Raw genomic sequence first — 57671 nt, 5'->3', positions numbered from 1 at the left:
CCTTTGAGTATATAGTAGCTTATATTGAGCTGTTTGAGCTTTTCCTCAATTATAGATAGCATAGAGGTAAACTGCGAGAAAAGCAATACTTTATGCCCCGCCTGGACGGATGATTCAAGCAGCTGCAGGCAAAGCTCAAGCTTTGCGCTTTCAGCATGGTAGTCATCATAACACAGAGAGGGGTCACAGCATAGCTGACGGAGCCTTGTCAGCATAGCAAGAATCATGACCTTGCTGCCGGCGTTGAAGTCACCGGATTTTATCTGTGAGGACACTTGGGAGCGTATTTTTGCAAGGTTTGCGATATAAAGGCGTTTCTGCTCACCTTCAAGTCCGGCGTAAAGCACAGTTTCAGTTTTCGGAGGCAATTCCTTCAGGACATTTGATTTAAGGCGCCTCAATATAAACGGCGACAGCATTTTTTTGAGGTTAGCGAGCGCGTTTTGGTCGTCGTTTTTCATAATAGGCGTTTCAAAATCCTGATTGAATTTGCTGTGACTGTGCAGATATCCCGGCATAAGGAAGTCGAATATAGACCAGATTTCAGCAAGGCTGTTTTCAATCGGCGTGCCGGTCAGGGCAAAGCGCTGCCGGCTGTGTATGGATTTCACCGCCTTGGCGTTTTGTGTCGCCGCGTTTTTGATGTATTGCGCCTCGTCTATTATCTGACAGTAAAACTCAATGCCCTCATAAAGCTCGATATCGCGTTTCAGCAGGTCGTAGGAAGTGATGACTGCGTCGTATTCGGGGATATGGGAAATGAGGTCAGCCCGCTGCTGCGCGTCGCCGATAATGGATACTGTTGAAAGCTGCGGTGCAAAGTGCCGTATTTCGTTTTCCCAGTTCAGGACAAGCGACGCAGGACATACAATAAGCGATACCGTATGTTCGGTTTGTTCCTCTTTGACTGACAGCAGGAATGCAATTGTCTGCAGCGTCTTTCCGAGGCCCATATCATCGGCAAGCACGCCGCCGAAGCCGTACCGGCTCATCGTTTTGAGCCACCTGAAACCGGTTTTCTGATAGTTTCTCAAGATATTGCGTAAACTTTCAGGCGGTTCAATCTCGCTGTCACTTATGTCGTTGATGTCCCTGACCATGGATTTAAAGGCGGGGTCGCGTTTGCTTTTGAGCTGAGCGCTGTCTTTGATAATGCCGTCGATATAAAGCGCGCGGTATTTGGCGACTGTAGCGCTGCCTCTTGCCAGGTCTTCATCTTTAAGGCCAAGCCCCTGTGCCAGTTGTGACAGGGCGGACAGTGAGTTGTTTTCAAGCCCAACGAATGTACCGTCCCGCAGCTTGTGATATTTTTTGCGCTGGCGATAGGAATTGAGCAGAGCGGCAAGCTCCTCGGGAGGGAAATCGCCAGTGTCGAAATCGAGATCTATAAGGTTGCTGCGCAGCCGGACGCCAATACTTATCTGCGGTGTCCGCTGCAGATTAATAGTTCTGAATTTTGCGGTTGTGTATATCTCCATCACTTGGGACATCTCGTCGAGTCCCTCGGAAAGCAGTTTAAAAATCCTGTCATCGTCGCGTATAAACAGAAATTTATGTTCAGGGTCATAGCCCTCAAAGAATTTCTTTATGAGCGACTGTGCGATAAGCTCGTTTTTGAGGTCACGCTGGAAATTTGACTTTTCATCGCTCATAAAGTCGATTTCGATATCACCATAGCAGAACTTTAGGTTCCCTGTTATAAAGCCCGGTGAAATAATATCGAGATAGAGCCTGGAGACAAGCGGCTTGGGGAAGAAGCGGCTTAGATTGTTTTCGTCCTCATTAATTTTGATAAACTTTCTTATTTCGGGAACTACGCTTGTGCAAAAGCTGCCCATGTCGCTTTCGGCAATTTTCAGCTCGCCGTCGCCCTTTATCATGGCCTGCAGTATTGGCCCTGTGGCATTAGTACATTCCTTGCTGCACCTGTAAAGGCAATCTCCAGACAGTATATATTGCCTTTCTTGCCCTGAAATAAGCAGTTCAGGCGGTTCCATCTGAATCTTAAAATTGTTTTTGTCCTGTTTGATTGTCAGTTCAAGTTTGGGTTCGCCGTCTTTTAAGAGTATGGTTTCATTCTCGCCAAAGAAATTCACGGTAACCTCTTTGTTCTTGTAAATCTCAAAAAAACGGTCGAAGGCTTCAGGCGACAAGAATAGGCACCGTTTGTCGCTTTTATGCGTATGCTGCAGGCTCGAATAGGCCATTGTTTCGCGGAATTTATCCATAAAAAAGCGCAAAAGCTTCTGTGACTCGGTGTCAAAGGCATTTTCATTGTGTAAAAATTTGAGTTTTACGCCGTATTCGACAACGTTGCCCTGCAGGACATCCTGATAGAATTTTGACAGGTCTTTTATGACATACATGCGGTCATATCCGGCACTCAGTTCAATGGCAAGCCTGCCGAAGCTGTCAAACCGTATTTTTGGAACGAGATGGACTTTTTCGGCGGTTGAATTGGATATTGTCTCCGCGATTATACGATTTGTATAATAATTTATCATTTCACGGGCGGCGCTGTCGGTTTCAGACACGTTTTTTATAGGCACCGGCGCACTCTGTTCTGTCATTTTGATGTAATAGTATTGCACCAGCACCGCAATGGTGTGTTTGCAGCACCCGTCAAAAGAGTAAAAGGCAGGGCAGTCGCAGTAATGGTCAATAAGACTGCCGTCTGCGTCAAGAGTTGCTTCAACGCTGTATTGAAATTTGTCCCCTTTTACCTCAGCATATATTTTTGTAATTCCATTTTTGGGATTGGTTTCGATGTTAAGTTTTGAAACACGGCGTTCGTTGTAGTATTCGATTCCGCGTTCATATGTTTTTTTGTTAGACGCCAAGGAACTAATGCTTTTTAGAGATATCATTCAATCGCACTCCGAGAATCTACATATAATAATAATAAACTTGCCTTTATTTATTAGATTTCAGACAGTAAGCCAATAAAACAAACATTTTGGCATACATTTAATTTTACTCCATTTTGGAAAATCGGGCAAGTATTAAAATTATAATTGATAAAACCTTCAGGGGTTTGCCCAGCCTTTGGCAGAAAATAAAAGCGGGACGCAGAATTCTGCGCCCCGCCGCTAATGTCAAATCTGAATTAAAATTCAGTGGATAACCCTTACGCGGATTACGCCGTTGATAGCTTTGAGTTTTTCTACAGGCTGGTCGACATTCTCGCCGGTTATATCGAGAATTGTGTAAGCATTTTCTTTCTTTGACTTGTTGACCATATTTTCGATATTGATATTTGACTGCGAGAATACGCCGGTTATCTGAGTGACCATGTTCGGGATATTCTTGTGAACAACGGTGATACGGGTATCGCCTGAACGCGGCATATCGACATTCGGGAAGTTGACGGAATTGGTTATAGTACCGTTCTCGAGGAAGTCGATAAGCTCGTTTGCCGCCATATATGCACAGTTGTCCTCCGACTCAGGGGTAGAAGCGCCGAGGTGAGGAATCGGGATAACACCTTTAACACCAAGCAGCTCGTCGCAGGGGAAGTCTACTGTATAAGAAGCGACCTTGCCGGACTCGAGAGCAGCCTTGATATCCTCAGTGACAACGAGTTCACCGCGGGCAAAGTTGAATATGCGGACGCCGTTCTTCATAGCGGCGATTGACTGTGCATTGATAGCGCCTCTTGTCTCATTGTTGAGCGGTACATGGATGGTGATGAAATCGCAGTTTTCATAAATCTCATTTACCGTCGCCGCATGATGGATTGAACGGGAAATGCCCCATGCGGATTTGAGGGAAATATACGGGTCATAGCCGTAGACTTCCATGCCGAGGCTGTGAGCGGCATTGGCAACCATAACGCCGATGGCGCCGAGTCCGATTACGCCGAGCTTCTTGCCTGCAATTTCAGGGCCGACAAACTGTGATTTGCCTTTTTCAACCAGCTTTGCGACCTCATCGCCTCTGCCTTTAAGGCTCTGTACCCAGTTGGAAGCTTCGATGACGTTGCGGGCGGTCAATATAAATGCGCCTATAACAAGCTCCTTAACCGCATTTGCGTTGGCGCCCGGCGTGTTGAAAACGACGATGCCTTTTTCGCTGCACTTGTCTATTGGAATATTGTTAGTGCCGGCGCCGGCCCTGGCAATAGCCTTCAAAGAATCAGGAAATTCGACGTCATGCAGCGAGGCGGAGCGAACAATTATAGCATCCGGCTTTTCAGTTTCATCGGACACCGAATAAACTCCCGGTTTAAACTGAGAAAGACCAGCAGGGGAGATTTTGTTCATTGTTTTAATATTGAACATATGTAGATACCTCCGTTAAAGTAATCTGCAACTAAATTATGCCGCAAATCTTGTAAATATGAGCCGAAGCGGCTGCACACCGCTTCGGCTTAGAAAATTAGGCATTCTTAGCTTCAAAATCCTTCATGAACGCAACGAGGTCCTTAACGCCTTGAATCGGCATGGCGTTATAAATGCTCGCGCGCATACCGCCGACGGTACGGTGACCTTTGAGGTTCACAAAGCCCGCAGCTTCAGCTTCTTTGACAAACTTCTTGTCGAGTTCGTCGTTTCCGGTGACGAAAGGAACGTTCATGAGCGAACGGTACTCTTTCTCGACTGTTCCGTGGAACAACTTAGAAGAGTCGAGGAAATCATAAAGAATCTTTGCTTTTTCGCGGTTGATCTCAGCCATCTTCTCTACACCGCCCATCTCTTCAAGCCATTCGAGAACGAGTTTGCAGATGTAGATTGAATAGCATGGAGGAGTGTTATACATGGAATTGTGGTCGACGTGTGTTTGGTAATTGAACATAGTGGGAGTTATATCACGGGCGTGACCGACGAGGTCCTCACGGATAATAACAACAGTAAGGCCGGCAGGCCCGATGTTCTTCTGAGCGCCCGCAAAAAGGAGACCGAACTTAGAGACATCAAGGGGTTCGGAAAGAATGCAGGAGGAAATATCGGCAACCAGCGGAACGTCGCCTGTTTCGGGCAGTTCAGTCCACTTTGTTCCGTAAATAGTGTTGTTCAGGCATATGTAGAAATAGTCCGCATCCTTGTCAAATGTAGACGGGTCGAGCTTCGGGATATAAGTGAAAGTTTTATCAGCGGATGATGCAACTGCTGTGCATTTTCCATATCTTGAAGCTTCAGCAAAAGCCTTTTTGGCCCACTGGCCAGTAATAACGAAATCAGCGCGTCCGCTGCCGTTCATCAGGTTCAGCGGAATCATGGCGAACTGGCTTGAGGCGCCACCCTGCAGGAATAATACCTTATAGTTTGACGGAATGTGCATTACACGGCGTAATCTTTCTTCACATTCTGTAATGATGCTTTCAAAGATCTTGGATCTGTGGGACATTTCCATTACTGATTGTCCTGAACCCTTGTAATCAAGCATCTCCTCAGCAGCACGTTTAAGGACTGGCTCAGGCAGCATCGACGGGCCGGCAGAAAAGTTGTAAACTCTTTTCACAAAATCTCCTCCAGTGTGTGTCCCGCCTCGGTAAAGCAGGACAGTTTTTGGTATACTACGCTATCACGATGTGCCGCAAAGTATATGCCGGTAATAAAAATGCAAGTTCGACATATAAAAGTTGTATTTTGCGACAAAACTTAATTATATTATAGTACGGCAGAAAGTTTTGTTCAACCGCTAAAAGATAAAAATTTAACAAATTTTCATATAGACAATTCAGCCCTTTTGCAGTAAATTTTTCTTAGAAGAATAAAAACTAATCCACATAATCAGCCCAAGAAGGGTGCCTAAGAGGTTGAGGATAACATCATCAATATCTGCTCCGACACCGGAGGCAAGTCCAAAAGAAGTTTCTGCATATTGTATTGCTTCAATTATGCATGAAAACAAGATAGAAAAAATGGCGGTGAGAGATTTTTTAATGAATTTTTTATTGACGGACGGCAGCAAAAAACCGAGCGGAATAAAAAGAAACAGGTTTGAAGCGATGTTATAGCCGAATATGCTGACTTTATAATAAAATGAGAATTCTTTGGCAAAAAAGACGCTGCAGACCCCAACTATGGTGTGGAACGGGACAAGGTTAAAGTTTTGCGGTGTATACTGCGGCGCGTCGAGGCTTGTATCGTAGGCGACTGGAAAAAAGCTCAGCGAACAGATAACCATTATATAAGCTATAAAGGCGAACTTTATTAATTCAGCTTTAGGCAAGATGCTTATTCCAGACGAGGACTTAATTATCCAAATGGCTAAAAATATACAGATAACCGGCGACAACCCCATAAGAAAGAATAGTTGTGGAGTTACGCTGAACATAAATTCACCGCCTTACCAGTGCCGTTGTATGTAATATTTATTATTATAACATATTTTTGTATGCCGACAGGACGAAATTTTATATTAGCAGTTATGCAATCAAATATTAATGCAATTGAATTAGGCGTTGAGTTATAGTATAATTTGAATAATTAACAAGTTAAAAATTCGATAGTAGATTTTATATAAATAGTGGGGTGTGATTTATGGACAAACTTCTGTCGCTTATTGAGGAGAACGCAAAGCTTTCCGACGAACAACTTGCGGCAATGCTTAACAGGGACGTCGAGGAAGTCCGAAGGCAGATACGGGAGTATGAGAAATCAGGGCTTATCAAGGGTTATAAAGCGCTGATTGACTGGGAGAAAGCAGATAAGGAAACTGTCACGGCGTTCATTGAGGTCAAGGTATCACCGCAGCGCGATTACGGATTCGAGCAGGTTGCCGAGCGCATAATGCAGTTTGAGGAAGTTGAAAGTGTTTATCTGATGTCAGGAGGATTTGACCTTGCTGTCACTGTCCGCGGCAACTCTTTCAAAGAGGTTGCCATGTTCGTTGCGGAAAGGCTATCCCCGCTTGACAATGTGCTGTCGACTGCAACGCATTTCATTCTCCGCAGATACAAGGATAAAGGCGTGGTGTTCGGCTCAGAAAAGCCTGATGAGAGAGGAAGGATCTCACTGTGTTAGATTATCAGTCAATTATATCAAGTACAGTGAGAGACATGAGGCCGTCAGGGATACGCAAATTTTTTGATTTAGTGTCTGAAATGGATGATGTTATCTCACTGGGGGTCGGTGAACCTGACTTTGCCACCCCATGGCATATACGTTCAGCGGGTATTTATTCGCTGGAGAAAGGAAAAACATGGTATACGTCAAACGCCGGCTTGTCTGAGCTCCGCGAGGCCATAAGTGAGTATCTTGACCGGCGCTTTAACATAAGTTACAACGCAAAAAACGAAGTGCTCATTACTGTCGGCGGCAGTGAAGCTATTGATATTTGTATCCGCTCACTTGTAAAACCGGGCGACGAGGTTATAATACCCCAGCCGTGTTTCGTCTGCTATGAACCTCTGGTTACGCTGGCGGGAGGAACTCCTGTTATTATACAGACGAGAGCGGAGGATAAATTCCGCCTAACACCTCAGCAGCTCAAAAGAGCCATTACACCGAGGACAAAACTGCTTATCCTGCCTTTTCCAAACAACCCGACCGGTGCGGTAATGCGCCGCAGCGACTTGGAAGCAATCGCGGAGGTGCTGCGGGGCACCAATATAATGATACTGTCCGATGAAATCTACGCCGAGCTTACATATAACGGAAAGCATGTTTCTATTGCCTCAATAGACGGCATGAAGGAACGCACAATATTAGTCAGCGGATTTTCAAAGGCTTACGCGATGACCGGCTGGAGGCTGGGATATGCCTGTGGCCCGTCGCCAGTGATTGCCGCGATGCATAAGGTTCATCAGTACGCTATTATGTGTGCCCCCACGACCTCGCAGTATGCCGCAATCGAAGCGATGAAAAACGGCGATGAAGACATAGAACGCATGGTTTCTGAATATGATATGCGCAGGCGGCTTCTTGTCAACGGGCTTAATAAAATCGGTCTCGATTGTTTTGAGCCCGAGGGCGCGTTTTATGTTTTCCCGTCGATTAAAAGGTCAGGGCTTTCGTCAGAGCAGTTCTGCGAAAAATTATTGTTTGAAAAGCGCCTTGCCGTAGTGCCGGGCACTGCGTTCGGCGACAGCGGTGAAGGTTTTGTGCGCATTTCGTATTCATATTCGCTCAACCATTTATGTGAAGCTCTCAAACGGCTTGAATGCTTTATGAGTGGACTCAATAAAAATAATTAAGGGGTGGAACATGGATAGGGTCTCTGCAGTTCGCTGCGAAACTTATGATATAGATAAACTTGATAAGATTATTGAAAACCAGTTTCAGGAATTTGAGAAGGAGAAGCCGCTAATCAAGGCAGGGGACAAGGTGGTAATCAAGCCAAACCTTATCATGCGGAGTCGGCCGGAGAATGCGGCTACAACACACCCGGAACTTATTGCGGCTATAATAAGGGCGGTCAAAAGGCGCGGTGGCAATCCGATTATAGCCGAAAGCCCCGGCGGCCCTTATACCAAACAGTATCTTCATTCCATATATAATGGGACGGGGATTGCTGCAGTTGCGGAAAGAGAAGGCGCAGAGCTTAATTTTGACACAGGTTCCGTTGAAGTCCCCACAAACGGCGGGAAAAAGGTTAATACTTTTGAGATAATTAACCCTATTGCAAACGCCGATGTAGTTATCTCTGCGGCAAAGCTCAAAACGCATGCACAGATGACCTATTCGGGAGCGGTAAAAAATCTTTTCGGCTCCATTCCCGGGCTGAAAAAACCGGAATTTCATTATCGGTTTCAAAATGTTCCGGATTTTGCCGCAATGCTGGTTGATTTGTGCGAGACAATAAAGCCCGCCATATCATTTATTGACGGCATTGTCGGCATGGAGGGAAACGGCCCGACAGGAGGCACCCCAAAGAAACTGGGAGTAATATTTGCCGGTACAAATCCGTATGCGGTTGACCTTGTCGCGACTGCTGCCATAGGATTTAAGGCGGGCGATATCCCGGTGCTTGCCGACGCCATCAGCCGTGGGCTTTGCCCGCAGGATATTACAGGGGTTGAATTGTGCGGAGACGGCGCAGACGCATTCGGGAAATTTAAGGTACCTGACAGCGTTTCCCTTGATTTCCTGGCTGGTTTTCCAGAGTTTATAAGAAAACCGCTGAATAAGTTGTGTACGCCTAAGCCGGTTATCGTAAAAAAGAAATGTATTGGCTGCGGAAAATGTGCCGAAAGCTGTCCGCAGCATACGATTGAGATAAAGGACCGCAAGGCAGTAATTGACTATTCGAAATGCATCAAGTGCTTCTGCTGCCATGAGATGTGCCCGAAACAGGCAATTAATATTAAGCGGTTCAGACTGTTCGGCAAGAGAGGGTGATTTGAGATTAATTTTGTCCAGATAAAAGCAAATGCAAAAATAAATCTGACACTTGACATAGTGGGAAGGCGCCCCGACGGCTACCATGAGTTATCTACTATCATGCAATCTGTTGACATTTCTGACACAGTGAGCATCCACCGTGATAGCGTTATATCGGTGGATTGCTCGGACCCGACGCTTTGCGGTAGTGATAACCTGGCTTACCGTGCGGCGGCGCTGTTTTTTGAGGCCGCTGGGATTTCCGAAGGCGCTAAAATAGAGATTCAGAAACAAATTCCGAAGGCAGCCGGACTTGCGGGCGGAAGTGCCGACGCCGCAGCGGTGATTGTAGGGCTTAATGCGCTGTATGAAACAGGTTATGACTTAAAAAAACTATGTGAAATAGGCGTCAAAGCGGGCGCCGACGCGCCGTTCTGCATTGTCGGCGGAACTTTGCTTGCCCGCGGCATAGGTGAAAAACTGTCTGAGGTACCGCCGCTTCCTGATTGCTGCATTGTAGTTGTAAAAAAGGGAGAAAAGGCCTCAACAGGTTCTCTATACGCGCAGTTCGACGAACATGGGGCAAGAAAAAGGCCGGATAATGTTGCTATGCTCAAGGCGCTTGAAGCGAAAGATATCAAAGAAATCGGCCGTTGCCTTTGCAACGTCTTTGAGGAACTTGTTCCAGAAAGCTATACGACAAAACAGCTTATGCTGGAATACGGTGCTGTCGGAAGTGCCCTCAGCGGAAGTGGCCCTTCTGTTTTTGGAATCTTTGAAGATATAGAGAAAGCCAAGAATTGCCATAAAAATTTTGACCAATTTTCAAAAATATGTTCCCCTGCGCGCTCAGGTTGCGATATAATTAAAGTAGTTTAATTGTTAATTATTTGACCATATTTAATAATTTGAATAGCGCATACCATCTAAGGCCGCAAGTAAGACCGTTTTTCAGAAAAAATTTAAATTTATGTATATTACCATAATTTTCCGTCAAAAATCCTTTTGCAGCAAACATAATTGACGGGAGATATGGTCATATGAAATTATTTAAAGTTGAAAAAGCTGTTTTGCTGGGATTAATGATAACGGTCATTGCGGCGTCTCTGTCAAGTTTTTCTGTTTTTGCGAAACAATGCAGCGATATAAGGGGCAAGGTCCTGCGTCTGCATATTATAGCTAATTCCGATAGTAAAGCCGACCAGCAGTTAAAACTCAGTGTACGTGACAGGATTTTACGCGAATCGCAGGAGCTCTTTATTGCTGCCGACAATAAAGAAGAAGCTGAAGAAAACGTCAGAGAGAAACTTCCTGAAATCATAAAAATTGCCCAAGATGAGGTCAAGAGGGAAGGCTTCAATTATAAAGTAAATGCTCAGCTAGTCAACATGTACTTCACAACGAGGAAGTACGATAACATTACACTACCCGCTGGGTATTATGATGCGGTTCGGATAACAATAGGGGAGGCAAAAGGTCATAACTGGTGGTGTGTGCTGTTCCCATCGCTCTGCATACCGGCGTCATCCGAAGAGCAGAAACAGGAAATCAGTGATGTGCTGTCTCCGGACGAGGAAAATATAGTTGAAAACTCGGACAAGCCAGATATCAAAATAAAATTTAAAGTTGTTGAACTTTTCGAGCAGTGCGATGATTTTCTAAAAACATTTCGGGATAATGTTTTCTCGCAGTAATTCTTTGCTAACTAAAGTTTATTTATAAAATGACAGAGTACCTCCTTTGAAGAAGCGGTGTATGAGACAATTTGTCGCATTTTGAATAAAATGTATTAACCGCAGTAAAAGGAGGTACTATTTTATGTGTTGTTGCTTGTGGCCAATTGTGCTGCTGGGCTGCTGCTGTTGCAACAGACGCCGGCGGTTCAGATTGCCCAATTACGGCAGAGACCGTGTATTCAGTGTAACAGGCAGCTATTTCCCGCCGATGAATATTCATCACGGCGATGATCGATGTGCTTCCAGATGTAACTGTCATCATTGCGATTGACAAACTATACCGGCTGCAATTTATTTGCTGCCGGTGAACATAGAATAACGCCGTATATTTTACGGCGTTATACATAATGACTCCGATATCCGCGTAACTATACATATTATTATTTACATTAATATGCTTCTAATCATTTTAAATAAAACTCATAATTAAACATGCCAAATTGACACATTATATAATTGCAAAATTCTTTAACAGGAGTTCGCTATGCAATACCTTAAAGAAAGTGTTAGAAACAATATAATCAATTCGGCAATTGAAGAATTCAGAAAAAATGGTTATAAAGGCGCTTCAATGAGAAAAATAGCGTCAAAAGCGGATATAGTCAGCGGAAATATATATCGATATTTTAAGAACAAAGAAGATCTTTTTGACAGTACAATTGGTTACATTTATGGCGAAGTCAGCCAGGTGATGAAAAGTATTAAAAAAGAAATATCAGACTTTAATTTAACTTCAACTGAACTTAACAGTATTGATGTGCTGAAAAAAATCTGTGAAGGAGTCGCCCGGATATCGTCCAAACACCCATTGGAGCTTTATATTCTTCTTGATAAAAGTGAAGGCACAAAATATGCCGAATGTAAGTCTGAAGTTATTTATATGGTATTTGAAACGCTGCAAAAGGTTTACCTTGTTGAAAGAAGGAAAAAGGGCTTAGAGCTAAAAGACAATTTTATGTTTCAAGTTCTTTCGTCAGCTTTTGTGGATGGCATGTGTCTAATACTTAAGTCAGGAAAAAACGCAGAGGAAATGGAAAGACTGATTTATAAATGGATGATGCTGATGTTCCTCGATATTGACAAAAGACTGCAATAGATAATTTTTAGGGTAAGTCCGGCGATGTCGGGCTTTTTTTATTACAGCCAGAAGCCTTAACGGCTGCTGCAATATATAACAGTTAAAAACGGTTCACAAATTTATTTGTGAGCCGTTTTTTATTTCATTTTGTCCGGTTATTGCTTAATTTTAACCTTTTTTCACTTAAAGCATATGAATAATAAAGAATAATTTGAGTGGGGGAGATATATTGGATTCGTTGGTATTCGAATATAATTTCTGGCTGCAGATTTTAGGCGACCATGCGAGATTTATTTATTTTTCTCTGGCACCCAGCGAGACCGAGCGCATAAATAAAGCGAAACAGTTCATACATACCTTTGACCAGTTGCTGGATGAGTCAAAGGCGGCTGCGCCGACGGATGAATTCAAACAAAAGGTCATCTCGGCGGTACAAGAGCTCCGCGAGTTTAAACTGAGCCTGCTGACATTGACGTTGAAGTCAAGAGTAGTGATACACCTGTCCTCGACCTTCTTTAATCATATGCTCAATGAGCTCGAAGAATTTTTATTGACCCTTTCAAATTTGCAGAACGGTCAGCCCCCGGTATTTCATCCATTGCATTATAATGTTTTGTGGCTTTCCGACGGCATGGGCCACGCGGCGGCGGTTTCGGCCAGCCTTGACGAGATTGAAAATAATAAGATAGAAGAAAGCAAGGCTTATGAAAAGACATTTACAAATCTGTATTTAAAATCAATCGAAATGAGCGGCTTTACACGGACAAAACTTATGAATTTCCCGTCGTTGCAGATGCTGAACCGTCAGGCTTACTTTGAAATGATCGGGTTTAAGGATTTTCTGATTGAAATAAGAAACGCCAGAACGAACGCAACGCTTCTCGGAACGTTAATGCCACTTATGGCAGACCATATGGCGAGGGAAGAGTGTTACTACCTCACAAAACTTGCTTTGTCCGACGGCAGCTTAGAGATGCCGGACTGCAACCCAGCGCGGGCGCGGGTTGATGTGTAATAATCTCAAACAAATGCCTTCCTTTCCGCTTCATAATAAGTTTTTATGCAACATTATACAGGCGCAAAAAGCACAGCATAAATGAAAAAGCTGCGGGGAATCCCCGCAGCTTTTATTAAATTTATGATTCGGGTTTCTGCTCAAAGGTTGCACACAATGTTTCATGTTTAGAAGAAGCGTGCATAGGGCCGACTTTTATTTTTTCAGCATAGCAGTTGCGTTTTTCATCGTTGTAGACACAGTTTGTGACATCACATTCAATGCCAGGTATATATTCAATTTTCTTTGTTTTTTTATCTGAATATTCTGTGCTCATCTTTTTATCATCTCCTTCAATATTATTATTGCCGCTTAAAAATCAATAATAATGACGAAGGAGACATAAAAATCAACCACAAAAGTAAATGTAATTAAGACTACAACATAATGCATATTATTGACGTAATCATATCTGTCACTCCGATTTCTGTTTTTTTATTGATATCACAAGTTAAATCGGAGCTGCAAATAAAAAAGAACAAAAATTTACAAAAATTTTAATAATATAATGACGTGCTGTAGTAATCGCCTGTCTGTGGGTCTTTGCGGACACTTGCTTTGTTTTTAGCGAGTACGTTTACTATGTCATACACGTCTATCCAAATCTGGTTTACGCCTTCCTTCTGCGATTCGTCAAAAATTATCTGCATGCCGAAATGAAGATGCGGCCTTGACATATTGTTTACATTTTCCTTGTTGCTGTAGCCTGTAGCGCCGAGATAGCCGATGACTTCACCCGCTTTTACGAGCATGCCCTGTTTTAGATTTTGGACATAAGGCTTGTCTTTCCGCAAATGGGCGTAATAGTAATACCGCTTGCGGTCAAAGCTTCTGATACCTATTCGCCAGCCGCCGAAGCTGTCCCACCCTATGCATTCGACATAACCGCTTTCAACCGCGATAATCGGGGTCCCAACACTTCCTAAAAGGTCGTTGCCCATGTGTTTGCGCTTATATCCATAGGTTCGTGAATTGCCGAAATCATCATAATGTGAGTAGTAATACCCCTTTGCAATCGGGGAAAAGACCAACATGCCGTATTTTTCTACAAGGTTGTCGCTGCCTACTGGGGACACTGTTTTATACTCCCCGAGAAAACCGCTGAGCACTGCGCTATAGGCCTCGTGATAGAAATTATAGTATTTGTTGTTGTGTGTTATTTCCTCGGCGCTTTCACCGCGCTGGAGTTTTTCGACGACAGTGTCCATATCCTTAGGTTTATATCTTTCCCACCTGCCGTAATAATTAGCAGCGAGGATTGAAAGCACCTCAATCCAATCAACTTCTTTATCTGTTCCGTGGTATTTTATATCTATATTCATTGCTTTAAGCATTGCTTTATCAGGTACGTCAAATGTCATCCATTTTATATAATCCTTTTTCGCGTCACTTTTATTTTCGATATCGGCTCCGACAGCGGAATAAGAAAATAAAATAGACGCGCATAAAGTAAATATTATGAATATCTTAAATTTGGGTTTGATTTTCATTAAAACACGTCTCCTTTTCAGGTATTGTGTCTCATCAATTATTTTCCTAAGAAATTAATCTTTAATTCGAGGTAATATAATAGCGCAATGCCAAAAAAATAAAAAAGGCGGTTCATAATTGAACCGCCTTGAGGGGTATATTGCCGCAGAAGATTTACTGATTTTCAGTTTTTTCTTTATATAACTGATATGCCTTTTCAATATCGATCAGGCCCAATTTGTACGCTTCTTCAAGCGTATAGACGCTTTCGTCACTGATGATATAAAGCCCTGTATTTTCCGGCCTGAAGCGATAAGGGCTTTCGAAGGTGAATCCTCCAATGACCTCACTCTGGCTGATATTGTCGTACGACACAAGAGTTGGCTGGAGCCTGTAAAACCTGTAGCCGTTTACGTTTCCATAGTATTGATATATGTTGTTGTCTATTCCGATAGGTAAATCTTCTCCGTAGAAATTCTTGCAGTACCTAATAAATGTATTTTTGTCGTCGTCTAAAAAGTTGATTTTGCTCGGCAGGTCGGTTACATCTGTTTTGCTAGTAGAAATAGTAAGCGCGTCACAGTCGAGTGCATTAAAGATTGTTTCAAAGTTAATCATAATCACTGTCATAACAGCCAAAGCGAAGATAATCTTTAAAAGTTTGAAACCGTACCTTTTTATTCTCATAATACACCTGCTTTTAAATAATATTAAAAGCACAATATTAGAAGTCTTATTTATGATTCCACTAACCGTTTAGTTTAACTTAAAATGTTTAAAATTTCAACCACTAAGTTATGGATAGATTGGTTATGTTAACATGCGCCTTCTAAAGAGTTTGAATATTATCACAGCGAAGGAAACAACGAATATTATAATCAATGCAGCATAGAACCCGATTGAGTCAAGAAGCACGTCGGTGACAGCGGCTGTGCGTTCTGACACCAGAAACTGCTGGATTACCATTTCGTCAATAGCCGCTGTCGAAACGCCAAGCGCAGCCGGCACAAAACGCAAAAATTTCTTTTGTGCCAATGGATTATGCTTGCGGTACAAATGATTCCAAATATAAAGTATTCAGTGAAATGTGCAAGTTTCCGTATAAAAATCTCGCTTGTAACTTTTTCCTTGCAGAAAGGCGCAAAGATGTCAAAAATGGCTTGATTGAACTTAATCCCGAATTTATTAAGAATACGTTCGACAATCTCCAATACCTTATGTGACTGAGCATATGACTGTGCACCGGACTGCAAGGAAAACCAGAAAATCAAGACCATCCAGCATAACATGAGCAGCGTTAGCGCTATGCCTAAAGTATCACGTTTTTTCTTAATAGCAAATCCTCCTGTTGTGGCGCGGCAGCGCGCGTTTTATGAGTTTTCTTCCAATAGCTTTATAAATGCAGTTTTAAATTTTTGATTATCGCTCTGCGTTCTCCGAGGAGGATTAGCTGTCCTGCCGCCGCTGCGGCGTATTTTTTGAGATATATGCCGCTGTTCAAGCAGGATACCGATGTTGTCGGACGTAAAAATAAGCCCGTTCTGGTTAATGGCTGCTGCGCCTACTGCCAGCGCCATTGCTGCGACTCCGAAATCCTGAGTTACGACGATATCGCCTGCCTTAGCCCTTGCGATAAGCGCAAAATCAGCAGAATCCCGGGCCTTGTCCACTACATATACAGAGGAATAGCCGTCGTTTATTTCATGGCTGGTATCTGTGAACATCAAAACGGGCAGGTTCCGCGCTTTTGCCTCGTGGATGATTATATCTTTGACGGGGCAGGCGTCGGCGTCTACTAAAATTTTCAAATATATCCTCCATCAGATTATATTATATTCAAATCGAAAAAATGCGGGGATTTTGTAACTAATCGTATAAATATCAATAGGCAACTTGCAATTCTGACTGCACCTTTCTGCCCGCATTTTGCAAGCAGCAGGCTGTTTTAAGACCTGCTCGTAAAGGAGCCAGCCTGCCTGAAATAATTTACTTTTCAATATATAACTTGACCAATGTGTCGAGAGTAACCTCATCGTTTGGAGCGGGGCACTCGACATTGTCGATAAGCGTCCATTCTTCACTATGGAAGGCTGTTCCTCCCGGTGTGATATCGACTAATTCGCCCAGTGTCTCCATCTCAAGTATCTGGTTGTTGGTAAAGGTTTCAAAAGACACGCCGTTGTCGGGATAATTACCACTTTGATTGTGGTTATAGCGCTTTAAGAACATACCGTTGTTGACAAAATAGGCCGCCCATCCGCGGTTGTTGTTAATGCCGAACTTAAAGGCGCTGGAGACAGAGGTATCCTGCCGCATTGTGATATACTTCTTGCCCCAGTATATGCGATCGTCCGACATATCACTGTAGGGCCACAGGGACAGCACGCGGTTTGCCAGAAGCCCTGTGTTGTTGATAGGTTCCGGGATAACCTCCATGCCGCCGCGGCGCATAACGGTGATAGCCCAGGGCGCTCTTTTGATGGTGCTGCCGCCAACGTTTGTAATAAAGTGGTTTACCGTTGCCTGCGGTTTATCTTCCGACATTATGAACTGGATGCGGTACTGTACGTCGTTGACGCGCTGCGCCGGCGGAATCAGCTCGACGCCGCCGTCAATAATATTGTAATTTACAGGCTCATTGTCAGGATAATAGGTCATGGGCATATCCTCCGGACTGAGCCATAAGCGGTGACCGCCGTAGATGAACCATTTTGAGCCCTTTCCGAAAACAGCTTCAAGCGGTTCGCCGCAGGTGCAGCTTTCCCTGTCTATATCTTCATGGAAGAAGTTTTCTCCTCCGACAAAAGCAAATTTCAGTATGCGCGGTCCAACGTCAAGAGTGACAACGGCTTCGATTTTGCCGTTTGTTATTCTCAAGCATTTTCCGAAATTCTTATATTCAATCTGTTCAGCCTTTATTTTTGACATCTTATCACTCCTGATATTAATGGGTTTTGGAACATATTATTTCTCTCGGAAATCTCAAACTTAAAATATTGTACTCGTTTTAGCTGAACAATTCAACTGCTTAGATTGATGGCCGTAAATTTTTGCTCAAAACCGCAGGGCTGTATTTTGGGAACGCAGAGCATATAAAGGTCGGTTGCTTTGCACTCAAGGTCGTAAAAGCGGCGGGCTTCTGGCGACAGCTTAGCCGCGTCAGCGAAACGGCTGATTATCGGCAGAGCAGCGGACTTTTTCGCCGCTTTGAGCAGTTCCCGCCCCCTGCTGTTAAAGCCGAGTACGCGGATATAAGGCGGGCCGGAGCGGGTATAGGACGAATCGATGTCGAGAAAGGCGCGCAATACTATGCGCCGTATCCGGGCGAGGGTATAGCGCTTTGACTTGATTGCGAAATAGAGTTCATTGAGCGAGCAAGCCATCCGCGACGCTTTATAAATACGGTTTTCGAGCCCCTCGGAAACGTCCGTAATGCGTATAAAATCGTCTGCGCTCATAGTCCTGAGCTTGGCGAGTATGAGCGGTTCGGCCAAAGGCACCTGAAACGGCGCCCGCAAATTTGCTATTTCCTCGGCAAGCACCATAAAGGCGCGGGACGGCATATATTTTTTAGCACGCCAAACATTGCCCGCAGTGATGATTGAGCGAAGCGCAGACGCCGACGATATCGGGGTGTCGCCGTACAGCGACGGCGCGCCGTCGTGACGGGCTCCCATGCGTTTTACTGCAAACGGGGTAATGGAAGAATCAAGGTTTTTGAGCGCTTTTATATATTCGACTGCCAGCGTATCGTTGGGATTGTCAAGGACTGCGGCGATGTCGTTTCTTGGGACATTAGCCCGGGCGAGGACATTGGCCCTTGCCTTCGGATATGATACGCCGCGCTTGAGCTCGTCGGAGAGTTCCCCAGCGGTGTCTGCTTCATTGAGCTTTTCGGCGCAATGCTTGAGAAGCTCGATATCCCCGCACTCGCTGCCGAAACAAAGGCTGTCGACGCAGCCGAGCGCATTGAGTATCCCTGCCGCGCCATAAGCGAATTTTTCCGCGCTGGAAACAGCGAACGGCGTCGGAAGCTCCAGCACGAGGTCGGCGCCGCAGAGAAGAGCCGCCCGGGCCCTCGCCGATTTGAGCATTAAGGCTGGTTCCCCTCGCTGGGTAAAGTTTCCGCTCATCACCACAGCTATATGTGAAAACCCTGCCTCGCGCACCTTTTTTATAAGCAGTTCATGCCCGTTGTGAAACGGATTGAACTCAGCTATAATGCCTGCTGTTTTTATACCGTTCATATTAAGCTCCTGAAATTTTATTAATCTGCAAATGGTATATCTTCAAAAACCTAAGCATATAAATCTTTTTTATTGAAAAATACTGTTCTTGAATATATAATAATACATGGCATCTTAAAAAATCAATTTATCAAGGCGTGTTTGAAAAATGCGTGCGTCAACGCACGTTCAAGAGGATAAGTTCCTCGAAGAAAAATTACAGGTTTAATTTAATGCCCAATATGCACATATCGGCATTTTTATTTTCAGACTGCGCCAAATTCAAGGAGGAAACTTAATGAACATTCTGGTTATTAACGCTGGCAGTTCATCACTTAAATATCAGCTCATTGATATTGATAACAAAAATGTGCTGGCAAAGGGAAACTGCGAGCGCATAGGCATTGACGGCAAATTTAAGCACAAGACTTTCGATGGAAGAAAAATTGAAAAAGAAATGACGCTCAACGACCATAAAACTGCGTTCCAGACAGTTATATCGGCGATTACCGAGGGCGATGCCGCAGTTATAGGAAGCGTAAAGGAAATTGACGCTGTCGGACACCGTATAGTCAACGGCGGCGACCGTTTTTCAAAATCTGTTCTTGTCACAGATCAGGTATTAAAAGACTTTGAAGAAGTTATAAATTTTGCTCCGCTTCACAATCCTCCCACAATGACTGGCATTAAGGCCTGCCTTGAGATACTCGGCAAGGATGTTCCAAATGTTCTTGTATTTGATACTGCTTTCCATCAGACAATGCCGCCGAAGGCATATATTTTCGGCGTACCTTATGAGTATTATGAGAAATATAAGCTCCGCCGCTACGGTGCCCACGGTACATCACACCGTTATGTCAGCCTCCGCGTTGCTGAATTAATGGGCAAAAAGCCAGAAGAGCTTAAAGTTGTAACCTGCCACCTCGGCAACGGCTCATCCATTTCCGCTGTTGACGGCGGCAAATGCATTGATACAAGCATGGGCTTTACACCGCTCGGCGGTATTATAATGGGTACACGCAGCGGTGACCTTGACCCGTCCGTTGTAACATTTATTATGGAAAAAGAAGGCCTTTCGCCGAGAGAGATGGAGCGAATCCTCAACAAGGAATCCGGCTTTATCGGTATCTCAGGAATATCCAGTGACGACCGCGACCTTGAAGAGGCAACCGCAAAGGGCATTGAGAGATCAATAATTGCCCAGGATGCCCAGCGCTATCAGATTAAAAAGTATATCGGCGCTTATTCCGCGGCAATGGGCGGTATTGACGCTCTTGTATTTACCGGCGGTATCGGTGAAAACTCCTGCCTGCTGAGAGAAGCCGTATGCTCCAATATGGAATACCTCGGCATAAAGATAGACAAAGACCTCAACAACAGCACTATACGCGGCAAAGAGGGCGACATTTCGACTCCTGACGCAAAGGTAAGAACATATGTAATTCCGACAAACGAGGAATACATGATTGCTCTCGACACCAAGAATATTGTTGAATCACTCAAAAAATAAAATAGCGAAAATCAAGAACTGTATTCAAAGCCAGCCGACGAAGAAAGGGAGGAATAATCACTCCTTCCGGATGATTTCATAAAACAAGGGGCTGTACCTGACGCCGATAATTCAGCGTTTCGGTACAGCCCCTTATTTTTGCATGTGCCGATGTCATTATCAGTGAATTTCGTTTTTTGATTCGACGACTTCTCGGTCACGGAATAGAAGGGATATGCACCAAAGACCGGCGATGGCAACAAGCGTATAGACTATTCGGGAAACAGCACTGTATTGTCCGCCGAAGGCCCACGCGACGAAGTCAAATTTAAAAATACCGATGGAGCCCCAGTCCAATGCACCAATAATGACAAGTATAAGTGCTATGCGGTCTAGCATAGAATCAACTCCTAACAATATAATGCTGAAGGCAGTCTGCGTGTGTGTCAAGGTTTCAGAGCGTTGTGTCCACGGATTAGCTTTATCGAGCGTGGACAACTGCTCAAAATAAAGTATTCCGCGATACGCTGATATTATTTGCAGAAATGAAATTTTTATGCGAATTTATAAAGCATAATATCATTATGCTTTTTCAAATATCACTGCATATTCTTAATTCAATAAAAAGAAATAGTTTTAGATATCGCATTAAATAATCATTATTTTTTATATTCTATTAAGACAATAAAAAATATATATTTTATCGACTGCAAACTATAATTTGTATATTTAAACCATTTAGCCGGTTTTGCCCTGGTTTTGTGGGCAAAAATGGGGCTTTACAAGGTATTTCCGAAAATATAATTTGCCCAACCTAATGACCGTTTATACATAAAAACAGCGCAAAATGAAGGAAAGTTAGCTGATGTGAGCTGGGGTTTGCGGTATAAATATTAGCATGTTTATTGACTGTATTCGACAAATATGCTATAAATGTATAAAGTGCGTTGCTATCAATAAAACTCTAAATTTCGTCAGCATTACAATGGAGGCTGTTTATGAATCCAGTTTATGCGCTCCAAAAGATCAATACATGGTGGAAAACAGGAGAAGTTGACGCAACACTTTTACACAAACGCATAAGAAGCGAATTTATGGATGTGCTTAAAAGCATCGGTGACAAACGGATTACCAATATTGTCGGCCCATACGGAGTCGGCAAAACGTCACTACTATATTGCACAATAAATCATCTTTTAAAGTCGAATATACCGCCGGAGCGCATTGTTTATTTCAGCGGTGACGAGATGATTCTTTTTGGGGAACATCGTTCAATCGGCAGCCTACTCGAGATATATGCGACCGAAATACTTCACGAGAATCTATTCGCATTTCGTGAGCCTGTTTATATCTTTATTGACGACATAGAATTTATTGAAGATTGGCAGATTTACCTTTTAAACTACCTTGACAAAACAGTAAATATAAAATTTTTTATTGCGCAGACGCATACGCCGTTTAGTGAGCTTGACGAGAAGAATGAATATAAGATTATAGTCATGCCGCTTAACCTGCCGCAGTATTCGGAGTTTTATTTTGCATATAAGCTTCACGACCTCGACCTTGTCAGATATAAGAGTCTGATGCCGGAACCTTCGGTCTTTGCTGACCCGGTGGCATTTTTTGAGGAGCTTTATGCTAATATTTATGCACTAAGGGATTTCAAGCCATATAAGTCCCAGATTGTAAGTGATTATCTGCTGAGCGGCGGCTATCCCGCATATTTTTCTTCGAATGATATAACGCGCTGGCAGGCGCAACTGCTGAACATAACGGACTGCTCGCTGTATCGCGACATTGGAGCTTTCAATAATATTAAGTCCCCGCAGAAGCTGAAAAAACTGTTATACATTATTGCCGAGCAGGGGAGAACAGAGCAATCATTCGGGAAAATTGGACGTTCCCTCTATGTTGATACTTCAACCATAATAGGGTATATTTCAAACCTTTCCGAAGGCGGTTTTGCGGGAGTTCAGGACAACTTCTCGCCGGAATCCGGCGTTGAAGGGCGCATTGTCCGCAAAAATAAGCGGTTTTATATCTACGACACAGGCATTGCGAATGCAATCAGGTGCAACACGTCAATTGCCGAAAACTTTAATGACCATGTTACAAACGCATTTCTTTATATGGCAAAAAGATATGCTATGGGTGTTGACGGGAATGTGTATTTTTGGAAAAATGGAATCCGCGAGGTTGACATAGTTTTGTATGAAAAAGGCAAAATCCTGCCGGTTTCAGTCTGCTGCCAGAAAGAAAACCTTGAACGAACGATAAAGAGTACAAGGGCTTTCATGCGCAACTATGGGGTTAAAACTGCTATAATCATTACAAGGGATTTGATTAAGAGCGATAGGGGGATAATCTTTCTTCCATACTGGATGTTTTGATTATTCGGTTTAAAACAACTTAAATTTAATATATAATAGTACATATAACATTATTAACTGCGGAAGGAAGTTTTATGGAGAATATTTTAACTTACTTAAAAAAACCTATCGTGAAAAGGCTGTTTATCCTCGCACTTATCGGGTTTGCACTTTACTTAATGCGCGGTATGATTACATTATTTTTGCTTACATTTATCTTTATTTATCTTACCAATGCCGCACAGAAATTTATTTACATCCGCGTTCACAGGTTTATCCCCATAAAACGTTCGTATATTATCGCGTTTATATATCTTTTAGTTGCCGCTCTTCTGGTTCTGATAGCCTGTATCTATATTCCGCAGATAATTTCACAGATGGTTGAGCTAACAAAGATTATTTCAAATTCGGTAACGAAGATGATGAATGAAAAAACGACCGGCAATGACATGTTGGACAACGCCCTTGCCCTGGTTAAAAATATTGACCTGCAGAAATATGTTGAAAAGGGCGGCAATGCCCTGGTGGCATTTATAGGCAATGTTGGTTCCCTCGGTTTTGATATTTTTATGGCGTTGATTCTAAGCCTGTTTTTCATGCTTCAAAAAAGCCGCGTTTATTCATTCATAGTCAAGTTTAAGAATAGCAAGATATCATGGCTTTATGAAGAATTAAAATATTTCGGCCTTAAGTTTACCAATACTTTCGGCAAAGTGCTTCAAACCCAGATATTGATTTCATTTATAAACAGCATACTTTCTATTATTTTGCTTTCATTTTTCCACTTCCCGAGCATTCTGGGCCTCGGAGTAATGATATTCATCCTTGGTATCATACCTGTTGCGGGAGTGTTTATATCACTTGTTCCTCTCTCAATTATTGCTTATTCAATCGGCGGCTGGAAACTGATAATTTATGTTTTAGTCATGATTGCGATTCTGCACGCAATTGAAGCCTATATCTTAAATCCGAAGCTCATGTCAGAGAAAGTCAATCTGCCGATATTCTTCACATTCCTAATCATTACGATTTCAGGGCATTTCTTTGGCGCTTGGGGCATGCTTGTGGGAATTCCGGTATTTATGTTTATTCTTGATATCCTTGGTGTTGATGTTAATGAAGTCAAAAAGTCGTTCCGAGACAAGATAAAACCGGCAAAAGAGCTGAATGAAAAGCAGTCTTAGGGTTCATTTAGGATTACAAAAGCCTGTATCTGAAATTACAGATACAGGCTTTTTTGTGCGCCGTTATCGATAGAGTACAATAAAGTTCGCAATTTCGAGAAGGTATAGAAAAGCCATTGGGACTCCTTTAAAATGAATGGTGTCAAGACATTCAAAAAGGAGTTGGTCCCAATGACTCAAGGAAAGAATAACACAGATCTTACGGAATTGCTACTGAAATGTATGGCGGAGCCCGACCCGATGCTCAGTATGCTGGAATGGCTCTGCGCTCAACTGATGGAGGCGGAGGTTTCCGGCCTTGTGGGGGCGGAAAAGAATGCGCACAATCCGTCTCGAAGTGACTACCGCTGCGGATATCGTCCCCGGAGGCTGGATACTCGCGTAGGGACGATGTATCTCATGGTGCCAAAGCTGCACAGCCATGGATATATCCCGTTCTTTGTCACTGAACGCAAACGCAGCGAGGCGGCGCTGGTACAGGTTATTCAGGAGGCATTCGTGCAGGGCGTGTCCACACGGAAGATGGAAAAGTTGGCTCACAGTCTGGGGATAGAGAACCTCTCCCGCAGTCAGGTCAGTGAGATGACAAAAGGGCTCAATGAACAGGTACAGGAATTTCGCAACCGTTCTCTGACGGATACTCGTTATCCTGTCATTTGGACGGATGCCCTGTACGAAAAAGTCCGTATGGATGGCCGTGTCGTCAGCATGGCGGTGATGGTTGTCTGCGGCGTCAACGAGCAAGGGCACAGGGACATTCTCGCCGTGGAGCCGATGCTGGACGAATCCAAAGAGAGCTATTCCCAGTTGTTTCAAAGTCTTTTGGATCGCGGCTTGAAAACACCGCTGCTGGTGGTTTCCGGTGCGAACAAAGGGCTGATTGCCGCCATCCGAGAAAGTTTTCCCGGCGCATCCTGGCAACGCTGCAAAGTGCATTTCATGCGAAATATTCTGGCCCATATACCGCAGAAAGAAAAAGAATCCTTTGCGGTCCAACTGAAAGAAATCTGGCTGGCGCCTTCCGTCCAATTAGCGCGACAGCGCGCAAAACAGTTGTCGGAGCAATATGGGAAGCGGTTTCCCAAAGCAATCGAGCTTCTGGAAGACGGGCTGGAGGACTCACTGGCTTTCTATGCATTCCCCGAGCTTGATGCCCGTAAAATCTCATCGACCAATATGCTGGAACGGCTGAACAAGGAAATCCGGCGCAGAACTAACGTCGTCGGGATATTCCCAAACAAAGATTCCTATCTGCGGTTGGTTACAACATATCTCATGGAATACGCTGAAGACTGGTCCGTTTCCAGAGCATATTTGAATCCCAAATCGATTCAGACACTTCTGCTAAGCGCAGCTTAATTCATTTCGTGGAGTCCCCAAATTGCGAACTTCTCTTGACATAGCCCCGTTATCACAAATCAATGGTGAAAAGAAATATATTTTGGCTTTGCGGGAAAATAATAATGGGGAAAAGTAATCGTTAGGAGGAAAAGATATGTTTAAACATGAAAAGCAGCTATTAAAAGACGTCAGAGTAGACGGCCCGAATCCGAATTATGCTAATATGCTGCAGGAGCAGATTGGCGGTCCCCAGGGCGAACTTAAAGCCGCACTTCAGTATTTGTCACAGAGTTTTCGTATAAAAGATCCGGCAATAAAGGATATGTTTCTTGATATAGCCGCCGAGGAATTAGGCCATTTCGAGATAGTCTGCACACTTGTAAACATTCTCAACGGACACTATCCCGATGCCCAGCACACAAATGCTGGCTCGGTTGAGGCTTCAGTCCTGTCAGGGCTGACCCCTATGCTTGCGAACGCCTCGGGGTATAATTTTACGAGTTCGTATATCAATGAAACCGGCGACCTTGCCGCAGATATCTTGTCAGATATTGCTGCAGAACAGAGGGCTAAGGTTGTCTATGAATACCTTTACCGCCAGATTCCAGACACCGGCGTGAGGGAAGCGATTGACTTTTTGCTCAACAGGGAAGAAGCACACAATACGCTTTTTCGACAGGCATTTAACACGCTTGAAGAAACTGGCTCCCTTGCGGACTGGGGCAAAACCTTTAACTCAAAGGAATATCTCGATTTGTCGACTCCAGGAAGGTTCTATGACGCCAAAAATCTTCAAAATCCGAAGCCGCCGAAGTTCAACATTCCTAACCGGCCGCAGCAAGGTCAGGGTGTGCTTCATTGATTAAGGATCAAAAAGTTGCTCATATGAGAAGTTTCGCACGCCGACCCCTATAAAATAAATGTTTCGCAGCCCAGATTATTTTGCTACAAATGGCAGTTTAACTCATAAGGCTTTATGGGAAAATAATAAAGAAGCTGTTTACTCCACAGTAAACAGCTTCTTTGCCACATAATCGAGGATAAAAGTGGAAATTATATTGTTAAAATAGATCGGGAGGTGATTTAATGGATAAGGGACTTGTTCCGGATAAAATAATGCAGATTCATGAAATGCTAAACGAAAAAACCATTGCTATGACGGCCTCAAAACAGATGGAAAGCGCCATACTCGGGCGTGAGTATCTTTCCGGGAAAGGTACAGCGGGTATTCAAAGTTTTCTGAACGACGTGCCAATTCTGGGCTGTGAGGCAAACGGTAGCGACTAAGTTTACTGGGCTCCACAACGCCTTAGGCAGACAAACAGAGCTGTTTGTTGTATAATATGGTGAGTAAATTACAAGACGAAAGAAGAATGTTCAATGCTCACCGTCAATGCCTGCAATTTGTGCCCGAGGCTCTGTGGTGTTGACAGGGCTGTAAAGCTTGGCTATTGCGGATGTTCAGATAAAGTTAAAGTGGCGCGGGCGGCACTGCACTTTTGGGAAGAGCCATGTATCAGCGGCACAAACGGCAGTGGCACCGTTTTTTTCAGCGGCTGCACACTGCGGTGCTGTTATTGCCAGAACTATGAAATCAGCAGCAAATGTTTTGGAAAGGAGATATCAGTCTTAAGGCTTGCCGAAATATTTTTGGAACTTCAGGCAAAGGGTGCCCACAACATCAACCTTGTAACTGGGACCCAGTACATTCCTCAAATCCTCTTAGCCCTTGACAAGGTCCGCAGCTCACTTAAAATTCCGGTCGTTTATAACTGCGGCGGATATGAGAGAATCGAAACCGTCAAAGCGCTGAAAGGCTATGTAGACATTTTCCTGCCGGATTTGAAATACTTCAGCAGCGAGCTGTCAAGGAAATATTCAGGGGTGGCAGATTATTTTGAGGTAGCGTCAAAGGCTGTAGCGCAGATGATTGAGCAAACCGGCGGACTGGAATTTGACCGGCAGGGGATCATGCAAAAGGGCGTTATTATACGTCATCTTGTGATACCCGGAGCGCGAAAAGACTCTATAAAGATTTTAAATTGGATAAACGACAATCTGCCTAAGGGAAAGTTCCTGCTCAGCCTCATGAGCCAGTATACCCCGATAAAGCCAGCCTCGAAGTATAGGGAGCTTGGGCGCAGGATCACGTCCCTTGAATATAATTCGGTAGTTGATGAGGCAATAAGACTCGGCCTTACGGACGGATTTATGCAGGAGAAAAGCAGCGCTAAGGAAGAATATACTCCGCCGTTTGACCTCGAGGGCGTCTAACTTAATTCTTGCTTTATACAAAATATAACGTAGGGGCGGGATGTATAATAATGTAATTTTATATATAAAGGTTGACATAATGTCTGTTTTGTCATATACTTAAAATAGTACCCTTAAAACAGTGAACCGTGAGGACGTATTTTGATTCTGACACCGTCAGGTATGCCTGTTGACTTATTTACCCCCAAGATATCCCCTGCCGCAGAAAACTTATCTGCGGCAGGGGATATTTTTTTGCCATTTGCAGTTAACGGTTTGTTGTGTGAAACCAAAAGAAAAACGGCAGGCTCAAAACTTTGAACCGGCCGTTTGTTTATTTTATTTGCTACACTTTTGATTTTGATTCTATATCGGTGATGCTTATATTCCTCATGTGAATAATAGGCTTCCATTCGACCTTCTTCTTGAAAAGGCACATGACATAGATTGCTACCCAAAGTATATTGAAAATCGGGTATGCCAGCACTGAAGTTATCATATCTTTTGTCAGTTTGTTCTCTGTAATGAGTGTCAGCAGGCCAATTAACCAGAAACCGATGAATGTGCCGACTCCCAAAAAGAAGAAGTTTATAAGATTGCCCATCGGGTCGAAGATTCTGAAGAACACAAAGAAAAAGCTCATAACTGCAGAAAGCATACCGAAGATCATTGCTGGGAAGGACATGAGATACATAAATAAATCTATTGACACCCAGTCGGGACGGTCAATAACCTTTTTTGAAAGGGGACCGATATACCGCCAAAAGCACTGGATAAGTCCGTTTGTCCAACGCAGACGCTGTCTCATGGACTGGCTGAGTACAACCGGCTGTTCGTCATAAACCTTTGCATCCGGCACCCATCCGACACATCTGCCGGAGAGAACACTTTGAATAGTAAATTCTATATCTTCGGTGCATGTAACGGTATTGTACCCGATTTCTTTGATAAGGTCCGAAGTAACCATAAACCCTGTGCCGTTTATGGTTGCCGAAAGGCCTAAAAGGCTGCGTGCAGAGTTGAAGAACCTGTTTTCCATCCAGTAGAAAAGCGAATGGCCGCCTGCAACCCATGAATCGTATGGATTTTTCATATCGCGATAGCCTTGAGCAACTTCATACCCTGCGTCTATCGCTTTGTTCATTTCGTTAAAGAAATTTCTATCAACAACATTGTCGGCGTCAAAGATACAGAACGCATCATAAATATCGCGTTCTTCAAAAATCTTTTTAAAAGCAAATTGCAGGACAAATCCCTTGCCGACTTTTGCTTTATTAAATCTCTCATAAACGATGGCGCCGGCTTTTTCTGCGATTTTGGCTGTATTGTCTGTGCAGTTGTCGGCCACCACTATGATATCAAACAAATCGCGGGGATAATTCTGTCTTTTTAAGCTTTCAATCAAATTTTCAATGACAGCTTCCTCGTTTCTTGCGGCAATTATCGCTGCAAATCTACGTTTTTTTGTGCTGGGGGCAAATTTTTTGTCTTTATGTAGCCCCGCGAGGGCGATAACAACCTGATAGAGGCAAAATATTGTCGTTAAAAAGTTGAATATAAGCCAAATTTGTATAAAGAAATTATACCATATCATATATTCACCTCATCGCAAATAAAACGAGGATGTTTGCAAGCCACTGTTAATTTTATCATATGTCTTTGAAAAAGTCCATACAAGTCATTGTTAAATATTATATCCCCAACAGTGAAAAATAAATTGTGGCAGCAAGAAAACTGTATCAGTGCGCAAAAGAATTTGCATGGTAGTTAAAATTTGATGAACTCCGGTTTTCGGTTTTTGAAAATACAGCATCTGTCAAACCCGGCCTGCTTTGCAATTTCGATACCTTGCGTCAGGCCGAGGCCTACGTCGCGGGCCCTATGAGCGTCTGAACCCAGCGTGATAAGCTCGCCTCCGAGACTTTTATACAGTTTCAGTAAGAAAAGGTCCGGCAAGGTGGTTCCAATTTTCTGCCGCAGACCGGATGTATTTATTTCAAGTGAAATGCCGCGTTTTATTATTTCCCGAAAAATCTTTTCGAACTCGTCGCCGAAATCTTCTGTTTTTAGGCCGTATCCATACTCGCCGTTTATGTATCTTAATGGATATGTGATATGAGCAAGGACATTGAAATTGCCCCATTCGGTGAGCTTTTTAAGCTCGCCGAGATAATCGGCAAACAGCTTTTTTACATCTATATTGTCATATTTCAAAAAATAGAAATCTTCTGCCCCTGGCATACTATGTATAGAACCTAAAATTACATCATATGGCAGTTCACAGACCATATCTGCCGTCTCAAGATCAACGGTAGCCTGGCCTAATTCAACTCCGGCGCGTACGTCAAGTTGGTGACTGAATATTGAAATTGCTTTTTTGGCTTCAACAAATGATTGTTTATATCCAATGTTGTACCGGTCATGATAAAACTTATCTATTTCGCAATGGTCCGTCAGAGCTATTACTGAAATACGCTTATTAATGGCGCTTTCACAGATTTCTATGATGGAATTTTCGCCGTCGGGTGAGTTGTCGCTGTGTATATGGAAGTCAGTCAGTGTCATAAGGTTCACCTTCCTTCTCAATGTATGATTTTATTAATTCCATATATCACTTCTGCGTGCAGGCCTAAAGCATGGTTTTAAGCGGATGGCACTGACAAACTCTGTCGTAACTTAAAATGTCACAGGATTACCCGGGATACACATGCTTTAAGTAGATATGCACCAGATTTATTTCAGAAAAAAGGCCTCTAAGTTTTTATAGAAATATAATATCACGTCAGCGGCATTTTTACATCACTTTTATATCGTATTTTTTATAAGATTTATTAGTATGGCATAAATTATGGACGGCCGATATGTCAATTTATGTCTAAAGCTGACTGAATTAAATTCAATAAATTGTTTCGAAACTTCAGCGAAAATTATATTGATTATTCTTATTTTAATATTTTTTTGGTGATTTTATAGACAAAACGCTTGCTATTTTTTAAAATTAGGCATAGTATATTAAAATTAGAAGCATCGTTATTTTATTAACGTTTCACAATATGATGTGGTCAGATGTAAACATTGAATATCAAATATAGCGTGCGGCATCCCGCAGTTATGTTTTGAATTTCCGGGCGAAAGGAATGGTCTTAGCAATGAAAGCAGTCATAACCGTAATAGGCAAGGACATGGTTGGTATTCTTGCCCGTGTAAGTAAAATATGCTATGACAACAACATCAACATATCGGATGTCACACAGTCCGTTCTGCAAGATTTGTTTGCAATGATTATGCTTGTTGATATGTCATCTTCAAAAATCAGTTGTGCTGAGCTTTCGGATAAAATGAATGAGCTTGGGAAAAAACTTGGACTCACCATTCATGTCATGCATGAAGACCTTTTTAACAGTATGCACAAGATTTAATTTTCGTTTTAGTATAAATTTTTTCTTTTTCCTTACGATTATTTTAATATGCGGAGCATTTTTGGAGGCCAATAATGTTAAATGTAACCGATATTCTTGAAACAGTCAAAATGATTGACAAGGATAATCTAGATATAAGAACAATCACCATGGGTATTTCTCTTCTTGATTGCTGTGATCCTGATATAGATGCAGCATGCAGGAAGATATACGATAAGATTACGAAAAAAGCGGAGAAGTTGGTCAAAACAGGTGAAGACATAGAAAAGCAGTATGGTATTCCGATAATACATAAACGCATTTCTGTGACGCCAATTTCATTGATAGCCTCTGCGTGTACTTCGCATGATTACGTAAAATTCGCAAAAGCCCTTGACAAGGCTGCAAATGCTGTCGGTGTCAACTTTATCGGCGGTTATACTGCGCTTGTTCACAAGGGCTATGCCGGAGCCGATGAGCACTTCCTCACAACAATTCCTGAGGCATTAACTGAAACGGACCTTGTCTGCTCGTCGGTCAATGTCGCCTCGACGAAAACCGGTATAAACATGGACGCCGTCGCGGCAATGGGCAAAATAATCAAGGAATGCGCAAGTATGACCGCAGACCGCAACTGCATTGCCTGCGCCAAATTGGTCGTGTTTGCCAATGCCCCTGAGGATAACCCCTTTATGGCGGGCGCCTTCCACGGGCCCGGCGAACCGGAATGTGTCATCAACGTCGGCGTTTCAGGGCCGGGTGTAGTTAGGGCTGCGCTTAAAAAAGCAGGCGACTGTGACCTTACGGAAGTTGCCGACATAGTTAAAAAGACTGCTTTCAAAATAACAAGAGCAGGTCAGTTGGTAGCTTTTGAAGCTGCAAAGAGACTGGGCGTTCCTTTCGGCATTGTCGATTTATCGCTCGCGCCGACACCGGCAGTGGGCGACTCTGTCGCTCATATTCTTGAGGAAATGGGCCTTGAGTCCTGCGGAGCATGCGGTACGACTGCTGCCCTTGCGCTTTTAAATGACGCCGTTAAAAAGGGCGGCGTTATGGCGTCGTCTCATGTCGGCGGGCTTTCAGGTGCTTTCATTCCGGTAACGGAAGACGCCGGTATGATACAGGCCGCAAGGCGCGGCTCACTGCGGATTGAGAAGCTTGAGGCCATGACTGCGGTTTGCTCCGTCGGCCTTGATATGATTATTGTTCCGGGCGATATCCCGGCGGAAATAATTTCCGCTATAATAGCTGACGAGGCCTCTATCGGCGTTGTCAACAGCAAAACAACCGCGGTAAGGCTTATTCCTGCAATCGGCAAAAAAGCTGGCGATGAGCTCCAGTTCGGCGGACTTCTCGGCGGCGGCCCTGTTATGGAGGTCAACCGTTATTCTCCGCTCAGGTTTATTTCCCGCGGCGGCAGAATTCCTGCACCGATGCAGAGCTTGAAAAATTAGGTATTCCAGTTTGCTCTGTTGTTTTTATAAGTGTTATTGTAATAATATAAAATAAAGCATATTTTCAAAATCCTGTTATGAATATATCCTTTATTGCGGATGCTTTTTGGTGTTTATCCCAGCCTATGTAAGTTTATTTTACATACCGGTTGAGGCGATAAATAAAACGGCGGAGTCTTTCCCGCAATCCCGCCGCAATATATTTAGGTCAGGAGGGATAGAAGTGCAGGATATAATCAAAAAAATTATCGAGATTGATAAAACTGCCCAGAAGATGACGAATGATGCGCTTGCCTTAAAAGAGCAGATCAAGTCTTCAATTGAGCAGGACAAGAAAGATCTCCGTGACAAATATATCCAGCGTGCGAGAAGAAGAATTGAAGTCACAGCTCAAACTGAAGAAAAGTTTCTCCAGGAAGCGCTTGACGAAATTAAGGCACGTTATGACGGAATATCAACAAAGCTCAAAGAACAATATGAATTGAACCATGAGCGGTGGGCCGAAGAAATATATAAGAGAGTTATTGGCGGGTGATAATTCATGTCTTACAATAAAGGCAGCAAGGCTCTGACAGCTAAGGTTCATGCAATGTATGGGCGCAAGCTTACCCGGCAAAACTACCGCGAACTTGTCCGCAAGCAGTCCGTTAATGAGGTAGCAGCGTATCTGAAACAACAGACTTCATACGGGCCGTTGCTGCGAGAGGTTAATGAAAACTTAATTCACCGCGGCCAGCTTGAAAATATACTGAAGCGTGACCTGTTTAACCAATATATGAAGGTGTTTCATTACGTCTCGAGTGGCGAGATGGAATTTTACAAATTTCTCATTATGAGAATGGAAATTGACGAGATTTTATTCTGTATACGCCTTCTGAATGCGAACCGCGAAGAAGAGTATCTTCTTTCCCTGCCGTCGTTTTTTGCAGATCACGCAAGCTTTGACCTTTATGGGCTTGCCAAAGTCAAGAATTTTGACGGCCTTTTAAAGCTGCTGAAGCAGACTCAGTATTATGATATCCTTAAAAAGTATGACCCATCTGCGGGTGAGAAAATAGATATTATCCGGATTGAGATCGAGTTCAACAAGCTTTATTACAGCAGGATTTTTGAAATTATCGACAGAACATTCAGCGGAAAGGTCGCAGAACAGGTTAAAAACTCCTTTGGTATGATGATCGACCTTTCAAATATCACCAGTATAATAAGGCTCAAAAAGTATTTTGACGCAAAAAGAGATTATATTGAAAAACTGTTGTTGCCGTTTTATTTCAAAGTAAAGCCAAAAGAACTCAGAGCGATTATGGAAGCAAATGACGCCAACGCGGCGTGGTTGGCTGCATGTCAGACTTATTACGGCACCGCGTTTAAAAAATATGACTTTGAGTACATTGAAAAATACTCCCATCAAATTATGTACCATTACCACAAACAGCTTTTGACGTTTACCGATTCAGCGCCAGTGGCTGTTGTGTCATTCCTTCAGTTGGAAGATATAGAAATCAAGAATATCATTCACATCATTGAAGGGATACGCTACGGTTTGGCGCCTTCGGAGATTGAGAAACTGCTTGTCGGTGTGGAAGATTGATAACCAATCAATTTTTAAGGTGGTGGCTTTATTATGGCGATAGCCAAAATGAAGCTGGTCAACATCGTGGGCAGGATGAAAGATTTTGACGAAGTTGTGCGGAAATGCTGCCTGCACGGGGACTTTCATCCAGAACAGTCATCGGCTGCGCTCGGCGATGTTGAAGAATTTGCACCGATACAGGACTTCAATCCGTATTCACGACAACTGCAAAAGACAATTGATATCGCGGTTCATTCCGATATTCCACTCGGATACAGCGAATTTGACAGTTTAAAGTTGTCAGATGCGGAACTTGAAGATTATGTCGGCAAGATTGAGTCCCAAATAAACGATCTCAACGGCAAGATCAGAACACTTAGCCAGGAGATTGCGAGGCTTGAACAGGGCATAACGCAGTTATCCCATATAAAAAGCCTGAAGCTGAGCCTGGACGATATCTTTTCCTGCAAATTCTTTTATTTCAGATTCGGACGGCTGCCGCGAGACAGTTATCCGAAACTGGAGGTCTGTGACGAAAAAGACTCCGTATTTTTCTTCCCGTTGGAAGAGGATAAAGAATATCTGTGGGGCTTTTACGTCACGCTTAAGAGTGAAAGCGAAAAAATAGACCAGCTTTTCACGTCGCTCTATTTTGAGCGCCTCAAGATTCTTGAAGAGGCGCATGGCACTCCTGAGGAAGCCATTTCGGCAATCAAAGAAAAACTGAATGCAAAGAAAGAAGAGCTGAAGGCTGCCAAAGAAGCGGTAGATAAATTCTGGGAAGAAAACCGCGGGCAATTCCTCAAAGTGTATTCAAAATTAAAGTATCTGTCCGATTCATTTGATTTGCGCAGATACGCGTCAAAATGCGGCGATAGTTTCTATATTTTCGGTTGGGTTACTGAGAAAAACGCCGAAAAATTTCAGCAGCAATTTCAAAATCTTCCGCGTGTCGATTGCGTAATCGAATCGACGGAAGAAGCGGGAGATATTAAACCGCCGACCCATCTTATTAACAACAAGCTGACAAAGCCCTTTGAAATGATGACAGAAATGTATGGGCTTCCCGCTTATAATGAGGTTGACCCAACGGCATTTATGACGATAACTTATATGCTGTTTTTCGGCATAATGTTCGGAGACTTGGGACAAGGCCTTTTGATTGCTATTATAGGTGCTATTCTCAAGGCAAAGAATTTGCTGAAACAGCTTTCAGGAATCTTCATCAGAGTCGGTCTGTCATCTGCTGTATTTGGGTTCCTTTATAACTCAATATTCGGTTACGAGGACATACTTCCGTTTACCATACTTCCGGTACACGATAACAAGAACGTAAACCTTGTTTTGTTTAGTGCAGTAGGTTTAGGTATCTTCACTATCATTATCTGCATGATTATCAATATGATTAATGCAGTAAAGCAAAAGCGCGTTGATAAACTTTTATTTGACGCAAACGGCGTTGCCGGATTTGTATTCTTCGCGTCTGTTATCACTGCTGCTGTGTTTACGTTGTTGTTCAACAAGAATGTCCTTACATTGCCGTTTATAATCTGTCTTATTATCCTGCCGCTCCTGCTCATATATCTAAAAGAGCCTCTGACACACCTCATTGAACATAAGAAAAAAATAATAGAAGGCTCAAAAGGCGAGTTTTTCATCACCGCATTCTTTGAGCTATTCGAAGCGCTTTTGTCGTTTTTGTCAAATACAATTTCCTTCATGAGGATCGGGGCTTATATACTCAGCCACGGAGGCATGATGTTCGCTATTTTCGCTATAGCAAACATGCTGCATGGCACTGGAAGTGTTATCTTCCTGATATTTGGCAACGTGTTTGTCATAGCCCTGGAAGGCCTTATAGTAGGAATACAGGGAATAAGGCTCCATTTCTATGAGATGTTCAGCCGTTTTTATGAGGGAAGCGGAAAACCATACAAACCTGCAAAGGTTGAATACAATAGTTCAAAATAATTTTCAAATAAATTAAAAAAATAATTTTGATTTGGAGGAATCAATTATGAAATTTGCATTAGCTTTTGTTTTGGTTGCAGCAGTTATTTCACCTCTTTTTGTGGCTTATCGCCAGAAAGTAACCGGAAAGAGCATTTCCCGCATTAAGAAGACACTTATTTTCAACCTTTCAACATTTGCTCTTATTTGCCTTATTGGTTTAGTCATTCCTATGGGCGGCTTTGTTTCCGCTGCAAGTGAAGCTGGCGCTATGACAGTTGGTAAAGGTCTTGCTTATCTTTCCGCCGCACTTGCCACTGGCCTTTCTGGTATCGGTGCTGGCTATGCTGTTGCTACTGGTTCATCTTCAGCTATTGGCGCTATGACAGAGGATGCAAGTGTTTTCGGTAAAGCACTCCTGTTCGTTGGTCTTGGCGAAGGTGTTGCACTTTACGGATTCGTTATCGGCATCATGATCGTCACAGCTCTTTAATTTAGATAATACACTTAAGAAATCAGGTGAAGCCAAATGCGCTTTTACCTCATTAGCGATAATGTAGATACGCTTGTCGGCATGAGGCTGGCGGGTATTGAGGGCATTGTAGTCCACGAGAAAGAAGAAGTCAGGAACGCGCTTAAATCCGCCATGGATGATCCCAAAATCGGCATAGTTCTTGTAACTGAAAAGCTCGTGAAGTTATGCCCTGATCTTGTATATGAATTAAAACTTAACTGCAAACGCCCGCTTATCGTAGAGATACCCGACCGTCATGGTTCGGGTAGGGCAAATGATTCCATTACCCGCTACGTAAGAGAAGCTATTGGAGTGAAGATTTGAGGTGTGCTCTATGTCTCAGTCGGAGAAGAAACTCGACAAATTCAGTTCGGCTGTACTGAAAGATGCGGAAGAGCAGCGCTCGAAAATTCTCGCAGAAATTGAAGAGTACCGCAAAAATGAATTGGAAAAGGCCGAGGAAGAAATACTTCACGACGCTTATGTCATGATCCAAAACGAGATTGCTTCAATAAAAAACAAGCACAGCCGCAAGATTTCATTAGCGGAGCTTGAAGGCCGCAGAAATCAGCTTATCCTTAGGGACCAGCTGGTAGGCAAGGTATTTGAGGAGGCAGCCGCCAAAATTGCCGCATTTACCAAAACAGATGGTTACAGGCAATATATGATTGACCTTGTTAAAAAGAGCTGTGATCAGATTCCTGAAGGCAGCATAATCATCAGCGTCAAAAAGGACGACCTTTTCCTGTCCTCAGATTTGATTGCCGCAAGCGGTCGTGATGCGAAAGTTGAAGCTAATGCTGTGATACAGCTCGGCGGGGTTCTTGTTAGCAATCCCGAAAAAGGCATTGTCGTCGACGAAACCCTTGACCTTAAGCTAAATAACCAGAAAGACTGGTTTATATCTGTTTCAGGTCTTTCAATCAGCATGTAATTTCATAATTAATTTTTGAATATATCAGTTTTCTGAAAATAGGGGCTTGAAGCCTTTGTTCTCGCGGCTATTGCCTTAGAAAGGGATGGTCATAAAAATGAGTTCTAATGATCGTATATACGGCATAAACGGCCCTGTCGTGACAATAAAGGAAACCAAAACATTCTCAATGAACGAAATGGTTTATGTCGGTGAAGCGCGCCTGATAGGCGAAGTTATAGGCATAACCGACAGGATGACAACTATTCAGGTTTATGAGAATACGACAGGGTTAAAGCCAGGCGAGCCGGTTTATGCTACCGGACATCCTATGTCAGTTACACTGGGACCGGGCATACTCTCCAATATCTACGACGGTATTGAACGGCCGTTGAAACTTATTGAAGAAAAATCTGGCGCCTTTATTGAAAAAGGAATAAACATTGAACCTTTAAATACCGAAATCGAGTGGGATGTTACAATCCATGTCAAACCCGGCGATCAGGTAAAACCGGGCGATATATATGCGTCATGTCCAGAGACTTCGCTTATAGTTCATAAGTGCATGGTTCCACCGAATATTTCGGGTGAAGTTGTAACCTGTGCGCCAAACGGCAAATACAGGGTAAACGATACGGTAGTTGAGGTTCGCGACTCGCTCGGTGTGGTGCACAAACTGACATTGTGCCAGGTATGGCCTATTCGTCAGCCGCGTCCTGTAAGCGAGCGTATTCCGATTGATAGGCCGCTGCTTACCGGGCAAAGGGTTATTGATACGCTTTTCCCGATAGCGAAAGGCGGAACAGCCGCTATACCGGGCGGTTTCGGAACAGGCAAAACCATGACCCAGCACCAGCTCGCCAAATGGTGCGACGCGGATATAATCGTTTATATCGGCTGCGGTGAGCGCGGCAACGAGATGACTCAGGTTCTTGACGAGTTCGCAGAACTTGTCGACCCGAAGTCGCAGAAACCGCTGACCGACCGTACAATTCTTATCGCAAATACTTCAAATATGCCTGTTGCCGCACGTGAGGCTTCCATTTACACAGGAATAACACTTGCGGAATATTACAGGGATATGGGATATCACGTTGCCATAATGGCAGACTCCACCTCACGTTGGGCGGAAGCTCTCCGTGAGATTTCCGGACGACTTGAAGAAATGCCTGCAGAAGAAGGTTTCCCGGCATATCTTCCGTCACGTCTTGCAGAGTTCTACGAGCGTGCAGGATATACGCGCAACCTCAACGGCACGGAAGGTTCGGTATCAATAATCGGCGCCGTGTCCCCTCAGGGCGGTGACCTTTCCGAACCTGTCACCCAGAATACAAAGCGCTTTATCCGCTGCTTCTGGGCACTTGACAAATCCCTCGCATATTCACGACACTATCCGGCTATAAACTGGATTACGTCCTACAGCGAGTACATCGTCGATTTGAAACCGTGGTATGATCAGAACGTCGGCGATAACTTTATCCGTTGCCGCAATGAGATAGTGTCGATTCTGCATGAGGAAAACAAACTGATGGAGATAGTCAAGCTGATAGGCTCTGACGTATTGCCGGACGACCAGAAGCTAATTATTGAAATAGCCCGCGTTATCCGCGTTGGTTTCCTCCAGCAGAATGCTTATCACGCTCAGGACACTTATGTGCCTATCACAAAACAGCTCAAGATGATGGAGACTATTCTTAAACTGTACCACCGTTCAAAAGAACTTGTTGCTGCCGGAATTCCGATTTAAACAATTCTGGAGACAGGTTTGTTTGATAAGGTCGTCAGGATTAAATATGATGTTCCGAATGACAAGCTTGAGATGTTTGATGCGTATTCAAAGGAAATTGAAGAAACTCTAAACAAAATAACCGCGGCGGCTTAAATTTGCCCGCAGCCTTAATTTTGTATCAATAATAATTATGCCGCTTTACGCGGCGGCATGGAGGGCATAGTATGAGTCTTGAATTTGTCGGTCTAAAAGAGATCAATGGCCCCCTTATCGTGCTCGACGGTATAAAAGATACTTCCTACGAGGAAATGGTTGAAATTGTCCTCGATGATGGAAGTCACCGCACAGGGCGTGTTGTTCAGATTGAGGGCGAAAAAGCTATAATTCAGGTGTTTGAAGGAACCCGCGGTATTTCTCTGACAAACACCCACACACGTTTCAGCGGCCGTCCGATGGAGTTGCCGCTGTCCCGTGAGATTCTTGGACGTATATTTGACGGCGCGGGCCGCCCAATAGATGGACTCGGCGAGATTTTCCCAGAGGAACGCCGCGATATCAACGGCAGCCCGATAAATCCTGTTTCCCGGCTTTATCCGAGAAACTATATCCGTACAGGCATATCGTCCATTGATGCTCTGATGACACTTATTCGCGGTCAGAAGCTGCCGATATTCTCCGGAAGCGGACTTCCGCACAATGAACTTGCAGTTCAAATCGTGCGTCAGGCGCAGATTTCGTCTGACGAAGGCGGCGATTTTGCTATAGTATTTGCTGCAATGGGCGTTAAGCAAGACGTCGCTGACTACTTCCGCCGTTCATTCGAGGATTCAGGCGTTTTGCAGCGTGTTGTTATGTTCTTGAACCTCGCGAATGACCCGATTATCGAGCGTATCATAACGCCGCGCTGCGCGCTGACAGCGGCTGAATACCTTGCCTTTGAAAAGGGCATGCATATCCTCGTAATCCTGACGGATATGACGTCTTACGCCGAGGCGCTCCGTGAATTCTCGTCTTCAAAGGGTGAGATTCCGGGCCGTAAAGGTTATCCTGGCTATCTCTATTCTGACCTTGCTTCTCTGTATGAGAGAGCAGGCATGATAAGAGGCAAACCCGGTTCTGTTACTCAGATACCGATTTTGACTATGCCTAACGATGATATTACAAACCCGATACCTGACCTTACCGGGTATATCACAGAAGGCCAGATAGTGCTTGACCGTAGCCTTGACCAGACAGGTATCTATCCGCCGGTTGGTATCCTTCCTTCACTGTCGCGTCTGATGAAAGACGGCATCGGCGAAGGCTACACAAGAGCCGACCATTCCGCCGTTGCGAACCAGTTGTTCGCGTCATATGCAAAGGTTCAGGACGCAAGGAGCCTTGCATCTGTTATCGGTGAAGAGGAGCTTTCCGACGTAGATAAGAAATACCTCGAATTCGGCCGTAAATTTGAACAGTATTTCATCCGCCAGAGCGAAAACGAGAACAGGACAATTGAGTATACACTTGATCTCGGTTGGAAACTTTTATCGTTGTTGCCCAAAGAAGAACTCGACCGTGTTGACGATGAAATGCTTGCAAAGCATTACAATCCTCAATACGCCGAGGAATTCAAGGGGGAATAATAAGTGGCTAACACAGTTTTCCCTACAAAAGGCAACTTGATGGCCGTTAAGCGTTCACTTTCTCTTGCGAGACTCGGCTATGATTTGATGGATAAGAAGCGCAACATTCTTATCCGTGAAATGATGGATTTGATTGATACAGCCGCAAAGGTTCAGGGGCAGATTAACGACACCTATGCGCACGCATATGCCGCGCTGCAAAAAGCAAACATTACCCTCGGCATTATCGGCGACATTGCAAAAGATGTCCCGATAGAAGACGGCATTAATATCACCTTCAGAAGTGTAATGGGTGTCGAGATTCCGATTGTCACACTTGAGGACAATCCCCCAAAGCCTACCTACAGCTTTACTTCAACAAACTCCATGCTCGATGAAGCCTATTTATCGTTTTATCATGTAAAAAGGCTTACAGCCGTGCTTGCTGAAATCGAGAACAGCGTCTACCGGCTTGCTAATGCTATAAAAAAGACTCAGCGCCGGGCAAACGCTCTGAAAAACATCATGATACCGAGGTTTGAGAGCGACGTTAAGTTCATTTCAGAAGCTCTTGAAGAGAAAGACCGCGAGGAATTCTCCCGAATGAAGGTTATTAACAAGACAAAGCTGAAGAAGAGTCTGCTTGCTGAAGAAGAGGCTGCTAAAGCTTTGTAGTATAATCTAAGCGCCGTACGCGCATTTGCGTGTGACGGCGCTTTATTATATGCAATGTTTAATTCATCGGTGAAATGACAGCAGAAGGGCGAAAATTTGAGAAAAACATCTTGACATATATAGCATTACAGATTATAATATCTGCTTGTAAAGTATTATCGCTTTACAAGCGACCGGGGAGGGAGCCGCAAATGCACGAAAAAGATCTGTCGGTGTCCCTGTTGTTGGACTTTTATGGAGAGATTCTCACACAAAAGCAGCGCGAAGTCATCGAACTGTACTATGACGAGGATTTATCGCTCGCCGAAATCGCGGAAACTGCCAAGATAACGAGGCAGGGCGTCCGCGACTGCATAAAGCGCGGCGAAGCGACGCTCAGGGAGATGGAGCGAAAACTTGGTCTTGTGGCCCGGTTTGAAAAGCAGCAGGAAACGCTGCACAACATCAGCGCCGCGGCGGCAAAGATAAAGGATTTGAACGACCGTTTTCGCTATTCTCGTGACATTGGGGAACTTGCGGTGCAAATTCAGTCGGACGCGGAATCTTTGTGTGAGTAAGTAAAAAATAGGAGTGGTTGCCGTGGCGTTCGAGGGACTTGCCGACAAGCTGTCGGCAGCCTTTAAGAGACTGCGTTCAAAAGGCAAGCTGACTGAACAGGATGTAAAAGACGGAATGCGCGAAGTGCGCCTTGCCTTGTTGGAAGCGGACGTAAACTTTAAAATAGCCAAAGAATTTACTAAAAGAGTTACGGAGCGCGCAATTGGCGCGGAGGTGCTTGAAAGCCTCACTCCGGCTCAGCAGGTAATAAAGATAGTCAACGAAGAGCTAACCGCTCTGATGGGCGGGGAACAGAGCAAAATTAAATTTTCCTCGAAGCCGCCTACAGTCATCCTTCTGTGCGGGCTTCAAGGCTCTGGTAAAACTACTCATGCGGCGAAGCTCGCATATATGTTCAAAAAGCAGGGCAAGCGCCCGCTGCTTGTCGCCTGCGACGTTTACCGCCCCGCTGCTATAAAGCAGCTGCAGGTCGTCGGTGAAAAAGCCGGCGTGCCGGTTTTTGAGATGGGCAATGACGACCCGGTAAAGATTTCAAAGATGGCGGTAAATCACGCTAAAGATCACGGCAATGACCTTGTTATCATAGATACCGCCGGCCGTCTGCATGTTGACACAGAGCTTATGAACGAGCTTAAAAATATTAAAGAAAAAGTCGAACCAGATGAAATTTTGCTCGTTGTCGACGCGATGACCGGTCAGGACGCGGTCAACGTCGCGTCAGCGTTTAATGAAGCGCTGGGCATTGACGGCGTTATCCTTACAAAACTCGACGGCGATACTCGAGGCGGTGCAGCCCTGTCCGTCAAGGCGGTGACAGGCAAGCCGATAAAGCTCGTCGGTACGGGTGAAAAGCTCGAAGACATCGAGCCGTTCTATCCCGACAGAATGGCGTCGAGAATCCTTGGCATGGGCGACGTTTTGACGCTTATCGACAAAGCGAAGCAGCAGGTCGACGCGAAAAATGCCGCCGAGCTTGCCAAGAAGATGAAAAGCAACACCTTTAACCTCAGCGATTTCCTCGACCAGCTGAGGCAAATTCGAAAAATGGGCTCGATAAAATCCATGCTTGAAATGTTGCCCGGAATAGGCAATCAGGTCAAGGATATGGATATCGACGAAAGGCAGTTTTTGCGCATTGAGGCTATAATCACCTCGATGACACCGAAAGAACGCGAAAAGCCGGAGATAATCAATGCGTCGCGCAAGAGGCGTATTGCGGCTGGAAGCGGCACAAGGGTCGAGGACGTCAACCGCCTTCTCAAGCAGTTTAACGATGCCCGCAAATTGATGAAGCAGATGAGCAACATGCGTGGCTTAATGAGAAAGCGTCCATTTTTCCGCATATAAGTTATGATTTATTATATATAGGTTATCAATGATGGGAGGTGAAATAGATGGCAGTTAAAATCAGACTTCGTCGCATGGGCAAGAAAAAGGCACCTTTTTACCGCATAGTTGTTGCGGATTCAAGATATCCGGCCAATGGCCGTTTTATCGAAGAAATAGGTTATTACAACCCTCTTGAGAAGCCTGCAGTTGTCAAAGTCGATGTAGAAAAGGCAAAGAAATGGATTGCGAATGGCGCACAGCCGACCGAGACCGTTAAAGCGCTTTTAAAGCAGAACAACGCGCTTTGATTGCACAAGGTTAGGGTTCGTTAGCCTGTGAAAGGATGGTCATAACATGCAGGAATTACTGATTGCCCTCGCAAAAGGGCTTGTAGAGAATCCTGATGGCGTCACCGTTACAACAGACGAGCCGAAAGAAGACGGCACGATTGTTTATCACCTTCATGTTGCCGAAGGCGATATGGGAAGGGTGATTGGCAAGCAGGGCAGAATTGCGAAAGCTATTCGCACTGTAATGCGTGCTGTGGCCAATAGGCAAAATCTTAAAATTGCGGTCGAGATTGATTGACCCATATAATCTGGGGGAGGCGGCAATGCTTTCCCCAGATTGCTATATTTAATATAAATCGGGGGCTTTTATGCTTAAGCGTTTTCTTGAGACTGGTCAGATTGTCGGTACTCATGGATTGAAAGGTGAAGTCAGGGTTAATCCGTGGTGTGATTCACCTGATTTTCTCAAAGGTTTTACAGGGTTTTATCTTGACAATGGAAAGACTTTCATTAAAGCGAATTCGATTCGTATTCATAGATCAATTGCGTTAATAAAGTTCGAGGGCATAGACGACATCGACGAAGCCGCAAAGCTTATCAAAAAGGTGATTTATATAGACCGCGAGTGGGTCAAACTTCCCGAGGGCTCGTATTTTGAGCAGGATTTGCTGGGGCTTAAAGTTGTCGATGCTGAGACTCAAAAAGTATATGGGACGCTTGGCGAAGTTTCGAAAACAGGGGCCAACGATATTTACCGTATAGATTCCGATGGGCGTAAGACGTGGATTCCGGCGATAAAGGATGTTGTAAAATCCGTCGATATCGAAAACGGGATTATGTTCATAACCCCACTCAAAGGATTGTTTGACGATGAGAATTGATATAATGACTCTTTTCCCGTCTGTGTGCGAGGCATACCTCAGTGAAAGCATTATCGGCAGGGCGAGAAAAGACGGCTTGGTTGAGATAAAGTGCCACGATATACGGGATTTTTCTAAAGATAAGCACCGCCATGTCGACGATTACACGTACGGCGGCGGTGCTGGAATGATTATGCAGCCGGGGCCAATCGCGGACTGCTTTAAGGCTATCTGTGAAGAAACAAACACGCGCCCTTATTGTATCTATATGTCCCCACAGGGCAAGGTTTTCAATCAGGAGACTGCTGTCAGGCTTTCCAAAATGGACAATATAGCGCTGCTCTGCGGACATTACGAAGGTGTCGACGAGCGTATTATAGAAGAAATTGTGGATGAAGAAATCTCTGTAGGAGATTTTGTGCTGACAGGCGGCGAATTGCCGGCGCTGATGGTAGCAGACGCGGTGACAAGGCTTTTGCCCGGCGTACTTTCCGGAGAGGAGTGCTTTACCGAGGAGAGTCATTTTTCCGGGCTGCTCGAGTATCCTCAGTACACCCGCCCTCCGGTTTTCAACGGGAAGAGCGTCCCTGAGGTGCTGCTGAGCGGCCATGCCGCTAATATTGCCAATTGGAGGCGCCGTGAGGCGCTTAAACGGACGCTGATAAGGCGGCCAGATATGCTGAAAAAGGCGGATTTATCCCGTGATGACCTAAAAATAATAGGAGAAATTTGTGCTGAAATTCACGAAAGTGATGCTTAATTTAAACCAAAAATCCGAAAGATGTGCAAAAAATCTGTAAAAAGTTTATAATAAATATGCACAAAAAACTGGAAATTGAACAGGTGATTATAGTTTATCTATACAAAATAAAGGACGTGCCTTTGTTTTAGTTCAAGCATTATGTTGACTAAATCGTTGGAATTTAGTATTCTATTGGTATATGAATGGACATTAGAACGGTTTGGGAGCGATAAGAATGTTAGTTAAAGAGGTTGTTGTCCAGAATCAGGTTGGGTTGCATGCAAGGCCTGCGACTTTTTTTATCCAGAAGGCAAATGAGTTCAAGTCATCAATCTGGGTTGAAAAGGACGAACGCAGGGTTAATGCTAAAAGTTTGCTTGGTGTTTTGTCGCTCGGTATTGTTGGAAATACCAAAATACGCATAATTGCAGACGGAACTGATGAAGAAGAAGCTATCGACAGCCTTGTAAAACTTGTTCAATCCGGTTTTACCGAATGATTGCGCATAACATAATATTAATTATGCGGCACCGTGTTATCGCACGGTGTCGTTTTTTACAGTAATGGGTTTGCAGCTTGGGGGTGGATTATGGATAGAGAAAAACTGAAGGAATTGCAGGACAAATCGCGGGAGCTCCCGTTTAAGCCCGGCGTCTATATAATGAAGGATGCTGCGGGGCATATAATATACATCGGCAAGGCAAAAGCCCTTCGGCGCAGGGTGAGCCAGTATTTCCTGCGCTTTGACCACCACGAGGGCAAGGTGCGCAAAATGGTTGAGCACGTCGACCATTTTGATTACATTATCACCGACAGCGAGTTTGAGGCTTTGGTGCTTGAATGTAGCCTAATAAAGCAGCATAAGCCGAAATACAATATACTGCTTAAAGACGACAAGGGCTACAATTATATCAGGATTACGCTTAATGAGAAGTGGCCGAAAATCGAATCAGCCAAAAAGATTGAGGACGACGGGGCCACTTATCTCGGCCCGTATATGAGCTCCTTTGCGGTAAAAGAGGCGGTTGATGAGGCGGTCAAGGCATTCTCTCTGCCGACCTGCAACCGCAACTTTGAAAAGGATATGGGGCGCGGCCGCCCCTGCCTCAACTACTTTATTCATCAGTGCTGCGCGCCCTGCCGCGGGCGTATCTCAAACGCCGAATACAGGGAAAACATTGAAAACGCCATAGCCTTTTTAAAGGGCGGATATGACGAAATACTAAAGGAACTCAAGGCGAAAATGGAGGAACTGGCGGAGAACCTCGAATTTGAAAGGGCCGCCAGAATCAGGGACCGTATTGCGGCAATTAAGAAGATACGCGAGAAGCAGAAGGTCGTGGCCTCAAAAGTAAAAGAGCAGGATGTCATAGCCCTTGCCGGCGATGGCTGCAATACAGATTTCGAGGTATTTATTATCCGCGGCGGAAGGCTCACTGACCGCGAAAGCTACCTTCTCGATTTTATTGCGGACGAGAAGGCAGCCCGCGCGGAATTTATCCGGCGTTATTATTCTCCCTCAAGGCTTCCGCCTCCGAGAATTACATTGGACGGGGAGACTGAGGATAGGGCACTGCTTGAGGAATATCTCACAAAAACGGCGGGCCGCAAGGTGAGAGTGACCGTCCCTAAGAAAGGCGAACAGGCGGCCCTCGCCTCTATGGCAAAGAATAACGCACAGGAGAAAATAAACAGGCTGTCAGCCCGCCCGGCAAGGACAGAGAAGGTGCTTGACGAGCTGGGAAAACTGCTCGGCCTTTCCCACCGCCCCGAGTATATCGAGTCATATGATATTTCAAATACTGCCGGGACAGGCGTCGTCGCAGGCATGGTTGTGTTTGAGGGCGGGCGTCCGCTTAAAAGCGCCTACCGCAGGTTTTCGATAAAAACCGTCGAGGGTCAGGACGACTACGCCTGCATGCGTGAGGTTGTTGGACGCAGGCTTGCAAGGCTTAAAGAGGCAATCGACAACGGCAATACCGCCAAAAGCGGTTTTGGCAGAAAACCGGACTTAATCCTCCTTGACGGAGGCCGCGGGCATGTCGCCGCGGTAAAGCCGGTGATTGATGAATATGGTTTTGACATACCGGTTTTTGGAATGGTCAAGGACGACAAACACAGGACAAGGGCAATAGCGGCAAACGGCGGGGAAATCGCGATAAACGAGAGCCGCGGTGTCTTTACGCTCGTCTCCCAAATTCAAGACGAAGTGCATCGTTTCGCCATCTCATATCATCACAAGACGCAGGGGCATAAGGCATTTTCCTCACGCCTGACACAGGCTCCGGGTATAGGCGAGAACAGGGCAAAAGCCCTCATGAAGCACTTTAAGACAATGGAAAGGCTCAGAAACGCGACGGAGGAAGAGCTGGCATCGGTCAAAGGCATGACAAAAAGCGCTGCGGCAACGCTTTATATTTGGCTGAGGGAAAATTAAGCCGCAATTAAGCCTTTGGCGCAAAGTTGATAGAACACTTTTTTGTTTTGCGATAAAATTTGCGTATAGTAGCCGAATAATATGACACAATATAAAAGAATGTTGACAATATTGTCGTTAGGTAAGATAATAGTTAGTAGATGACTTTTAAAAACTGGGATTGCGGCGGCGCCGGCTGCCTGTAACCCTCAGTGATAACTGTAAGCAAAACAGGCTTGTGCCACAAAGGACAAGCTACAGCGGAGGTTTTTGATGAGAGTAATAACGGGCTTGGCTCGCGGGAGAAAACTGGTAACCCTCGAAGGTCTGGAGACGAGGCCGACGGCTGACAGGGTCAAAGAAGCAGAGTTCAGCATGATTCAGTTTGAAATAGAAGGAAGAAACGTGCTTGACCTTTTTGCGGGAAGCGGACAGCTTGGTATTGAAGCGCTTAGCCGCGGTGCTAAGCATGCGGCTTTTGTCGACGCGAATCCAGAGTGCGTCAAGATTATCCGTGAAAATCTTGCTCACACAGGTTTGTCTGAAAAGGCGAGCGTCGCTGCGGTCGATGCCGAACAATTTTTAATGCACACAAAAGCCGTGTTTGACATTGTTTTCATGGATCCTCCTTACAGCAAAGGATTCATTGACAAGGTTTTGCCGCTGACTGTTCCGCATATGTCGGAACACGGGGTAATTATCTGTGAAGCGGCTCGTACCGACGAAGTTCCGGACGGCGCGGGGGATTTTAAGCTTGTGCGGCAAAGCAATTATGGAAAAACCAAGCTTGCGATTTACAGAAAAGAACAGGGGAGTGTTTAATTAAATGACATTGGCAGTTTGTCCGGGAAGTTTCGACCCAGTAACGTTGGGACATCTTGATGTAATAAAAAGAGCTGCGGCTTTATTCGATAATGTTATAGTAGTTGTCATGGTCAACTCAGCAAAAAAGCCCACGTTTACTATAGAAGAGCGTGTAGATTTTCTCAAACGCGCTACAGCTTCGCTCAAAAACGTGGAAGTTGATACATATAATGGGCTTCTGGCGGATTATACCGCAATGAAAAAAGCGACAGCGGTTGTCAAGGGCCTGCGGGTTATGTCTGACTTTGAATATGAATTTCAGATGGCTCTGACTAATATGTCGCTGACTCCTGGAGTTGAAACAATCTTTCTGCCGGCGAGCATAGATTGTATGTTTTTAAGTTCGAGTATGGTTCGTGAGGTTGCGAAGCACGGCAGAGATATTTCACCATTTGTACCTGAAGGGCTGGCGGAAGAAATAACGGCGAAACTGACGCAAAAGGAGTGAGCAATATGAGGATTGACGAGCTGCTTGATGAGCTGGACGATATGCTCGATAAGGCTTGGGGGCTGCCGCTGTCGGGAGGACGCTGTGTAATTGACGCTGAAAGAGTCCGGGAAATAATCGACGATCTGCGGCTTAATATGCCTAAGGAAATACCGCAGGCAAAGGCCATCGTAGCTGACAGAATGGAAATTATCAAAAATGCAAAGCTTGAGGCGGAAGAAATAATCAAAAACGCCGAGGCCAAGGCAAAGCTACTCGTATCAAATGATGAAATCGTCAAAGCGGCTCAGGAAAAGGCAAACGCGATATTAAGTGAAGCTCAGGCAAAATCAAAAGAAATGAAGAAAGCTGCTGCCGATTTTTCAGATCGTTTATTGCTTCAAACACAAGAAAAGGTATACGAAGCCCTTAATGAAATCAAAGAGGCAAGGCAGGCTATTAAATCACCCACAAAACTTTCATGATTGAATAAAGCCAGAAGAAGTTGCGCTGCAAATGTTTTTGCAGCGCATTTTTTGCCTGAAAAACTGCTGAAATACCTAATTAGAAGGCTCTGCGCCGGATAACAGTTCAATGTTCAGTTGGGTTATTCCGCGCCATCCGTATCAGTTTCTCTGAAGAGTCTGCCGTTTTAAACCTGATATGCAGTTTTAATTAACAGAGCGGATGAGCCGGCCATCGGGCCGGTTCCTCCGCTGTTTTTTTGTCTTGAATAGCCACGCAGCAGCCTTTTTATGACTTTTTGAAAGAATTTTCGATAACAGCAAAAATTTCTTGCGTTTTTTATTAATTTCCAATACAAACGCTTGAATTTTTTATTTTTTGTGTTTATAATTAAATTGTGGTTTGAAGTGGTGTAAAGTGGTGAATTAGTTCCCGATTCTTTGATTTGAGTGTGAAGAGGCAGTAATTATGCTGATAGGAGAATATCAACATATTGTTGATGCAAAAGGACGTGTATTCATACCGGCTCGCTTCAGAGAAGAACTGGGCCTGCGTTTTATTGTTTCCAAAGGCCTCGACAACTGCCTTTTTGTTTATTCAATCAAAGAATGGGCACTGCTTGAGGAAAAGATACGTTCGCTGCCGCTTTCAAAAGCCCGCAATCTGCAAAGGTTTTTCTTTGCCGGTGCTGCCGAGGTTGAAGCGGACAAGCAGGGACGTGTGCTTATACCGCAAAGCCTCAGGGACTACGCTTCTCTCACCAAAGAAGTAACTATAATCGGTGCGTCCAACCGCGTAGAGATTTGGGACAAGCAGAAATGGGAAGATATGTGTGAAGGTATAACGCCGCAGTCTATTGCAGAGGCTATGGATGAGCTTGGATTTTAATTAAACCGGTTGGAGAACAAATATGGAAAATTACCATCATCTCAGTGTTTTACTTCATGAGAGCATTGAAGCGCTTAATATAAAGCCTGACGGAATTTATGTTGACGGAACTGCCGGCGGTGGAGGCCATTCCTTTGAGATCGCTTCCCGCCTCAAGACAGGAAGACTAATCGCAATCGACCGCGACCCCGACGCAATAAAGGCTGCCGGGAAGCGCTTAGAACCTTTCAAAGAGAGGGTAACGCTTGTCAACGCAAATTTTTCTCAGCTTTCTCAAATTCTAAACGACTTGGGAATTCCCGCTGTGGATGGAATATTGCTTGATCTCGGCGTTTCATCATATCAGTTTGATGTGCCTGAACGCGGTTTTTCTTACAACTATGATGCCCCGCTTGACATGAGAATGTCGAAAAGCGGCATTTCTGCACGAGATATAGTGAATTCGGCGTCGCAGGACGAGCTTGCAAGGATATTGCGCGAATACGGCGAAGAAAAGTTTGCTTCCCGAATCGCTTCGCATATTGTTTTCGCACGCGAAAAGAAACCGATTGAAACTACATTTGAACTGAGCGAAATCGTAAAGTCAGCAATTCCCGCGGCTGCCAGAAGAAGCGGGCCGCATCCAGCGAGAAGAACTTTTCAGGCGCTTAGAATTGCCGTCAACGGCGAACTTGACGAGCTGGGAGCACTTTTAGATGATGCACTTTCGCTCCTTGCCAAAGGCGGCAGACTTGCAGTAATTACCTTCCATTCCCTTGAGGACAGAATGGTAAAGCAGCGTTTTTTGAGCTGGGCTCAGGGCTGTACTTGTCCGCCGGATTTCCCGATATGTGTCTGCGGACATAAGCCGCAGGTTGTGATACCCAAGAAAAAGGGCATCGAGCCGTCAAAAGAAGAAATTGAGATAAACCCCAGAAGCCGCAGCGCAAGGCTCAGGTTTTGCGAAAAATTATAATTGGGTATTTTCGGTGCGTTAAACACCTTTAACCCGGGATTATATCAGCGTATTCGCTGCTTTTTGGTATAAGAGAGGTTTCCCAGAAACTGCGAAAGGATGGTCATGAAATGGCTTACAAGTCAAATGTAGCGTATGATTTTTCAAGATTTGCCCCGGTAGAGATTCCGGAGGTGCCGGTAGAAGAGCCTAAAAAGGTAAATACTGTCGTCAAAAAGAAAAAAGCCAAGAAACAGCAGGTTACGCCTCTTGCAGTTATAAAATTTGTATTTGTAAGCCTTTTTGTCATGGCATCGCTGGGAAGCATCATGGTAGGTAATATAAAAATCACGCAGCTTAACGATGAAACGGCTAAAATGGAGAAACTGCTGGATACCGCCAGAAGCGAACAGGTAAGCCTCAATTCAAAGCTGGAAAACCGCATGTCCATATCAAAGGTTGAGGATTATGCTTCAAATAATCTGGGGCTGGTAAAGACGCAGGCCTATCAAATCCAGTATGTCCAACTTACAAATGAAGATAAAGTAGAGGTTCTCGGCAATTCGGGAGGAATCCAAGGCTTCTTCCAGAATGTAATTAATTCGATTGAGGAATACTTCGCATAATTTTTAAATAGATTTTATAAAAAGCAGAGACTGTCAGAAATCTACCGGGAGGTTTTTTAATGGTAAGCCCAACTCTTGCAATGAAAAAGAAAATGACGATTGTTCTCGCCTTTTTCTTTGTACTGGGCTTTACCGTTCTTATAGGCAGACTTGTCAAGCTGCAGTTTATTGACGGGGCGTTCTATCAGCAGAAGGCTTTGGACCAGCAGTTGAGCGTAACAACAATAAACGCCAACCGCGGTACTATATATGACCGCAATATGAAACCGCTGGCTCAGAGTGCCACAGTCTGGGATGTCTATGTTTCCCCGTCTTACATAACGGACGACAAAAAAAGCACAAGGGAAGAAAAATTAAATAAGATTGCCTCTGGTCTTTCAAAAATCATAAACGTTGATGAAAAAACGATTTACAGTAAAATATCAAAGAAGACGAGCTATGTTGTTTTGGCGAAAAAGGTCGAAAACGACGTAGCCACCCTTGTCAAGGAATTTGCTAAGGAAAACGGTTACTCATGTATCGGCGTAGTTGAGAACAGCAAGCGCTATTACCCGTTTAACAATTTTGCTTCACAGGTTATTGGTTTTACAGGAACGGACAATCAGGGCCTTGCCGGCATTGAAGCCTATTATGACAGCGTCTTAAAGGGCGTTAACGGAAGAGTGGTCACCGCTAAAAACGCCAAAGGTACCGATATGCCTTATGATTTTCAGGATCGTGTCGAGGCGAAAGACGGCATAAGCCTTGTTTTGACTATCGACGAGGTAGTACAGCATTACCTTGAGAAAAATCTCCAAAGTGCATATGTGGATTGTAAAGTCGGAGTCGGCGTCACCGGCATTGTAATGGATGTAAAAACCGGCGAAATTCTTGCAATGTCCACCCAGCCGTCCTTTGACCCGAATAATCCATTTGAAATAACAAAGCCTACAGTGCAGCAGAGAATCGCCTCTCTTGCCGGGGATGAACAGAAACAGGCAAAGAACGAGGCCCTTCAGGACCAGTGGCAAAACAAGGCTATCACGAATCCGTACGAGCCGGGTTCTACATATAAGATTATTACCGCGGCAGCGGCTCTCAATGAAGGTGTCGTCAAAGAAACGGATGAATTCAATGACCCGGGCAGCATAAATGTAAAAGGCACACAGTTCCACTGCTGGAAAGCGGGCGGTCACGGCCATCAGACATTCATTGAAGGGTTTGAAAATTCCTGCAATGTCGTCTTTATTGAAGTTGGGCAGCGCCTTGGGGTATTGAATACATACAAATATTTTACCGCTTTCGGGCTTAACTCTAAAACGGGTATCGACCTGCCCGGTGAAGCTGTCGGTATATCATACACCGATAAAACGATGGGACCGGTAGAGCTTGCCTCCATATCCTTCGGACAGTCCAACACGATTACGCCTATCCAGTTGATAACGGCGGTCGCGGCGGTAGCAAACGGCGGAAAGCTCGTGCAGCCGCATGTTGTTAAGGAAGAATTGGACAGCAACGGCAATGTTGTCAAAACATTCGGGACAGTAGTCAAACGTCAGGTCATTTCCGAAGAAGTATCAAGGCAAATGTGTGCCATCATGCAGAAAGAAGTCACTGAAGGTACCGGTAACAACGCATATGTGGCCGGGTACCGCATCGGAGGAAAGACAGGAACGTCACAGAAGCTGGGCAACGAGGATAAAAATGCCCGTATCGCTTCATTCGTAGGCATAGCTCCGGCTGACGACCCGCAGATAGCGGTGCTGCTTGAGATTGACGAGCCCCATTCGGATAATAAATACGGCGGTGTCATAGCGGCCCCGGTTGTCGGCAAACTTTTGTCTGAGATACTGCCTTATCTTGGTGTTGAACCTCAGTACACACCGGAAGAACAGGCAAAACTCGATGTTAAAACACCGAACCTCGTGGGTATGGATATAGATGAAGCTATAAGGAAACTGCAAAACGATAAGCTCAACGAAACAACCATTGGCAAAGGCAAGAAAGTTACGGCGCAGGTGCCGGAAAGCGGAAGGCCTATCCCGCGGGGCGGCAGGGTTATCCTCTATACAGGTAACGCAGAGATTGAGAACACAATTACCGTACCGAACGTAATTGGTATGACGCCTTCGCAGGCTAACAGCGTGATTTCTGCAAGGAACCTCAACATTGAGATTTCCGGTACGGGGCTTTCTGAAAAAGGTGTCAAGGCGTATAACCAGAGCCCGAGTGCCGGACAGAAGGTTGCGCCGGGAACGGTAATAACTGTTCAGTTCAGAAATGAGGATGTAAAGGTCGAATAGCGTCAAGACCGTATGTTACGAAAAAATTCTGTCAAAAATGTGTAGTAAATAATGAAAAAGTAGTTATGTTTGTGTTTGAATTCCCGGAATTTTTTCCGGGAATTCAGACTGCGTTATAAACGTTTTTAAAATTTGCTTAAAATTTTATAGGAGATATAAAGTATGAAACTAGCACAACTTCTCAAAGGGATTGAATATAAAGGGCAGGCGCCCGATATAGAAATATCGGGCGTTACGTCTGATTCGCGCAAAGCTGGTCCCGGCGTTGTATTTGTCTGCCTCAAGGGAGAAAGGTCTGACGGGCACGATTATGCCGCTGCAGCTGCAGAAGCCGGCTGTGCGGCTGTTATTGCGGAAAGGGATACCGGCGTAAATGTACCTCAGATTATTACAGAGGATACACATGCCGCTTATGCCGCCGTCTGTGCCAATTATTTCGGCAACCCGGCGGACAAACTCAAATTTATCGGAGTAACTGGCACTAACGGAAAAACAACCGTCACAACGATAATAAAGGATGTGCTTGAACGCTGCGGATACAAAACTGGACTTATCGGCACTATAAAGAATATGTCGGGGGACAAGGAGCTTCCGGCACATTACACGACGCCGGAGGCCTATGAGCTGCAGAGTCTCCTGCGCACAATGGTCGACGACGGCTGCAAATATTGTGTAATGGAGGTTTCGTCCCACGCCCTTGCGCAAAAACGCGTCGACGGGCTGCATTTTATCTGCGGCGTTTTTACTAATTTGACTCAGGATCATCTGGATTTCCACAAAACCATGGAAAATTACCTGAAGGCCAAGCAAAGGCTCTTTGAGATGAGCGATATCGGCGTAATCAACGCCGACGACCAGTATGCCAAAACAATAATTGAAGAGGCACCGTGCAGAACTGTTACTTACGGCGTGAACACTGAAAATGCAGATTTCAGAGCCTGCGATATCAAATATAACTCTGTCGGGATTTCATATTCTCTGAAAGGCAAGACGTCAGGTGAGATTAAGGCCAATCTGCCCGGGGCATTCTCGGTATATAACACCCTTGCTGCGATAGCCTGTGCGGTTTCAATCGGCATACCATTTGAAAAAGCTAAAAATGCGCTCGCGTCGTTCAAAGGGGTAAAAGGGCGCATCGAGGTTGTCCCGACGGGGCGCGATTTTACTATTATCATCGACTATGCCCATACGCCTGACGGGCTTGAAAAGATACTCCGCGCAGTAAAAAGCTTTGCAAAGGGTCGTATTGTTGCGCTGTTTGGCTGCGGCGGAGACAGGGACAAGGGGAAAAGGCCTAAGATGGGCAAAGTCGCGGCGGACAACGCAGATTTTCTCATTATAACATCGGATAACCCGCGGACCGAAGACCCTGACGCTATAATAGATGATATTTTGGCGGGGCTGAATGGCAGCAATACGCCATATGTAAAAATAACCAATAGGCGAGAGGCTATAAAATATGCTATAATGAACGCTCAGAAAGACGATTGTATCGTTCTCGCGGGAAAAGGGCATGAGGATTATCAGATTCTGCCGACGGGACGTATTCATTTCGATGAACGTGAGGTAATTGCCGAAATACTAAAAGAGCTTGACAGTTAATCTGAATAGTAAAACAAGGTTCGGCAATAGAACTCGGGGGTAAACAATGGAGAAAATATCACTCGGATTTATACTAAATGCAACAGGCGGCAGACTAACAAGAGAATGCTTCAATATAAAGATATCATCGGTATCGACCGACACCAGAAAAATAAAGCCGGGGAGCCTATTTATAGCGCTCCGCGGAGAACGTTTTGATGGTCACGACTTTATAGAGACAGCATTTGAAAAAGGCGCGTATGCCGCACTGTCAGAAAAACCGGTTGAGAATACTTCCCGCCCGGTTATAATGGTCAAGGATACTCATTCTGCACTTCTCCATTTGGCACAAAGCTATAGAATGTTGTTTTCAATTCCAGTTGTAGGTGTTACCGGCAGCGTAGGAAAGACATCGACGAAAGACGCGATAAGCGCGGTGCTTTCACAAAAATATAAAACCCATAAGAACGAGGGCAACCTCAATAATGAAATCGGCATGCCCATGACGGTTTTTGGACTTGATAAAACCTATGGGGCAGCAGTATTTGAGATGGGAATGAGCGGTTTTGGCGAGATATCACGCCTTTCGAGGGTTGCGAAACCGGATGTAGGCGTAATCACAAATATCGGCGTTGCACATATCGGAAAACTCGGCTCACGCGAGAATATACTAAAAGCGAAGCTTGAAATCATAGACGGGATGAAACCCGACGGTGAACTTATATTAAACGGCGACAACGACCTTTTAAGCGGATATATCACAGAGGCAAAAGGAAAGCTGCCCATTCATTTGACGTCTTACGGAATAAATAACCGCAGCGGCTTATATGCCAATAATATAGAAACAACGTCTGAAGGCTCATATTTTGATATAAACTATCACGGCGGCCGCATACGTGCCTTTATGCCAGTGCCCGGCGAGCATAATATCTATAACGCACTTGCGGCATTCTGCGTCGGCATGAAACTCAATGTCGACCCGCGCTTGATTGTGGAAGGGCTTGCTTCCTACAAGCCCTCAGGTATGAGGCAGAAGATTGAAAAAATTGGGGGAGTTACATTTATAGAGGATTGTTATAACGCCAGCCCAGATTCAATGGCTGCGGCTTTCGGAGTCCTCAATGCTGTAAAAACCGGACGTTCCATCGCTGTGCTTGCTGACATGCTTGAACTCGGCGATAGGTCACAGCAGGCGCATTTTGACGTCGGCAGGAACGCCGCACAGTCTGGTGTTGATGTGCTTTTGTGCTGCGGCAATGACGCGCGCTATATATGTGAAGGATATGACAGCGTTAAAACCGGCGGAAAAAGCTATTTCTTTGAAGACAAACAGTTGCTTGGTCAGGCGCTTCTGGACTTGCTTAAGGCAGGCGATACGGTAATTTTTAAAGGTAGCAGAGGCATGAAGTTAGAAGAGACTGTTAAGACAGTATATGAAGGGTGGAAAAATAAATGACAGGTATGGGTGCGGTTGTTGCCGCTGTTTTGTCATTTGTAATAACATCGGTTCTCGGAATTTGGATGATACCCTATTTAAGAAAACTCAAATACGGTCAGAGCATAAAAGAAATAGGGCCTGTTTGGCATAAATCAAAGCAGGGAACGCCGGTAATGGGCGGCTTAATGTTTATTATCGGTATTCTTGTAGCCGTTATCGTAGTGCTTATTTTCGCAAAGGATTTCAAGTTCCAAATGAGCGATAATGAGCGCTCAAGGCTCATCTACGGTATGGTTATGGCCGTAATGTTTGGCATGATAGGGTTTTGCGACGATTATATCAAGGTTGTTAAGAAGCGCAATTTGGGACTCACACCAAAGCAGAAATTTTCACTTCAAATTCTCGCCGCATTGATATTCCTTGTCATGGAGTTTGTGACAGGATACAGGGGAACCACCATGATGGTGCCGTTTACCCCATGGACTGTAAACTTTGGCATCGCTTTTTGGCCGATTGCCCTTTTTATAATTGTAGGAACAGTCAACTCCGTCAATTTAACTGACGGCATCGATGGGCTTGCTGCTTCGGTTACGACAGTTGCGGCCTTGGGATTCATGCTTTCCGCTAAAATAATGATGAGCACAGCTTTTGCGGCGGTAGCTGCGGCACTTGCAGGCGGCTGCCTCGGTTTCCTG

Annotated in this window: 57 protein-coding genes and 2 pseudogenes (2 of these 59 cut by a window edge); 43 read left to right on the top strand and 16 right to left on the bottom strand. The window is 44.5% G+C overall.

What is annotated here, in order from left to right:
* The 4 genes from V6C21_RS07395 to V6C21_RS07380 form a co-directional block, all read right to left on the bottom strand.
* Positions 1-2867, bottom strand: the 5' portion of a protein-coding gene (locus tag V6C21_RS07395; protein ID WP_034836942.1) for an SNF2 helicase associated domain-containing protein. It extends 364 nt beyond the left edge of the window; 2867 of the gene's 3231 nt are visible here — the first part of the coding sequence; it begins with the start codon at positions 2865-2867; the stop codon falls past the left edge of the window.
* 246 nt (positions 2868-3113) lie between these two features.
* A complete protein-coding gene (locus V6C21_RS07390; protein ID WP_034836945.1) occupies positions 3114-4280 on the bottom strand; it encodes a phosphoglycerate dehydrogenase in 1167 nt (388 codons plus the stop codon).
* A gap of 97 nt (positions 4281-4377) precedes the next feature.
* Entirely contained in the window at positions 4378-5460 is a 1083-nt protein-coding gene (gene serC / locus V6C21_RS07385; RefSeq protein WP_034836948.1) for a 3-phosphoserine/phosphohydroxythreonine transaminase, read from the bottom strand.
* A gap of 219 nt (positions 5461-5679) precedes the next feature.
* Positions 5680-6246, bottom strand: a complete 567-nt coding sequence (locus tag V6C21_RS07380; protein ID WP_479268711.1) for a VanZ family protein — start codon at positions 6244-6246, stop codon at positions 5680-5682.
* Positions 6247-6485: 239 nt separating this feature from the next.
* On the opposite strand from V6C21_RS07380, the gene V6C21_RS07375 reads away from it, so the two are divergent.
* The 5 genes from V6C21_RS07375 (at position 6486) to spoIIR (ending at position 10960) form a co-directional block, all read left to right on the top strand.
* Complete coding sequence (locus V6C21_RS07375) at positions 6486-6968, top strand: Lrp/AsnC family transcriptional regulator (RefSeq protein ID WP_034836951.1); 483 nt, start codon at positions 6486-6488, stop codon at positions 6966-6968.
* Between the two features lie 35 nt (positions 6969-7003).
* Positions 7004-8140, top strand: coding sequence for an aminotransferase class I/II-fold pyridoxal phosphate-dependent enzyme (locus tag V6C21_RS07370; protein ID WP_479268710.1), 1137 nt, complete (start codon positions 7004-7006; stop codon positions 8138-8140).
* 10 nt (positions 8141-8150) lie between these two features.
* Entirely contained in the window at positions 8151-9284 is a 1134-nt protein-coding gene (locus V6C21_RS07365; RefSeq protein WP_045085610.1) for a DUF362 domain-containing protein, read from the top strand.
* A 6-nt stretch (positions 9285-9290) separates the two neighbouring features.
* Entirely contained in the window at positions 9291-10145 is an 855-nt protein-coding gene (gene ispE, locus V6C21_RS07360) for a 4-(cytidine 5'-diphospho)-2-C-methyl-D-erythritol kinase (protein WP_479268709.1), read from the top strand.
* Positions 10146-10306: 161 nt separating this feature from the next.
* Positions 10307-10960: a stage II sporulation protein R gene (gene spoIIR, locus V6C21_RS07355; RefSeq protein ID WP_034836954.1), complete on the top strand. Its 654-nt coding sequence runs from the start codon at positions 10307-10309 to the stop codon at positions 10958-10960.
* A gap of 22 nt (positions 10961-10982) precedes the next feature.
* Here spoIIR and V6C21_RS07350 read toward each other — a convergent pair whose 3' ends face one another.
* Positions 10983-11264 (bottom strand): hypothetical protein, encoded by a 282-nt coding sequence (locus tag V6C21_RS07350; protein WP_479268699.1) that lies wholly within the window; start codon positions 11262-11264, stop codon positions 10983-10985.
* Positions 11265-11486: 222 nt separating this feature from the next.
* On the opposite strand from V6C21_RS07350, the gene V6C21_RS07345 reads away from it, so the two are divergent.
* Positions 11487-12098, top strand: a complete 612-nt coding sequence (locus tag V6C21_RS07345; protein ID WP_479268698.1) for a TetR/AcrR family transcriptional regulator — start codon at positions 11487-11489, stop codon at positions 12096-12098.
* Positions 12099-12309: 211 nt separating this feature from the next.
* Positions 12310-13095, top strand: a complete 786-nt coding sequence (locus tag V6C21_RS07340; protein WP_479268697.1) for a DUF2935 domain-containing protein — start codon at positions 12310-12312, stop codon at positions 13093-13095.
* A 121-nt stretch (positions 13096-13216) separates the two neighbouring features.
* Here V6C21_RS07340 and V6C21_RS07335 read toward each other — a convergent pair whose 3' ends face one another.
* From V6C21_RS07335 to V6C21_RS07305, 7 genes and pseudogenes are all read right to left on the bottom strand, one after another.
* Entirely contained in the window at positions 13217-13411 is a 195-nt protein-coding gene (locus V6C21_RS07335; RefSeq protein ID WP_034836957.1) for a DUF1540 domain-containing protein, read from the bottom strand.
* A 220-nt stretch (positions 13412-13631) separates the two neighbouring features.
* Complete coding sequence (locus V6C21_RS07330) at positions 13632-14624, bottom strand: M23 family metallopeptidase (protein WP_479268696.1); 993 nt, start codon at positions 14622-14624, stop codon at positions 13632-13634.
* Between the two features lie 154 nt (positions 14625-14778).
* Entirely contained in the window at positions 14779-15291 is a 513-nt protein-coding gene (locus tag V6C21_RS07325; protein WP_034836963.1) for a hypothetical protein, read from the bottom strand.
* A 123-nt stretch (positions 15292-15414) separates the two neighbouring features.
* A pseudogene (locus V6C21_RS07320) lies at positions 15415-15881 on the bottom strand (VanZ family protein).
* Between the two features lie 93 nt (positions 15882-15974).
* A complete protein-coding gene (locus tag V6C21_RS07315) occupies positions 15975-16412 on the bottom strand; it encodes a YaiI/YqxD family protein (protein WP_034836965.1) in 438 nt (145 codons plus the stop codon).
* 178 nt (positions 16413-16590) lie between these two features.
* A complete protein-coding gene (locus V6C21_RS07310; RefSeq protein WP_045085606.1) occupies positions 16591-17532 on the bottom strand; it encodes a hypothetical protein in 942 nt (313 codons plus the stop codon).
* Between the two features lie 92 nt (positions 17533-17624).
* Positions 17625-18851, bottom strand: coding sequence for a tRNA(Met) cytidine acetate ligase (locus V6C21_RS07305; RefSeq protein WP_479268695.1), 1227 nt, complete (start codon positions 18849-18851; stop codon positions 17625-17627).
* A gap of 277 nt (positions 18852-19128) precedes the next feature.
* Here V6C21_RS07305 and V6C21_RS07300 point away from each other — a divergent pair, with 277 nt between their 5' ends.
* A complete protein-coding gene (locus V6C21_RS07300) occupies positions 19129-20340 on the top strand; it encodes an acetate/propionate family kinase (protein ID WP_479268694.1) in 1212 nt (403 codons plus the stop codon).
* A 159-nt stretch (positions 20341-20499) separates the two neighbouring features.
* Here the strand turns inward: V6C21_RS07300 and V6C21_RS07295 are convergent, their stop codons facing one another.
* Positions 20500-20718 carry a DUF378 domain-containing protein gene (locus V6C21_RS07295; RefSeq protein WP_034836975.1) on the bottom strand — a complete coding sequence of 73 codons (219 nt, stop codon included), beginning with the start codon at positions 20716-20718 and terminating at the stop codon, positions 20500-20502.
* Between the two features lie 599 nt (positions 20719-21317).
* Here V6C21_RS07295 and V6C21_RS07290 point away from each other — a divergent pair.
* The 6 genes from V6C21_RS07290 to V6C21_RS07265 all read left to right on the top strand — a co-directional run bounded on the left by V6C21_RS07290 (position 21318) and on the right by V6C21_RS07265 (position 27487).
* Positions 21318-22709 carry an ATP-binding protein gene (locus tag V6C21_RS07290; RefSeq protein ID WP_479268693.1) on the top strand — a complete coding sequence of 464 codons (1392 nt, stop codon included), beginning with the start codon at positions 21318-21320 and terminating at the stop codon, positions 22707-22709.
* Positions 22710-22783: 74 nt separating this feature from the next.
* On the top strand, positions 22784-23872 hold the full coding sequence (locus V6C21_RS07285) for an AI-2E family transporter (protein ID WP_479268692.1): 1089 nt from the start codon (positions 22784-22786) through the stop codon (positions 23870-23872).
* Between the two features lie 171 nt (positions 23873-24043).
* The gene (locus tag V6C21_RS07280) at positions 24044-25231 is read left to right on the top strand and encodes an IS256 family transposase (RefSeq protein ID WP_479268691.1); all 1188 of its coding nucleotides are present in this window, start codon (positions 24044-24046) and stop codon (positions 25229-25231) included.
* Positions 25232-25367: 136 nt separating this feature from the next.
* A complete protein-coding gene (locus tag V6C21_RS07275) occupies positions 25368-26075 on the top strand; it encodes a manganese catalase family protein (RefSeq protein ID WP_479268690.1) in 708 nt (235 codons plus the stop codon).
* A gap of 224 nt (positions 26076-26299) precedes the next feature.
* Positions 26300-26500: a hypothetical protein gene (locus V6C21_RS07270; protein ID WP_034836983.1), complete on the top strand. Its 201-nt coding sequence runs from the start codon at positions 26300-26302 to the stop codon at positions 26498-26500.
* Between the two features lie 93 nt (positions 26501-26593).
* Positions 26594-27487 carry a radical SAM protein gene (locus V6C21_RS07265; RefSeq protein ID WP_479268689.1) on the top strand — a complete coding sequence of 298 codons (894 nt, stop codon included), beginning with the start codon at positions 26594-26596 and terminating at the stop codon, positions 27485-27487.
* Between the two features lie 113 nt (positions 27488-27600).
* Here the strand turns inward: V6C21_RS07265 and V6C21_RS07260 are convergent, their stop codons facing one another.
* The 3 genes from V6C21_RS07260 to V6C21_RS07250 form a co-directional block, all read right to left on the bottom strand.
* The gene (locus tag V6C21_RS07260) at positions 27601-27759 is read right to left on the bottom strand and encodes a hypothetical protein (protein ID WP_479268688.1); all 159 of its coding nucleotides are present in this window, start codon (positions 27757-27759) and stop codon (positions 27601-27603) included.
* Positions 27760-27812: 53 nt separating this feature from the next.
* Entirely contained in the window at positions 27813-29060 is a 1248-nt protein-coding gene (locus tag V6C21_RS07255) for a glycosyltransferase family 2 protein (RefSeq protein ID WP_479268687.1), read from the bottom strand.
* A gap of 173 nt (positions 29061-29233) precedes the next feature.
* Positions 29234-30031: a histidinol-phosphatase HisJ family protein gene (locus V6C21_RS07250; protein WP_034836989.1), complete on the bottom strand. Its 798-nt coding sequence runs from the start codon at positions 30029-30031 to the stop codon at positions 29234-29236.
* A gap of 584 nt (positions 30032-30615) precedes the next feature.
* On the opposite strand from V6C21_RS07250, the gene V6C21_RS07245 reads away from it, so the two are divergent.
* From V6C21_RS07245 to mraY, 29 genes and pseudogenes are all read left to right on the top strand, one after another.
* Positions 30616-30885 carry an ACT domain-containing protein gene (locus V6C21_RS07245; RefSeq protein ID WP_479268686.1) on the top strand — a complete coding sequence of 90 codons (270 nt, stop codon included), beginning with the start codon at positions 30616-30618 and terminating at the stop codon, positions 30883-30885.
* Between the two features lie 74 nt (positions 30886-30959).
* Positions 30960-32318, top strand: a complete 1359-nt coding sequence (locus V6C21_RS07240) for a PFL family protein (RefSeq protein ID WP_034836994.1) — start codon at positions 30960-30962, stop codon at positions 32316-32318.
* 223 nt (positions 32319-32541) lie between these two features.
* Positions 32542-32853, top strand: a complete 312-nt coding sequence (locus tag V6C21_RS07235) for a hypothetical protein (protein ID WP_034836997.1) — start codon at positions 32542-32544, stop codon at positions 32851-32853.
* Positions 32854-32859: 6 nt separating this feature from the next.
* Positions 32860-33909 carry a V-type ATPase subunit gene (locus V6C21_RS07230; protein WP_479268685.1) on the top strand — a complete coding sequence of 350 codons (1050 nt, stop codon included), beginning with the start codon at positions 32860-32862 and terminating at the stop codon, positions 33907-33909.
* 33 nt (positions 33910-33942) lie between these two features.
* The gene (locus V6C21_RS07225) at positions 33943-35862 is read left to right on the top strand and encodes a V-type ATP synthase subunit I (RefSeq protein ID WP_479268684.1); all 1920 of its coding nucleotides are present in this window, start codon (positions 33943-33945) and stop codon (positions 35860-35862) included.
* Positions 35863-35908: 46 nt separating this feature from the next.
* Positions 35909-36334, top strand: coding sequence for an ATP synthase subunit C (locus V6C21_RS07220; RefSeq protein ID WP_034837003.1), 426 nt, complete (start codon positions 35909-35911; stop codon positions 36332-36334).
* Positions 36335-36370: 36 nt separating this feature from the next.
* Positions 36371-36679, top strand: a complete 309-nt coding sequence (locus tag V6C21_RS07215) for a V-type ATP synthase subunit F (protein WP_034837006.1) — start codon at positions 36371-36373, stop codon at positions 36677-36679.
* Between the two features lie 10 nt (positions 36680-36689).
* A complete protein-coding gene (locus V6C21_RS07210) occupies positions 36690-37289 on the top strand; it encodes a V-type ATP synthase subunit E (RefSeq protein ID WP_034837009.1) in 600 nt (199 codons plus the stop codon).
* A 97-nt stretch (positions 37290-37386) separates the two neighbouring features.
* Positions 37387-39150 (top strand): annotated as a pseudogene (locus V6C21_RS07205) (V-type ATP synthase subunit A).
* 71 nt (positions 39151-39221) lie between these two features.
* A complete protein-coding gene (locus V6C21_RS07200) occupies positions 39222-40622 on the top strand; it encodes a V-type ATP synthase subunit B (protein WP_034837014.1) in 1401 nt (466 codons plus the stop codon).
* 3 nt (positions 40623-40625) lie between these two features.
* On the top strand, positions 40626-41276 hold the full coding sequence (locus V6C21_RS07195) for a V-type ATP synthase subunit D (RefSeq protein ID WP_479268683.1): 651 nt from the start codon (positions 40626-40628) through the stop codon (positions 41274-41276).
* Between the two features lie 191 nt (positions 41277-41467).
* A complete protein-coding gene (gene ylxM / locus V6C21_RS07190; protein ID WP_045085600.1) occupies positions 41468-41833 on the top strand; it encodes a YlxM family DNA-binding protein in 366 nt (121 codons plus the stop codon).
* Between the two features lie 22 nt (positions 41834-41855).
* Complete coding sequence (gene ffh, locus V6C21_RS07185; RefSeq protein ID WP_045085599.1) at positions 41856-43181, top strand: signal recognition particle protein; 1326 nt, start codon at positions 41856-41858, stop codon at positions 43179-43181.
* A gap of 47 nt (positions 43182-43228) precedes the next feature.
* Positions 43229-43471 carry a 30S ribosomal protein S16 gene (rpsP, locus tag V6C21_RS07180; RefSeq protein WP_034837022.1) on the top strand — a complete coding sequence of 81 codons (243 nt, stop codon included), beginning with the start codon at positions 43229-43231 and terminating at the stop codon, positions 43469-43471.
* Positions 43472-43517: 46 nt separating this feature from the next.
* Positions 43518-43751, top strand: a complete 234-nt coding sequence (locus tag V6C21_RS07175; RefSeq protein ID WP_034837025.1) for a KH domain-containing protein — start codon at positions 43518-43520, stop codon at positions 43749-43751.
* A gap of 70 nt (positions 43752-43821) precedes the next feature.
* Positions 43822-44334 (top strand): ribosome maturation factor RimM, encoded by a 513-nt coding sequence (gene rimM / locus V6C21_RS07170; RefSeq protein ID WP_034837027.1) that lies wholly within the window; start codon positions 43822-43824, stop codon positions 44332-44334.
* Complete coding sequence (trmD, locus tag V6C21_RS07165) at positions 44324-45073, top strand: tRNA (guanosine(37)-N1)-methyltransferase TrmD (RefSeq protein WP_034837029.1); 750 nt, start codon at positions 44324-44326, stop codon at positions 45071-45073. The genes rimM and trmD overlap by 11 nt, the downstream gene beginning before the upstream one ends.
* A gap of 217 nt (positions 45074-45290) precedes the next feature.
* Entirely contained in the window at positions 45291-45554 is a 264-nt protein-coding gene (locus tag V6C21_RS07160; protein ID WP_034837030.1) for an HPr family phosphocarrier protein, read from the top strand.
* A gap of 90 nt (positions 45555-45644) precedes the next feature.
* Positions 45645-47492 carry an excinuclease ABC subunit UvrC gene (gene uvrC / locus V6C21_RS07155; RefSeq protein ID WP_479268682.1) on the top strand — a complete coding sequence of 616 codons (1848 nt, stop codon included), beginning with the start codon at positions 45645-45647 and terminating at the stop codon, positions 47490-47492.
* Positions 47493-47744: 252 nt separating this feature from the next.
* Complete coding sequence (rsmD, locus tag V6C21_RS07150) at positions 47745-48293, top strand: 16S rRNA (guanine(966)-N(2))-methyltransferase RsmD (RefSeq protein ID WP_034837035.1); 549 nt, start codon at positions 47745-47747, stop codon at positions 48291-48293.
* A 4-nt stretch (positions 48294-48297) separates the two neighbouring features.
* Positions 48298-48783 (top strand): pantetheine-phosphate adenylyltransferase, encoded by a 486-nt coding sequence (gene coaD, locus V6C21_RS07145; RefSeq protein ID WP_034837038.1) that lies wholly within the window; start codon positions 48298-48300, stop codon positions 48781-48783.
* Between the two features lie 5 nt (positions 48784-48788).
* Positions 48789-49247, top strand: coding sequence for an ATP synthase subunit B family protein (locus V6C21_RS07140; protein WP_479268681.1), 459 nt, complete (start codon positions 48789-48791; stop codon positions 49245-49247).
* Positions 49248-49695: 448 nt separating this feature from the next.
* On the top strand, positions 49696-50115 hold the full coding sequence (mraZ, locus tag V6C21_RS07135; RefSeq protein ID WP_034837044.1) for a division/cell wall cluster transcriptional repressor MraZ: 420 nt from the start codon (positions 49696-49698) through the stop codon (positions 50113-50115).
* Positions 50116-50137: 22 nt separating this feature from the next.
* On the top strand, positions 50138-51070 hold the full coding sequence (gene rsmH / locus V6C21_RS07130) for a 16S rRNA (cytosine(1402)-N(4))-methyltransferase RsmH (RefSeq protein WP_479268680.1): 933 nt from the start codon (positions 50138-50140) through the stop codon (positions 51068-51070).
* Positions 51071-51180: 110 nt separating this feature from the next.
* On the top strand, positions 51181-51675 hold the full coding sequence (locus V6C21_RS07125; RefSeq protein ID WP_479268679.1) for a hypothetical protein: 495 nt from the start codon (positions 51181-51183) through the stop codon (positions 51673-51675).
* 59 nt (positions 51676-51734) lie between these two features.
* Positions 51735-53957 carry a penicillin-binding transpeptidase domain-containing protein gene (locus V6C21_RS07120; protein WP_045085596.1) on the top strand — a complete coding sequence of 741 codons (2223 nt, stop codon included), beginning with the start codon at positions 51735-51737 and terminating at the stop codon, positions 53955-53957.
* A gap of 162 nt (positions 53958-54119) precedes the next feature.
* Entirely contained in the window at positions 54120-55559 is a 1440-nt protein-coding gene (locus tag V6C21_RS07115) for a UDP-N-acetylmuramoyl-L-alanyl-D-glutamate--2,6-diaminopimelate ligase (protein WP_034837054.1), read from the top strand.
* Positions 55560-55605: 46 nt separating this feature from the next.
* Positions 55606-56994 (top strand): UDP-N-acetylmuramoyl-tripeptide--D-alanyl-D-alanine ligase, encoded by a 1389-nt coding sequence (locus V6C21_RS07110; RefSeq protein WP_479268678.1) that lies wholly within the window; start codon positions 55606-55608, stop codon positions 56992-56994.
* Positions 56991-57671 carry the 5' portion of a phospho-N-acetylmuramoyl-pentapeptide-transferase gene (mraY, locus tag V6C21_RS07105; RefSeq protein ID WP_034837058.1) on the top strand. Its footprint extends 327 nt past the window's final position, so 681 of the gene's 1008 nt are visible here — the first part of the coding sequence; it begins with the start codon at positions 56991-56993; the stop codon falls past the right edge of the window. Before V6C21_RS07110 ends, mraY begins: the two co-directional genes overlap by 4 nt.

It is taken from the genome of [Clostridium] cellulosi (assembly GCF_036762875.1).
In the GTDB taxonomy this organism is placed as follows: domain Bacteria; phylum Bacillota; class Clostridia; order Oscillospirales; family Ethanoligenentaceae; genus Ruminiclostridium_D; species Ruminiclostridium_D cellulosi.
Note: the sequence above shows the minus strand (reverse complement) of the source record. Positions and strands in the feature narration are given on the sequence as shown.

Excerpts from the sequence above, each read along its gene's own strand:
- V6C21_RS07390 (WP_034836945.1), bottom strand. The coding sequence starts at position 4,280 with ATGTTCAATATTAAAACAATGAACAAAATCTCCCCTGCTGGTCTTTCT.
- V6C21_RS07380 (WP_479268711.1), bottom strand. The coding sequence starts at position 6,246 with ATGGGGTTGTCGCCGGTTATCTGTATATTTTTAGCCATTTGGATAATT.
- V6C21_RS07375 (WP_034836951.1), top strand. The coding sequence starts at position 6,486 with ATGGACAAACTTCTGTCGCTTATTGAGGAGAACGCAAAGCTTTCCGAC.
- V6C21_RS07370 (WP_479268710.1), top strand. The coding sequence starts at position 7,004 with ATGAGGCCGTCAGGGATACGCAAATTTTTTGATTTAGTGTCTGAAATG.
- V6C21_RS07365 (WP_045085610.1), top strand. The coding sequence starts at position 8,151 with ATGGATAGGGTCTCTGCAGTTCGCTGCGAAACTTATGATATAGATAAA.
- spoIIR (WP_034836954.1), top strand. The coding sequence starts at position 10,307 with ATGAAATTATTTAAAGTTGAAAAAGCTGTTTTGCTGGGATTAATGATA.
- V6C21_RS07350 (WP_479268699.1), bottom strand. The coding sequence starts at position 11,264 with ATGATGACAGTTACATCTGGAAGCACATCGATCATCGCCGTGATGAAT.
- V6C21_RS07345 (WP_479268698.1), top strand. The coding sequence starts at position 11,487 with ATGCAATACCTTAAAGAAAGTGTTAGAAACAATATAATCAATTCGGCA.
- V6C21_RS07335 (WP_034836957.1), bottom strand. The coding sequence starts at position 13,411 with ATGAGCACAGAATATTCAGATAAAAAAACAAAGAAAATTGAATATATA.
- V6C21_RS07330 (WP_479268696.1), bottom strand. The coding sequence starts at position 14,624 with ATGAAAATCAAACCCAAATTTAAGATATTCATAATATTTACTTTATGC.
- V6C21_RS07325 (WP_034836963.1), bottom strand. The coding sequence starts at position 15,291 with ATGAGAATAAAAAGGTACGGTTTCAAACTTTTAAAGATTATCTTCGCT.
- V6C21_RS07310 (WP_045085606.1), bottom strand. The coding sequence starts at position 17,532 with ATGTCAAAAATAAAGGCTGAACAGATTGAATATAAGAATTTCGGAAAA.
- V6C21_RS07305 (WP_479268695.1), bottom strand. The coding sequence starts at position 18,851 with ATGAACGGTATAAAAACAGCAGGCATTATAGCTGAGTTCAATCCGTTT.
- V6C21_RS07300 (WP_479268694.1), top strand. The coding sequence starts at position 19,129 with ATGAACATTCTGGTTATTAACGCTGGCAGTTCATCACTTAAATATCAG.
- V6C21_RS07295 (WP_034836975.1), bottom strand. The coding sequence starts at position 20,718 with ATGCTAGACCGCATAGCACTTATACTTGTCATTATTGGTGCATTGGAC.
- V6C21_RS07290 (WP_479268693.1), top strand. The coding sequence starts at position 21,318 with ATGAATCCAGTTTATGCGCTCCAAAAGATCAATACATGGTGGAAAACA.
- V6C21_RS07285 (WP_479268692.1), top strand. The coding sequence starts at position 22,784 with ATGGAGAATATTTTAACTTACTTAAAAAAACCTATCGTGAAAAGGCTG.
- V6C21_RS07280 (WP_479268691.1), top strand. The coding sequence starts at position 24,044 with ATGACTCAAGGAAAGAATAACACAGATCTTACGGAATTGCTACTGAAA.
- V6C21_RS07275 (WP_479268690.1), top strand. The coding sequence starts at position 25,368 with ATGTTTAAACATGAAAAGCAGCTATTAAAAGACGTCAGAGTAGACGGC.
- V6C21_RS07270 (WP_034836983.1), top strand. The coding sequence starts at position 26,300 with ATGGATAAGGGACTTGTTCCGGATAAAATAATGCAGATTCATGAAATG.
- V6C21_RS07265 (WP_479268689.1), top strand. The coding sequence starts at position 26,594 with ATGCTCACCGTCAATGCCTGCAATTTGTGCCCGAGGCTCTGTGGTGTT.
- V6C21_RS07255 (WP_479268687.1), bottom strand. The coding sequence starts at position 29,060 with ATGATATGGTATAATTTCTTTATACAAATTTGGCTTATATTCAACTTT.
- V6C21_RS07250 (WP_034836989.1), bottom strand. The coding sequence starts at position 30,031 with ATGACACTGACTGACTTCCATATACACAGCGACAACTCACCCGACGGC.
- V6C21_RS07245 (WP_479268686.1), top strand. The coding sequence starts at position 30,616 with ATGAAAGCAGTCATAACCGTAATAGGCAAGGACATGGTTGGTATTCTT.
- V6C21_RS07240 (WP_034836994.1), top strand. The coding sequence starts at position 30,960 with ATGTTAAATGTAACCGATATTCTTGAAACAGTCAAAATGATTGACAAG.
- V6C21_RS07230 (WP_479268685.1), top strand. The coding sequence starts at position 32,860 with ATGTCTTACAATAAAGGCAGCAAGGCTCTGACAGCTAAGGTTCATGCA.
- V6C21_RS07225 (WP_479268684.1), top strand. The coding sequence starts at position 33,943 with ATGGCGATAGCCAAAATGAAGCTGGTCAACATCGTGGGCAGGATGAAA.
- V6C21_RS07220 (WP_034837003.1), top strand. The coding sequence starts at position 35,909 with ATGAAATTTGCATTAGCTTTTGTTTTGGTTGCAGCAGTTATTTCACCT.
- V6C21_RS07215 (WP_034837006.1), top strand. The coding sequence starts at position 36,371 with ATGCGCTTTTACCTCATTAGCGATAATGTAGATACGCTTGTCGGCATG.
- V6C21_RS07210 (WP_034837009.1), top strand. The coding sequence starts at position 36,690 with ATGTCTCAGTCGGAGAAGAAACTCGACAAATTCAGTTCGGCTGTACTG.
- V6C21_RS07200 (WP_034837014.1), top strand. The coding sequence starts at position 39,222 with ATGAGTCTTGAATTTGTCGGTCTAAAAGAGATCAATGGCCCCCTTATC.
- ylxM (WP_045085600.1), top strand. The coding sequence starts at position 41,468 with ATGCACGAAAAAGATCTGTCGGTGTCCCTGTTGTTGGACTTTTATGGA.
- rpsP (WP_034837022.1), top strand. The coding sequence starts at position 43,229 with ATGGCAGTTAAAATCAGACTTCGTCGCATGGGCAAGAAAAAGGCACCT.
- V6C21_RS07175 (WP_034837025.1), top strand. The coding sequence starts at position 43,518 with ATGCAGGAATTACTGATTGCCCTCGCAAAAGGGCTTGTAGAGAATCCT.
- rimM (WP_034837027.1), top strand. The coding sequence starts at position 43,822 with ATGCTTAAGCGTTTTCTTGAGACTGGTCAGATTGTCGGTACTCATGGA.
- trmD (WP_034837029.1), top strand. The coding sequence starts at position 44,324 with ATGAGAATTGATATAATGACTCTTTTCCCGTCTGTGTGCGAGGCATAC.
- V6C21_RS07160 (WP_034837030.1), top strand. The coding sequence starts at position 45,291 with ATGTTAGTTAAAGAGGTTGTTGTCCAGAATCAGGTTGGGTTGCATGCA.
- uvrC (WP_479268682.1), top strand. The coding sequence starts at position 45,645 with ATGGATAGAGAAAAACTGAAGGAATTGCAGGACAAATCGCGGGAGCTC.
- rsmD (WP_034837035.1), top strand. The coding sequence starts at position 47,745 with ATGAGAGTAATAACGGGCTTGGCTCGCGGGAGAAAACTGGTAACCCTC.
- coaD (WP_034837038.1), top strand. The coding sequence starts at position 48,298 with ATGACATTGGCAGTTTGTCCGGGAAGTTTCGACCCAGTAACGTTGGGA.
- V6C21_RS07140 (WP_479268681.1), top strand. The coding sequence starts at position 48,789 with ATGAGGATTGACGAGCTGCTTGATGAGCTGGACGATATGCTCGATAAG.
- mraZ (WP_034837044.1), top strand. The coding sequence starts at position 49,696 with ATGCTGATAGGAGAATATCAACATATTGTTGATGCAAAAGGACGTGTA.
- rsmH (WP_479268680.1), top strand. The coding sequence starts at position 50,138 with ATGGAAAATTACCATCATCTCAGTGTTTTACTTCATGAGAGCATTGAA.
- V6C21_RS07125 (WP_479268679.1), top strand. The coding sequence starts at position 51,181 with ATGGCTTACAAGTCAAATGTAGCGTATGATTTTTCAAGATTTGCCCCG.
- V6C21_RS07120 (WP_045085596.1), top strand. The coding sequence starts at position 51,735 with ATGGTAAGCCCAACTCTTGCAATGAAAAAGAAAATGACGATTGTTCTC.
- V6C21_RS07115 (WP_034837054.1), top strand. The coding sequence starts at position 54,120 with ATGAAACTAGCACAACTTCTCAAAGGGATTGAATATAAAGGGCAGGCG.
- V6C21_RS07110 (WP_479268678.1), top strand. The coding sequence starts at position 55,606 with ATGGAGAAAATATCACTCGGATTTATACTAAATGCAACAGGCGGCAGA.